Here is a 51,643-nt window from a genome sequence, read left to right on the forward strand (position 1 = left end):
TATCCTCTCTATTGTGCGCGGTATGGATGGTGGCGTTAAACTCCTAAGTAATATAAATATGGGCATAGCCTTTGTGTTTTTAGCGCTGGTATTTATTTTAAACTTTACCACGGTACTTGATTCTGCCTACACAGCCGTAATAGGTTATGTTAAAAATATCATTCCTCTAAGCTACAGCACAGGCCGAGAAGATACGCAGTGGCTACATGGCTGGACTGTGTTTTATTGGGCGTGGTGGGTTGCATACGCACCTTGCTTTGGTATGTTTGTAGCGCGTATTTCAAAAGGGCGCACCATACGCGAGTTTTTAGTGTATGTATTACTCATTCCTACTCTTGTAACTACTGCTTGGATGTCGGTTTTTGGTGGTGTTGCGATTGATCAAATTATAAATGAAGTTGGGGTACTTGGCGCAAACCAAGGTATTACAGATGTAACGCTTAGCTTGTTTTATATGCTAGATGCTTATGCGTTTGGTACGCTGCTTTCGCTTTTAGCTGTGGCGTTAATAATTATCTTTTTTGTTACTACCCTCGACTCCGGCTCTATTGTAATAGATAGCCTTACATCAGGCGGAAAACTAGAAGTACCTATAAAGCAAAAGCTAGTATGGGCCGTTATTGCCAGTATTATTGCTATGTTAATGCTGTGGATTGGTGGCACCGATTCAATCCAAGCATTGCAATACATTACTATTATTGCCGCCCTGCCCTTTACTATTATTTTAATTTTAGGCTGTATTAGCCTAGTTAAAGGGCTACTTACAGAAACCGAGCAACCTACGCCCATTCCTGCAAAATAAACCCGCTTAGCCCACTTCACTTAATGAGTTTATTGGGCAAGAGCTAACGGTTTTTAAGCATAAAAAAAGTCCGTGTAAGCGGACTTTTTATTATTTAGATAACAAAACTATGTTTGCTATCTAAAAGGCATTAACCATTAGTAAAGACGGGTGTTATTCCCACTCAATAGTGGCCGGTGGTTTACCAGAAATATCGTAAACAACACGTGAGATACCGTCAATTTCGTTGATGATACGGTTAGAAACCACACCTAAAAACTCATAAGGTAAATGTGACCAACGCGCCGTCATAAAGTCGATAGTTTCTACACAACGTAGTGATACAACCCAATCGTATTTACGTGCATCGCCCATAACCCCTACCGACTTAACAGGTAAGAATACAGTAAACGCTTGGCTTACTTTATGATAAAGCTCAGCTTTGTGTAGCTCTTCAATAAAGATAGCATCAGCACGACGTAGTAAATCACAGTACTCTTTTTTAATTTCGCCAAGTACACGTACACCTAAACCTGGCCCTGGGAACGGGTGGCGATAAAGCATGTCGTACGGTAAACCAAGCTCTAAACCAATTTTACGTACTTCATCTTTAAATAATTCACGTAATGGCTCAACTAAGCCCATTTTCATGTCATCAGGTAAGCCGCCCACGTTGTGGTGAGATTTAATTACGTGTGCTTTACCTGTCGCTGAAGCGGCTGATTCTATTACGTCTGGGTAAATAGTCCCTTGACCTAACCACTTCGCATTTTTAAGCTTTTTAGCTTGCTCATCAAATACATTAATAAACGTATGGCCAATGGCTTTACGTTTTTCTTCTGGATCTGATTTGCCTGCAAGGTCAGCTAAAAACTGCTCCTCAGCGTCTACTTTAACAATGTTTAAGCCAAATTTATTGCCAAACATGTCCATAACTTGCTGACCTTCGTTTAAGCGAAGTAAGCCATTATCAACAAATACACATGTTAGGTTTTCGCCAATTGCACGGTGGATCAGCATTGCTACAACAGATGAATCAACACCTCCTGATAAGCCTAAAATAACTTCGTCATCGCCAACGGTTTCTTTAATGCGCTCAATAGCATCATCAATAATTTTGGCAGGTGTCCATAGCTTTTCACATCCACAAATATCAATTGCAAAACGCTCTAATAAACGTTGCCCTTGATGAGTGTGCGTTACTTCTGGGTGAAATTGTACGCCGTAAAAACGTTTTTCTTCGTTAGACATAGCAGCGTGCGGACACGTTGGTGTTTTAGCTGTGGTGCTAAAGCTTGCCGGCACTTCCATTACTTTGTCGCCGTGGCTCATCCACACGTCTAAAACGCCGTTGCCGCCATCGGTAATATGATCTTCAATTGCATCGAATAATGCACAGTTACCCACTTTTTCTACTTGTGCATAACCAAACTCTTTTTTATCTGAGCTGTGTACACTGCCGCCAAGTTGAGCTGCCATGGTTTGCATGCCGTAACAAATACCCAGCACTGGCACGCCAGCGTTAAACACGTATTCAGGTGCACGCGGGCTGTTCTCTAGTGTAGTTGACTCAGGGCCACCAGATAAAATAATACCTTGTGGATTAAATTCGCGAATTTGCTCTTCGGTCACATCCCATGCCCACAGCTCACAGTAAACGCCAATTTCGCGGATACGACGCGCGATTAATTGAGTGTATTGCGAACCAAAATCTAAAATTAGAATTCGTGAATCGTGAATATCTTTGCTCATGAAGGATCTCGTAAAGTAGATGCTAGATTCCACTAATTTGCTTAGTGGCTATAAAAGAGGGCTGGTAATTCCAGCCCCGTAATTTAAACGTGTTGTTTAACCTAAGCGGTAGTTAGGCGCTTCTTTGGTAATTTGCACATCGTGAACGTGCGACTCACCCATACCTGCAGATGTAACACGTACAAACTGCGGTTTAGTATTTAGCTCTTCAATGGTGGCACAACCCGTTAATCCCATTGCGCTACGAAGGCCACCCACTTGCTGATGAATAATCGTTGCAATTGGACCTTTATAAGCGACGCGACCTTCAATACCTTCAGGTACTAATTTGTCAGCTTGGTTAGATTTTTGGAAGTAACGATCCGACGAACCTTCTTTTTGATCCATCGCACCTAATGAGCCCATACCACGGTAAGATTTGTAGTAACGGCCTTGGTAAAGTTCAACTTCGCCTGGCGCTTCTTCTGTACCAGCAAGCATTGAGCCCACCATTACACACGATGCACCCGCAACCAATGCTTTAACAATATCGCCAGAAAAACGAATACCGCCATCAGCAATAACTGGAATGTCACGCCCTTGTAAGCCATCTACTGCATCAGAAATAGCCGTAATTTGTGGCACACCACAACCTGTAACAATACGCGTAGTACAAATTGAACCTGGGCCAATACCTACTTTAACCGCATCCACACCTGCATCAGCAAGGGCAATTGCGCCTTCGGCTGTAGCAACGTTACCGGCAATAATTTGTAAATCTGGGTAAGTTTCACGAGTTTGAGAAACACGGTCAATAACACCTTGTGAGTGGCCGTGTGAAGTATCGATAAGTAAAACATCAACACCCGCCTCTACTAATGCAGCAATTCGCTCATCAGTACCTGCGCCAACACCAACTGCAGCACCTACACGTAAACGACCTAGCTCGTCTTTACATGCATGTGGTTTGTCTTGCGCTTTTTGGTAATCTTTTACGGTGATCATGCCTTTTAGTTTAAACGCATCATCAACCACTAAGATTTTTTCAATGCGGTGTTCGTGCATTAAACCTAAAATTTCTTCGCGCGATGCGCCTTCTTGAACCGTTACCAGTTTGTCTTTTTTAGTCATAACGCTAGAAACAGGCTGTTCAAGCTTCGTTTCAAAACGCATGTCACGACCAGTAACAATACCTAGTAGGTTATTTTCGCTATCAGTAACCGGGAAACCCGAGAACCCTTTTTCTTGCGAAAGAAGCGTCGCATCTGCAATGGTTAAATCGGCAGACACAGTAACAGGGAATGACACAATACCTGCTTCATAGGTTTTAACTTTACGTACGTTTCTCGCTTGTTCTTCAATGGTCATGTTTTTATGGATAAAACCAAGACCACCTTCCTGCGCGAGGGCAATAGCTAAACGAGCTTCTGTAACAGTATCCATAGATGCTGAAATAAGCGGCAAGTTAAGTTTGATACCACGCGTTAAGCGAGTTGAAATATTTGCCGTGTGTGGCAAAACAGTAGAATGACCAGGTACTAAAAGTACGTCATCAAAGGTAAGAGCTTCTTTAGCGATTCTAAGCATTTTGGCAACTTCTCACATGTGGATCTAAGATAAGGAATTGCGGCCAAATTTTAACAGCGTTGTGGGCATTCGTAAATAATATTTCGCAAATATTTATGATAAACTTGCCTCATAATAGTTTTAGGTTGTTTTTTATGTTTTCGAAGCCTTCGCAAACGGTTTACACCGTATCGCGCCTTAACAGAGAGATTCGTACAGTTCTTGAGCAGGGCTTTGCATCGCTAATTTTAACAGGCGAAATTTCTAACTTTATTACCCCTGCTTCTGGGCACTGGTACTTTTCGTTAAAAGATGAAAAAGCACAAATTAAAGCGGCTATGTGGCGCGGCAATAACCGCTCTCAAAGTTACCGCCCCGAAAACGGCGCACAAGTAACAGTAAGAGCCCGTGTTTCACTTTACGAACCGCGCGGTGATTATCAGCTTATTGTTGAGCATATGGAACCTGCCGGTGAAGGCCAGCTTAAGCAAGAGTTTGATGCATTAAAAATGCGCTTAGCCGCAGAGGGCTTGTTTAGTTCGGCCTATAAAAAACCACTGCCACAAAATATAAACCGTGTAGGTGTAATAACCTCAGCAACGGGCGCTGCTATAAAAGATATATTAACCGTACTTAAACGCCGCGCACCGCAATTAGAAGTCATTATTTACCCAGCCATGGTGCAAGGCAAAGACGCCCATGTGCACTTAATTAACCAAATACAGTTAGCCAATGCACGCAATGAGGTCGACGTACTTATTGTAGGGCGAGGCGGTGGCTCATTAGAAGATTTATGGTGCTTTAACCATGAGCAGCTTGCGCGTGCTATTTATCAAAGTGAATTACCCATAGTCAGTGCGGTAGGCCACGAAATAGACACAACCATCAGTGACTACGTTGCCGATGTACGCGCAGCAACGCCTTCAGCAGCCGCTGAGCTTGTCAGCCCTAACACGCAAGAGCTACATAGTAAGGTTATTGAGCTCATTAACCGGTTAAATAATGCCTTTAAACACGATATGGCCGATAAGCGCGCACTAGCAACACAGTTACAGCATCGGCTTAACTTGTGTCATCCGCGCAATCAACTTAATCAAAAAGCGCAGCGATTAGATGAGCTAACTATTGCCTTACAACAAGGCATGCGCAATCGCCTTTACCAACAAGAGCGCGCGCTTAATAATTTAACCCCGCGTTTAATGCGTCAATCGCCTGATAAAAAGTTATCACAAGCCAGCCATCAGCTTATGCAGATACAAACTCGGCTTGAACAAGCAATGCAGCACAAGTTGCAACACGCGCAAAATAGCTTAGCGCTGCAAGCGAGTAGGCTTGACTCGGTAAGCCCACTTAATGTTTTAGCGCGCGGTTACAGCATAACCAAAACCCAACAAGGCAAAGTGGTTAAATCGGTAGATCACATTAAAACGGGTGACGTGCTAATTACAGAGCTGGCCGATGGCGCTATAAAATCAACGGTGTTGTAAAGCTCTTTCAGTTAAAGCTCTGTGGCCATTAGTAAGGTTAGTTCGGTGTCGCTTGACGTTGAGGTTGTTCTTTTAAATTGCAACCAAAACTCTTGCTTCATTAACTTATCGTTTAGCTCTCGCCATTGGGTATGATCAAACGAGTCGTTATCAGTAGGTGCAGCAAGTTCAAATTTACATACGGTGGTTTTACACGCTGCACTAACAATCTCTGGGATAGAGCTTAGATCAGAGGTAAGTAAAAAATCTTGTAAAGCTATTTCTGTTTGATAAGCCCACTCTTCATTACGTATTTGCTCATCAAATTGCGCTTGCAAAACGGCTTGTGCATCAGAGGGGTCACGCAGCTGCTGCGCCGCGTTTTTCATCAAAGCTTTTTGTGCTGCTAATTGCTGTTTAAGCTGCGATACTTGCTCTTCTAAAGGAAGCTCATCTAGCGGTTGTGGTTCTGGTGTAGGGGGATTATCTTTTTGCTCTATACGAGCGCTTTGTTCAGGGGCAGCGGGTACAACACGCTTTGCTGTTGCTTCACTGCTTTTAACTGGCTGAACAAAAGGTGCCTGCTGCTTTGTATCAGCATGTTGTAACTTTGCGGGGTTTGCGTCACTTGAAGATAAATTAAAGTAGCTCCACGTTAAACCTACACCCGCAATAAATCCTATCCCTAGTGTTAAAAAGCTATTTTTGTTCATTTTAATTCCTTTTAAAATTATTTTTATTTATACAAGCTGCTATTACAGCATGGCGCTGGTGTGTGATTCGTTTTCAGGCTCTGGTGTGGTTAAAAAGTTTTGGTTCATACTTTGCGCCGGACACGGACAATCCGGCCTGCCAATAATTTTAGCTGGTACGCCTACAGCGGTGGTATGTGGCGGTACCGCAGTTAAAACAACTGAACCTGCGCCAATACGTGCGCCCTCGCCTACTTCAATATTACCAAGCACTTTGGCGCCTGCACCAATAAGCACACCGGCTCTAATTTTAGGATGACGGTCGCCCTGCTCGTTACCCGTACCACCAAGCGTGACCGATTGCAGTATTGATACGTTATCTTCAATTACTGCAGTTTCACCAATAACAATACCGGTGGCGTGGTCAAACATTATCCCTTTACCAACCTGACACGCAGGGTGAATATCAACCCCAAACACTTCTGAGGTTCGGCTTTGAATAAAACGAGCAAGCTCTTTACGGTTTTGCTGCCACAAGCAGTTAGCTAAACGATGCGCTTGAATAGCATGAAACCCTTTTAAGTTTAAAATAACCGTAAGGTAGGTTTCGGCTGCTGGGTCTCTGTCTTTAACGGCTTTAATATCTTCGGCCACATAAGTAAGCATACGGTCGCACTTTACAAACGCTTGGTCGAACAACTCACGTATTGTAAAAGCCGATACAACAGCATCTGCCAACTTATTAGCAACAATAAAGCTTAACGCCGAACCTAAACACTCATGGTTTAAAATGCATGAATACACATGACTTGCTAAAAGTGGTTCGCGAGTTACAACTTCATTCGCTTCACTGCGAAGCTGTTGCCAAATTTCATGACGCATAATACTACACTGCCTTAAATTGATATAAAAAGAGCCTTTTCCTAAGTTTAACGGATTTAAAGCCTAAGGTGTTAACGCCTTAGTTATTTGTTCTGGTTATTAGGTATAACTAAGAGTAAAAAAATTATATGAGTGCTAAATCACTCACACACAAAGCATCTTTTCCTTTATCTTTTGCTTTATAAAGTAAATCGTCTGCTTCTTTGATTAAATACGCACAGGTAAAGTCACTACAGGGTGTAATAGTAGTGAGGCCTACACTCACTGTAAGGGTTCTGCTTGGTAATGAATGTTTATTTTCAATGTTTAACTGTTTTAATTTTTCTAAAATATCGTTCAATACTAACAAGGCCTGATCTGAGTTTGTATTTCCATACACTAAAACAAATTCTTCACCACCAAAACGGGCACATAAATCACCTGGGCGTTTAGTAAATTCATTGAGTACTTTAGCCACCCTTTTTAAGCATGTATCGCCTTGTTGGTGGCCGTAAGTATCATTGAGTAATTTAAAATCATCTATATCAATAATAGCCAACGAAAGCGGCATACCTAAACGCTGACAACGATTCCACTCTTGATCTAAAAAGGTATCAAAAAAGCCTCGGTTAGCAATATCCGTTAAGCCATCAATAGCGGCAAGTTTTTGTACTTGCTCTTCAGCCAGTTTACGCTCGGTAATATTTTGATGGCTAATAGCGTAATACGCTTTATCTGTATGGCTAAACGTCACTACTCGCATCATAAACCAACGTTTTTCATCTTCACTATGGCATGGATATTCTAAATAGAAGTCGTCATTAGCCCCCGAAATAACTGATTTAATGCCGTTAAATGCCTTTAAACCAAAGCTATCTCCTTTTTTAGCAGCTTTTTCACACTCTGCTAAGTAATTTTGCTGCTCCCACATATCACAGCAGGCACAGTCGTTTTGCTCACCAAAGTTTTGCCAGCTTCTGTTTATATAGACTATGTCGCCGTTAGAATTAATAACCACTACTTGGTCGGGCGTGGTATCTAGTACCAACTTAAAAAACGCTTTATCGTCAATCACGAGCTTTCCATTTTAGCTTTGTTGTTAATCAGTATAATCAATAACAATTTTTTAACACAATATTGTTACTTTACTTCACGCTAGCTGCATAATTTATTAATGTGAAGTAATACTCCGTATGACAGCTAAGTAGTCTATAAAAAATATAAAAAATTTACTTTTGCATTAAAAATCAGATACTAAAGCAGCATGACAGGGTTACTGTCATATGCCAAACTAGCTACTGGCATACTACTGACGGCGTAAAAAATAAAAAAAAACGCTAAATTAGCATCATCAACTCAACAAGGATAACGATGATGAAAAACGATATATTGAATACAAAAAAGCTTGGTTATAAATTTTACTTTCAAGATGGCGACAATCAAATAGCCTGTTTTGGAAGCTACTTTACGGGTAAAGAAGAAGTCTTTGTAAACGATGACCTATTCAGTAAAAAACGAAATATCTACTGTGCAAGCACACACTCTTTTGCTTTTGAGGGCTCACAGTACCAAGTAAAATTTGACATGCTTAATATACTTACGGGGCGTCTGGAGTGCACACTTTATAAAAATAGCAGTGTGATAGCCAAACAAGTTCAAAGTAGTCTTTCAGACGATCCTAAAAAGGCAGCATTTTTTCTTGCTGGCTGTACATTAGGTGGGGCGGTGTTTGGCTATACAACGGCAACTATTGTTGAACTATTTGTAGGGAAGCTTTAACGTGCAATTAAATCCTACAACAGTTAAATCGCTTAGAAATAAGTTAGATTGGACGCAGCAACAGCTCGCAGATCCCTGCGATGTAAGTTTGCGGACCATTCAACGGGTAGAAAAAGAAGGCGCCGCTTCTAAAGAAACCACTATGGCGCTTTGCGCGGTACTTGAAGTACGCCAAGGCGAGCTCATTAAACTTGATGAGCCTATAAATAATGACGTTAAAAGTACGCCAACTAAAAGCTTTTTAGCGGGAGTGGTTATTAGCTCCTTAATAAGCTTTGCTCTAGGCGCAGGCTCAGTGCTTTTAGCGACTAACTAATATTACGCTTTAATAGCACTAATTAAATAAAAATGCCCCAGGCTATAAGCACTGGGGCATTTTTTATATGTTAGAAAAAGAGATTAATTACTGAAACACTTTTTCAACAGCCATTACTTCAATGTTGTTAGCTGGAATAGCTAATTTATAATCGGCAATGACTTTATCCTCAGCAACAAGCGCTGCTGGTTTTTCTGTGTTGTAAACCATTGGCGATGTTTGCTCTGACACTAAACGTTTTTTCATGTCTTCGCCGTCACCGGTAATAAACACGTACTGTACGTTATCTGTTTGCAGATTATCTTTAATCACGCGATTAACATCAGCAAGCGTTAGCTTTTCAAGTTTACTTGTCACGTATTTTACAAACGACTCTGTGTTATAAAATTCACTATCAAGTGCATAACCTAATTGGCGGTTTTGACTTGCGACAAGCTGCGGTACGTAGTTAATTAAAAAGTTACGTGTTGCTTCAAAGTCTTTTTCGGTTAAGCCATTTTTAATAAGCTTATCCAGCTCAAACAACGCGGTACGTGTTGCAAAGTGTGCATCGTTATTAGAGCGCAGCGGGCGTAACCAAATTTGGAATATTTGCTCAGAGCGTCCTAAGTTTGCATCAGGCTTAGTTTGAAACATGCCACGTGGGAAGTACTCAATGTAAGCGTAATCGCCGTAGTTCATACCACGTGTTTGACGAATTCGCTCATACAGGTATGAGTTAGAACTACGGTGCTCACCAAAGTACGAACGCACCAGCCAAAGGGCGGTCCAATCTTCACTACTACGAATAGTATCAATTGGGAAACCAAACGATACCGCAGTAGATTGCGCCGACTTTTCTACAATCGTGGCATGGTGACCTTTAAGCTCTGGCGCATCAGGAATACTTAAACGGCTTTGCTCGCCTTTAGGTAAGGTTGCTAAGTCGCTCATGATTTCTGCTTTAAGCGCTTTTGGCACAGCGCCAATTAAACCCAGTGTTAGTTTAGATTGGGTAAGCTCTGTGTTGTAAAAGGCTTTTACATCATCAAGCGTTAATGCTTCTAAATCCGAAATATCCCCGTAATTGTAGCTTTCGTATGGGTGACCTTTGTAAAGTGCGCTGTAAAGCACTTCTTTACCTAGCTCTTCATCATTAGAGGCTTTTAAGCCCGATTTAATACCGTCGATCATTTCTTTTTTAAGGCGCTTAAAGTCATCGTCTCTAAAGCCTGGGTTAAGTAACTGATCGCTTACAAGCGCATACCATGTGGCAGCGTTATCTTTATGAATACGCCCTTGGAATGACAGCATTTCTTTATCTATTTGATAACCAAAGCTGCCAGCAAGCGGATAAAGCGCTTTTTGTATGTCTTTGTAACTCGTACTTTGCGAGCCGCCTTGAGCAAGCATAGCGGCTGTGAGCGCAGCAACCCCTTTTTTACCTTGCGGGTCTGCAGCAGCCCCTGTATTGAATAAAAAGTTTACATCAATCAGCGGCGAGCTATTCGTTTTATCAAGCACTTTAAATACTGGTGCCTCTGGCGCTTTATCACGCTTAGCGACTAATGCGTTTAAGCTTGTTTCTTGTTCAAACCCTGGCGCTTTATCAAGTGCCGACATAGTTACGGTAGTACGCGCGTCATCTACAAAAAATTTATTAGCCACGGTTTTAATGTCTTGTGCTGTGATGTTGTCGGCCGATTTATAAAGCTGGTTGATAACCTCTGGGTCGCGCTCAAAATGCATATAACTTGCAAGGGTTGTTGCAATCGCTTGCGATGAATCTAAGCCGTTAATAAAGCTGTATTTAAGGTTAGACTTTAAATCACTTAGTTTTTGCTCATCAACAAGTTCGGTGCGTGCTTTTGCATAAGTGCGGTTAATTGCATCGCGTGCTTTTGCTAAATCATCTTCGTTTTCTACTTTTACAAACACATGCAGTAAGCCAGGATCTTTTGTCTCTGGATTGTAGGTAAACATTTGACTCGCTATTTGTTTATCAACAACTAGCTCTTGGTATAAATCGGAGTTATTAGAAAAATAAAGCTGTGAGATTAAATCAAGTGCGGCTCTGTCCTTTTTAGCAGGCTCCCATGCAGCGCCTTTGTAAGATACAAGCAACCAATGACCAGGCAAACCTTCGTTTTTCTCATGTATATATTTAGGTGCTTGCTGCTTTGGCTCAGCTTTAATATCGGCAACGTAATCGCCTTTTTCCCAGCCACCCCAATGTTTTTTAACCATAGCCATTGTGGCTTGTGGGTCAACATCGCCCACAATCACTAGCGATACATATTCAGGCTTATAAAACTTATCAAAAAATTCTTTACCGTAAGCCATTTGATCTGGCATGGCTTCTATATCTTCAAAAAAGCCCATGGTGGTATGTTTATAAGTGTGCGTATCAAACGCTTCTTCGCGTACTGCGCTCAATAACTTACGAATTGGGCTGGCGTTATTTTTTAAATATTCCCCTTTAACCGTTAGCGCTTCGGTTCTAAATTGCTCTTCGGTGTAGGTTAAGTTTTGAAAAATATCGGCTTCAATTTCAAGTACTTTATCAAGGTGCTGCTTTGAAAAGTTTAAATGGTAGTTTGTGTAATCGTTAGTGGTGTAAGCACGGTTATCGACCCCTGCATTTTTAAATATGGCAGTGTATTCGTCTTGCGGAAATTTTTTAGAGCCTTTAAACATCATGTGCTCAAAAAAGTGAGCAAAACCGGTTTTACCTGCTTTTACTTCATTACGCGAGCCAACCGAGACCGGAATTTGCAGCGAGACTACATCAGGGTAATCGGTTTTAACAACCATTACGCGTAAGCCGTTATCAAGCTCTTCGATTAAGTACTCTTGCGAAAATACACGTTCGTCAGCTTTTGTTGTTTGCTGTTGTTGTGCCGCTTGGGTGTTTTCGCTTTGCTGTGTTGCGCAGCCTGTTAGTGCCAGCGATACCGCTAAGCTTGTTGCTAGTAATTTAAATTTCATTGTTGTCCCTTTTTAAATTGAGCAAATTTGTTATTAGGTTTAATACTAACTCGTTTAGATTATGCCCCAAAGCCACTAAATATAAGAGCCCATCGGCTATTTATAATGTAAACAACTGTGTCAATTCCCTATTTAAAAAACATTTATGTATGAAAAAAGCTCAAGTTGATTGAAAAACTTTCACTAAATAAATCTATCTAGACGTCTAAATGGCTGCTATATTAAATTACATACATTGGACTAAGCTGGAATGAGGATTATGGCTTTATCACTACAAGAAAAAATAGAAGACACCAATCAAGGTGTTTATCTTATTGGTACTACTCCACCTAAAATTGGTACTGATAAAGCGCAACTAAAAATCATTGCAGAAAAACTACTTGCTCGCTTACACGAAATTGAATACGACGGCGTGATAATTTACGACATTCAAGATGAAAGTAGCCGTACAGATAAAGCACGCCCATTTCCGTTTAAACAAACTGTAGACCCACGTGAATACAGCCACTTACTACGTAATTTATCTGCTCCAGATGTCATTACTTACAAAAGTGTGGCACAACGTGGTGTAGAGGAGTTTAAAGGCTGGTTGGATGAAACTAAAAACGACTACGATTTAAAAAATGTCGTTTTAGTGGGTAGCCCCTCATCAGTAGGTGATATAAAACTAAGCTTGCCCGATGCCTATAAAACGCTTGCAGAGCAAAGTGATGACTTCTTTTTAGGGGGCGTTACCATTGCTGAGCGACATTCAAGTAAGCGAAATGAGCACGAGCGCCTTATAGAAAAAACAGCACAAGGTTGTCAGTTTTTTATATCGCAAGCGGTTTACGACGCGCAAGCAACTATAGAGCTAATCACAAGTTACGCGCGTACCTGTAAAGCACAAGGTATTACACCAAAACGGATTATTTTAACGTTTACTCCATGCGGTGGCGATAAAACCTTAGAGTTTATGCAATGGTTGGGTATCTCAGTGCCAGAGGCCACTAAATGGCGAATGCTTGATGCAGACAATACCTTAAGTGAATCTGTACGTATTTGCCGAGAAAATCTCGACCTAATACTCAAAAGTTGTGCGCACCTAGATGTGCCACTGGGCTTAAATATTGAAAGCTTAACAAACCGTAAAGAAGAAATTGACGCATCAATAAACTTATACCGTTTATTAAAAGCCACTATGGAATTAAACCTAGCCGAAAAACAAATCGCTTAACGCCTAATTCACACCCTTTATAGCAAGCCTAATGGCTTGCTTTTTTGTTTCTATGTTTAAGTGTATTACTTTTATTATTATGCTTTTTTAGCCAATTTGTACGCTTGTTTATTTTTATACATTTGGTGATCGGCCAAATTTAATAACGTATCAAAAGGTTGCTTTTGTTTATTAGTAAAACTTTCGCCTATGCTAAGTGTCAGCGCGCACACGTTGTTTTCTAATAGTGCGTTTTTATACTCAATTTTTATTTTATCAATAATATGGCTAAGCTTACTTCTATCACTAATTTGCATCACAGCTACAAATTCATCGCCGCCTAAACGCCCTACTATATCAGCCTCTCTTAAATGTGTTTTTAAGGTATTTGCTAAGAGGATTAACGCTTGATCGCCTATTTCATGGCCATAAGTGTCGTTTAGTTTTTTAAAGTCGTTTATATCAATAAACAAGCAACACACATCAAAACCTAAACGCAGCGCTAAATTAAGTTTGTGTTGGGCAAGTAAGCTAAGTGCACGGCGATTATAAATATTGGTAAGCGGGTCAAGCATGGCTATTTCGCGCATTTGCTCAAAGCTATAAATAAGCGCTAAATCGTCTTCAATTAAATCACGAAGCTGCTCTATTAGCTCAAAATATTCATCGGTGTAGCTGGTTTTTTTTGAATCTTTTAAACACAAGGTGCCAAATACTTCACCTTCAGGCCAGTGAATTGGCAAGCCAAGGTAGGATTCAACGCCATCTTCAATAACCTCGGGCATGGTATTCCACTGCGTATCGCTGCGGGTATCGCTAACATACAAAGTGTTGTTGTTTTCGGCTACATATTTACAAAATAAGGGAGTTTCGGGAGGGAGTATAGGGTTGGTTTCAAAGTGTGAGCCACCTTCATTAGCTCTAATAACTACACGATAACCTTTACTAGTAGCTTGCACTATATAACCAGAGGGGGCCGAAAAAAGCCCCGTAATAAGATCAATGGTCTTTTGCCATTTATGTAATGATATTTGGCCATCGACACCAGAAAACGCCCATTGATCTGTTTCAAACATAACTATACCTCAGCTATTTAGTGGCCTTAGTATAGCCAAATAAATATGTTTAAAGCTACTTTCTGCGGCGTTTACTTGGTGCTCTTTGCCCGGTAATGCGCTTTTTATCGCGATCTTTACGCGCTTTGTTGGTGTTTTTACGGTTATCTTTAGGGGGCTTGTTTAAATCAGGCTCGTAACCTTCTAGCCATTGTGGTGCTAAGCGGGTATCCAGTAGCACTTCAATTTCTTCCAGTAACCACTGCTCGTCAATACTTACCAGCGACATGGCAAGGCCTTGCTCGCCAGCGCGTCCCGTACGGCCAATTCGGTGTACGTAATCTTCTGCTATGTAAGGTAGCTCAAAGTTTATTACGTATTTAAGCGCTGGAATATCTAAACCGCGGGCAGCTACATCGGTAGCAACTAAAACCCGCGTTGTGCCTTCTTTAAAGTTTTGTAATGCACGGTCGCGTGCACCTTGAGATTTATCGCCATGGATAGACTCAGTTTTTAAGCCGTCTTTACACATTTCTTTGGCAAGTTTATCGGCCATTTGTTTTGTGCGTGTAAATATAAGTACTTGGCGCCAATTTTTCATGCCAATCATGTGTGATACAAGCTCACGCTTTCGCTCTTCATCAACTGCGTAAATAACTTGCTCTACTTCAACCGCGGCTGAGTTACGTTTATCAACCTCAATTAGCTCAGGGTTTTTAAGTAGCTTTTTACTCAGCTCAAACACGCTGTCATCGAATGTGGCTGAGAACAATAAGGTTTGGCGATCGCCTGGAATGTGGCGCAAAATACGTTTTATTTCATCAATAAAGCCCATATCCAGCATGCGGTCGGCTTCATCAAATACTAACGAATCAACACTTGAAAGCACCACACTGCCTTTAACGATATGATCAAGTAAACGCCCAGGCGTTGCGACTATCACTTGCGCCGTTTTAAGCGCTTTAATTTGCGGGCCAATACTTGCACCGCCATACGCTAAAGCGCCTTGAATATTTGTGCCTTGAGCGTATTTTTCAAAGCTTGCAAACACTTGCTGAGCAAGCTCACGCGTGGGCGTTAAAATAACCACTCGAGCTATGCCTGGCTCATCTTTTTTTGGTGTATTTAAAAGCTTATGTAGTAGTGGTAATACAAAGGCGGCTGTTTTACCGGTGCCTGTTTGCGCGCTGCCCATTACATCGCTGCCCGCTAATATGTGCGGAATAGTTTTAACCTGAATTGCAGTAGGCGTGGTGTAATTATTTTGCTCAATTGCGGTTAGTAATAACGAATCGAGTTTAAGAGATGAGAACGATGTGGCAGACATAAGCTTAGCTTTAAAATAACAAAGAGCGCTATTGTACGCATATTACGGTACTGCGTAAATTAACCAGCTCATAAAAGTATTCAGCCTAGCTGCATTCGCTAATTAATAAAAAAGGCGCTAAATAACAATGCATTTAGCGCCTTTTTTATACCAATCCGCTTAATTAAGTGATCTATTTTGAGGACAGATAAACGTGTTGATAGCTAAGCAAAAAATTCGCTATTTAGTTGTTCTAAATGAGAATTTTTAACACAGATAGCAACACTTTTAGTCCCTAAAAATGATTAAGTATTATTGCGAATTGGTATTATAATTTAATGACGTTAAACCGGTTTTAAGGTGGCTTTGCGCTCATTATAAAACGCGATTAAGTCATCAACCGTTGCTTGGCAGTATTCACGAATACCCGACACCACCATGTGCTTTTCACCAAAACCCACTTTTTCGCCGTTTTCTAGTAAATTAAAGCGCAAGGTAATTTTGCCGCGCTTACCCGTGTACTCAAAACTTGGCTCAGCAAACTCAAGCGTTGGCGTTTGAATATTAATGTTATCAAGGTTAATGATCATCGACTCGTAAATAACCATAGGGCGCGCTGGGTTAATCATTACATCTTGCTTACCCATTAGCGGAATAATTACGTGCGGAAATGCAGCACCAGAAAACTCAACATAGTTTTTTATTAAGCTGTTTGTAAGTGTTGGGCATTTGCTGGTTTTACCTTCGCGTTTTACCTTTAAAATTACTTTGTCGCCGTTGGTTACATCAAACTCGTCATCCCCTTCTGGGAAATTAAGTTTGGTGTTTTCGTCAACCATACCGGCAAAGGTAAATTCCATTCGCTCACTTATACCGTAGCGGTCTAACACTAAAGAAAAAAGTAAGTCTCCTGGCGCGCAAAACTTTTTGGCATCTTTGTCATGAAGTGGGTTGTAATCATCTGCAACGCACTTTGCGAAACGACACCCTTGCTCACGAGAGATAGAAACATAATCAGCATGCTGCTGAAAGTAAGGACTTAACATAGATTGTTCACTGCTTAAACTGCTTATAACCTGCCCATACTACCAGAAAAAATTTAAAGAGAGGTCGAATCACTTACAAATTCATACAATTAACTTAAGAGTAAATGTTGCACACACCTGTTTTAGTTAGTAATTTAGGTACTAAACTAAATAAGGGACTAATTATTATGTTACGTGTTTTTGCAGTAATAAGCGTACTCACTACTTTGGCTGGATGTTCTAGCGTAACTTTTCATACCGATATAGATAACGATGTTTTATCTGAGGAAATTGGTACGTACGTTAAAAAACGAGATTTACAACAGTTTTATAGCGACCAAGAAGCACACGAAAGTGGCGCCACACTTTTAGGGCGAATTGAAGGCGAAAGCTGCAATGGCGACGGTAGAGGCGACAATAATATAAGCTACAATCGCTTAAAATCAAATGCTATAGATTTACTTAAAGCAGATGCAATGCGCAGAGGCGGTAATGCCTTTACTATAAATTCTTGTAGCGAAATCTCTGTATCGTATTGTGACCTGTCTGTTTTATGCAGCGGACAGGCCTACGACTATTAATAAATTATATATTAAGCGCAAAGCTAAGTAGTACGCGCTTTCCCGACTCAATTTTAGATACGCTATGCTCGTATTTGTCGGGTCTAAATAAATACACGCGGTTAAACCAATTAATAATGCATTTTGAGCATTTAAAAACCCCACCAGCTTTAGGTTTTACTAGTACAAAATTAAGTTTGTAGTAGCGCCCTTGCTGTACTGGATCTATATGGTTCATCACACTGTGATGTGTAGGGTAAGTAACTAGGTTTATTGAAAAGGCATTACTGCTAAATAAAGCTTTATTTTTTACAGGTGCAATCATACTGCCTCCTTTTAATTTACATGCAGCATTGTAGCATTTGCTAAAGCGCCACGGCTTGCGCTAAACAATATCAAAACGCGATGACATATAGCCAAACGGCCTGAAACAAAAAAGCCGAGCTTAATTAATAAGCTCGGCTTTTTATAAAGTACGACTAAAGATTATGCACTTGGGTATGTGCGGTACGCACGCTCAATATTTTTAGCCTGCTTTTTAGAAATGCCTAAATGAGCAAGCGCTACACGTAAACGCGCACGTGATAAGTCTGAGCCTAAAATTACCATTGCATCAAGTACTGACGTTGAAGACGTTTTGCCCGTGATTGCTACAAATATTGGCTCTAAAAAGTCTTTAATTTTAAGCTCGTGGAATGTAGCAACTTCTTTTGCAATGGCAAAAATAGCTGGCTTATCAAAACTACGTAAACCTTCAAGCTGCCATACAAAAAACTGTAGCGCTTGGCGTATTACGTTTTCGTCAGCTTTGCCCGCCGTTAACAGTGCTGGGTCGTAAGTTGGAATACCGCCTACAAAATGCCCTGCTAAATCAACCATGTCCGAAAGTGTATTAATACGCATTTTAGCTTCTGGTAATACTTTAGCTAGCATTTCGCCATTAAACTTCCAATCAACAAAGCGCTGCACAAGCTCTTCGTCTGTTAGGTTTTCGCGGATCCACATGCCGTTTAACCAGCTTAGCTTATCAACATCAAATACTGGGCCACCAAGTGATACACGCTTCATATCGAAGTGTTCAATCATCTCGTTAAGAGTGAATTTTTCACGCTCATCTGGCATTGACCAACCCATACGGCCTAAGTAGTTAAGCACGGCCTCTGGTAGGTAACCCATTTCTTTATAGTAATTAATAGAAGTTGGGTTTTTACGCTTAGAAAGCTTTGATTTATCTGGATTACGCAGTAGTGGTAAATGCCCTAGCACAGGTGCTTCCCAACCTAAATCTTCGTAAAGTTTTAATAGTTTAGGTGCTGAGTTAATCCACTCTTCGCCACGGAAAATATGGCTTATTTGCATGTGGTGGTCATCCACTACGTTTGCTAAAAAGTACGTAGGGAATCCATCGGCTTTTAATAGCACTTGCATGTCTACGTTTTCCCACGGGATCTCAATTTCGTCGCGTAGGTAGTCGTTAAATTTAAAAGTGCCTTCGCTTGGTATTTTCATACGTATAACGTAAGGCTTGCCTGCGGCTAGGTTTGCTTTAATTTCATCTTCGGTGAGGTTTAAGCCACGGCCGTCGTATTTAGGGCGCAGACCTTCTGCCATTTGCTCTTCACGCATTTGGTCAAGCTCTTCGCTGGTTGCAAAACAGTAAAATGCTTTACCTTGCTCAACTAATTGGTATGCGTATTTTTTGTATAAATCGCTACGCTCTGATTGACGGTAAGGGCCAAATTCACCACCTACGTCAGGGCCATGATCCCACTCAAGACCTAACCAACGTAAGCTATCCATAATCGCTTGTTCTGACTCTGGCGTGCTACGAACTTGGTCTGTATCTTCAATACGCAGCACAAACTCGCCACCTTGTTGTTTAGCAAAACAGTAGTTAAATAAAGCAATATAAGCGGTGCCAAGATGCGGGTCACCTGTTGGAGATGGGGCAACACGAGTACGGATTGTCATGATAATGTCTCTTTTAATAAGTGAGATAAAAATTAAGGGGGTCGTTTAAGCCGCTACTTTGTTTAAGTAAGCAATAATATCGTTAGATTCGTATAGCCACTCTACTTGGCCATTTTTTTCTATACGAAGGCATGGCACTTTAATTTTGCCGCCTTGCTCTAACAGCTCTTGACGAAATTGTTGATTGTTTTTTGCATCACGCGTTTCTATTTTTAAGCCTTCGCGCTTAATTGCACGGCGTACTTTTACGCAAAACGGGCATGCTTTAAATTGATAAAGTTTAAATTGTGAGGTTTGCTGATCAAGCTGCGCTTGCACATCGCTTGCACGCTTTTTACTGCGAGGAGTAAATACAAAATTAAAGAATAAAATTATACAACCTAAAAACCAACGAACGAATTTCATGTTTTGTGCCTGCCTACAACAATTTAAGGAGCCAGATTTTAGCACAAATTTACAATCAAAAAAGCTCAATACTATTATCGGTGGTCACTTCTTCATTTACCTCAAGCTCGCTATAAGCGGTCACTTTATTACGGCCGCTATTTTTAGAATGATACAGCGCCATATCGGCTTGGTTTACGATACTAGATACAGTATCAATACTTGCCAGCTCTAAAAAGCCAATACTTATAGTAAGCTGCCCAATTTGCGGAAAAGGATACTCAGCAATATTTGAGCGTAAACGGTTAAGTGCTATATGTGCTTGTGCCTCGGTTTTGGTTTGAAATAACACCGCAAACTCTTCGCCACCATACCTAAATACGTAGTCTTCTAGCCTAAAGTTATTTTTTAACAACCGCGCCACAAGTAAAATAACTTCATCGCCTATTACATGGCCGTAGCTGTCGTTTACGCGTTTAAAGTGATCGATATCTGCAATGGCTAAATACCATCGTCGCTTTTCGTTGGTATCATCACGGGGCAATAAAAAGCCTTTGCCTGAGACAATTTCGATCACTTTTTTATCAAAGGTTTGTCTATTTAAAAGCTCGGTTAAAGGGTCTAACCGCGATTTATGTAATAGCCCTAGCTGGTTGGCATAAATATTTAAAATATGCACGGCGAGCATTGTGGTGGTTTGCGCTAACTCTTTAGTGGTTTCTATTAGTAATATGCCAATTACTTTACCAAAGTAATACACCGGCACATACGTAGTTACTACACCTAAGGCACGGCTTACTCTTATTTTGTTTTGGGTTACTTTATTAAGCAGCGCTAAGGCTTCGTTAGACTCTAATACTTCAAGGCGGGTGTGGGTGTGGGTGTTTATTAGCGTAGGCGGTAATTGCGCACTAAAGTGCTTATTAATATAAATAGCAAAATTTTCAACTTCGAGTAGGTCGCCAATAATCTGCACTAATGATGCATCTAAATCACTTTCTTCTTCTTGCTGAGTTAGACTGATTATCCATTCGTGCCCGCAATTGTTTGCCTTCATTAGTTTGCCTAAACTGTTTTAACTTCAATCAGTTTAGACAAAATCATCAACTTTGCTAATTAATTAACCAATACTTTTTAATTAGGTCGCATTGAGCTATGTGGATTAAAGTTTGTTTTAGCTAAGCGCTATTAAATCGTAGCGCGAGCTTAGTAACTTAGTGAGCTCAATAACTACTGCGCTGTTATTTAATAACTTACATACAGCAGAGCCTCAAACAGCCTATGCTTTGCATTTATGCTTTGTATTTATGTTTTTGTACAACCAGTTATTCTAAACACAACATAGGCTCTGCCTTGCTTAAATACCGAATATACGGCCGCAACACGCGCTATTTAAAAAGCTAAAGCAAAACTAAGTCGTCTCTGTGTAGCACCACAGCGCCACTATCAAAGTCGAGTAGCTCGCCTATTTGCTCTGAATGAGCACCTTTAATTTTATTTACTTCAACTTGGTTAAAACGTGTTAACCCTCGTGCAATAACTTGGTTATTGGCGTCTATTAAATCTATTAAGTCGCCCCGCTCAAAACGGCCAAACGCATTGGTTATGCCTTTTGCCAGCAGGCTTGCCCCTTTGTTTTGTAGCGCCGAAATAGCCCCTTTATCAATCATAATTTGGCCGGTACTTTTAGGCCCAGCCATTAGCCATTTTTTACGGCCATCTTTTGGCGCAGTAAGTTTTAAAAACCGCGTACCGGGTAATTGCTCACTCATGCATTTTAAAATAACGTTGTTGCCAGCGCCTTTTGCAATAATAACCTCTACCCCTGCGCGCCTTGCTACGTCGGCGGCTTGTAGTTTTGTGGCCATACCACCGGTGCCTAAACTTGTACCGCTACCACCAGCCAGTTGGCGTAACTCATCGTTTATATGAGTGACTTCGTCAATCAGTTTTGCGTCGGTATTTGTGCGCGGATCGCTGGTAAATAAACCTTCTTGATCGGTAAGCAGTAATAGCTTGTTGGCATTAGCTAAAATAGCCACCAGCGCCGATAAATTATCGTTATCGCCTACTTTTATTTCAGCGGTTGCTACCGCGTCGTTTTCATTAATAATAGGCACCACATCGTGGCTTAATAACGCATTTAAGGTGTCGCGCGCATTTAAATAGCGTTCGCGGTCATCTACGTCGGCACGGGTAAGCAGCATTTGCCCTACGTTTATGCCATACAAGGCAAATAAGCTTTGCCAAATATGTATAAGCTGACCTTGCCCTACGGCTGCCAACATTTGTTTATCTATTAGGCCGCGGCCACAGGGTTTAATAAGTTGTTCGCGACCCGCAGCAACCGCGCCACTTGATACTAATATAACTTGGTGGCCTTGCTTTTTAAGTTCGCTACATTGGCGAACCAGCTCAACCATATGGGCTTTATCTAACTTATCGGTGCCGCCGGTTAGTACACTTGTACCAAGCTTAACAACAATTACCTGTTCCCTACGCATTATTATTTACTATTAAAATGAAAGATAAATAAACTTATACCAGCTCGGTATTTTTGAACAAGTTAAAATTATTCATGCTAGGATCGGCGTTAATTTAATTTGATAAAATTTCATTTATGCCAGCCAGTTTATGCCTAATTATTGCCACCTTTTTATGGGGTAGCTCCTTTATTGCACTTAAATATGCTATTGCCGTTTACGACCCTGCACTAGTTATATTTTTACGCATGCTAACCACCTTAGTTTTATCGCTTTGTTTATGGCGTTATGTAATTAGGTTTGAGTATTTAAAAGGCGATTGGAAGTACTTATTAGGTATGTCGCTCGCAGAGCCATGCTTGTACTTTTTATTTGAAGGCCACGCAATGGAATACACCTCGGCCTCTCAGGCGGGAGTTATTGTTTCGTGTTTGCCTATTATTGTGGCGTTGATGGCGTTTTTTATGCTTAAAGAGTATATAAGTAAAGCCATTGTGATTGGGTTTACCCTGTGTATTGGCGGCAGTATTTTACTTACTTTGCTTTCACCAAATACCGATCAGGCCCCTAATCCATTATTGGGTAACTTTTTAGAACTTATGGCCATGGTATGCGCGGCGTTTTACACCATTAGCATTAAGCACTTAGCCAATCGCTACTCGCCGTTAACGCTAATTGCTTTACAAGGCATAAGCGGCAGTGTGTTTTTTGCACCGTTTTTATTTTTTATCGACTTGCCAAGCGAAAACCAGCATGACCTAACCGCCCTTATGAGCATTTTGTATTTAGGCTCGTTTGTCACCTTAGGTGGCTATGGTATGTATAACTATGCAATTGGCAAAGTGTCGGTATTAACGGCTGCGGCTTATTCAAATTTAATTCCTATTTTTACGCTTATTTTATCGGCCATTATTTTGGGTGAAGTACTCGATTTTTGGCAATGGGTGAGTATATTTGTTGTTTTTGCAGGGGTGATGATAAGCCAACGACATCAAGAGCTGGTGGTAGACATACCGCTTAATGACGCTGGCGATGACCCTATCAACTCAGCCGATACAAGCCATCTTAAATCAGTACCCGATGCCAGCGAGTCAAAAGGGTAACAGGTTAATAAATAAAGGCCTGGGGTTTGTAAAAACGCCTGCTGGGATTGATGAATAACCTCAATCCCCTTCACTTTATAATGCTGTATTACGCCGCTTTGCAGCTGCAGCGTAAACGTTTCACCCACTTTAGTGTGTTTTAAAAATGCAAAGTGGGTATCGTTGTGACCCGCTATTAACGCACCGCCATGTTTATCTCCAAGCTTTGCCCCTGGCAAAAAGTGGCTTGGTGCAAATGCTAAATTACGACCACTTGCCCCAGCTAAAACGCTAAGCACTTTATTATGCACAGGCCAGTTAAGCTGCGCGGTTACAAAGCTGTCGGCGTAAAACCACGGTTTAACACGAGCGTGTGGCGTAATAAGCGCCTCTTGCCAGGCCTGCTCTATTAATACTTGGGCAAGCCATGCCTTAGCTTGCATATAAGCACCATGAGAAAACAGCCCCAGCCCAGCGATTAATAAGCCCGCACTTAGCCACTTATTCATTTAAGCCCTCGGTTTATTTTAACCGCGCCATAGCCAAGTAATAAAATGCAGCCCAGCAATATGTACAGTCGGCTTTGCCCATCAGTTTGTGGTAAACGCATAGCCAGTCCTTGCGGCGCTGCGTTCTTAGCCAGTGCCGTTTGCTTTGCAGGCTCGTTAATTTGAGTGTGTTCAATAGCTATAAAAGCAGTAAACGGGCTCAGTAGTTGATGTGTGAGTGCAAGCCCCTGCACCTCATTTTTAACTGACTGTCGGTCATTATACAAAAGCAACGATTTAATTTTTTGGCGCGCCCACAGCTTATCAATCCCTTTTGCGCTGGCGCTATTTTGTGCGCTTAGTTTTATATTTAAAGGGCCTTGAGCGGTTTGCCCACTAAGCGTAATTTGATTTGTATCATTTAGTTTTATAGCCACCATTATTGGCTCGCCAAAATATAAATCAGGCAAAGGTGATGGCCAAAAATCTAAACTGTGAGTGCTTTCATCGCGCAGTGCTAAATTAGTGATAGCGGGATGAGCAAGCTTATCAAATAATTGCTTCATTTTAGGCTGCACCTCATTTGTGCTGCCAATAAACGTAAATGACCCTTTACCTATATCTGCTGCGCGGCGCATAAAAAAGCTATTGGGGGCACTGCCAATGCCTACAGTAAATAAACGGCTATCACCCAATTTACGCTGAATATTTTTAAATAAGGCATCTTCGTTACTTACACTGCCATCCGTTAAAAACACCACTTGGCGTACAAAGTCTTCAAAACTGCTGCCATCAAGTACCGCATCAAGTGCACCTTGTATTTCGGTACCACCGTCGGCCTCTAGGCTATAAATAAAGCGCTCAGCGCGGCGTAAGTTAAAGTCACTAGCAATAAGGGGTTTATCGCTCATGGGGGTAACCACGTTATCAAAGCCAATAATGTTAAAACTGTCGTCGCTATCAAGCAAAGACAGCGCATAAAACAGGGCCTTTTTAGCTTGCTCCATAGATTGCCCGTGCATAGAGCCAGAGGTATCTACAACAAACACCATTTCGCGAGGTAGGCGCTGCGTTTGTGTAAAGTGATCTGCTGGCGGCATTAGCATAGCAAGCCCGTACCGGTCGCCGTTTTCAAACTGCTGGGTAAAAAATGCTGCTTGTGCGCTTTCTTTTTGCAGCGGTTTAAACTCAAGTACAAAGTCGCGATTGGCCCCCGTTTGCTCATTTAAAGCAACCGTATATTGCCCAAAGGCCGGGTTTTGTACTTCTACACGATGAAATTTAGACGTTATATCTACAAGCTCTAAGCCTACATCTATATCAATATTTAAACTAAATTGGCTGTTTGGCGCCTCACTGTGCTGCGTTTTGCTATACACAGGGCTTAACCACCCCTGAGGAGCATGGGTTAGGCTAGTTTGCTCAGCTTCAATATTTGCGCTTATTGTGTGATAGCGCGGCGTAATAGTACTTGGGAAGCGAATAGCAAAAGTGCCATTGCTGTAATCAATGATCTCTTGGTATTCAAGCTCTATCACAATTTGCTCGCCAGGGCCTATATTTTCCACGTTAGTAATAAACATATTAACGCGCTGCTGGCGTACAAGTGCGGCTTGCTTGCCTGCATTTTTAGCTGCCTGATACTTTTTTTCGGCCTCTACTTTTTTATCTATTTGGCCTTTTATGACTCGCTCACCTATGTGCATCGTCATCGCATGTACGGCGCTTTCATCAGGTAGCGGAAACACATAACGCGCATTTACCGCAAACGGATTATCGTTTTGATAAGTTTGCTTAACAACCACGTGATTTATCAGCCCGGTTAGGGTCATGTTAGCATCGCTTTTTAATATAATTGCCGGCGCGACAGATGCGCCGCTGCTGTCAAAAAGTTCAAGCTTGGGCGACTGTGCACGGCTATTAAAACTAAGTAGAAGCACAGCCACTAAGAAAATAAAAATGCTTACTTTAGTAAGCATTTTGGTTGGGTTACTCAACATAAAATCACTCCATCGAACGCTTAACTTTACTCAAATAAAAGTGGCTTTAGTTACTTGCCGTTTGGCCATTTACTGGGTTTATTGAGCGGGTAGTAAGTGTTACGCGTCGATCAAAAAAGTTATCTTCTACGGTATTGCTGCGCGCTAATGTTTGTTGCTCGCCAAAAGCGTGCGCACTTAAACGTGTATGGCTAATACCGTGCTTTATAAGGTAACTTTGCACTGCGTTTACACGTTTTTTAGACAATAAAAGATTCGCTTGCTCATCACCGCGCTGATCGGCAAAGCCACTTAAATCTAATGCTAGTTGCGGCTGATTTTTTAACAGCACCACAAGCTGGTCTAACTGCGTAGCAAAGTGCGGGGCAATAGCACTTGAGCCGGTTTTAAATTGTACTGTCATGGCAAGTAAGTTATTTATTTGCGATTGTGTTAACTGCTCATTTTGATTAGTCAGTACATCTAACTGCTGCTCTAGCCTATTGTTTTGATTAAGTACCTGTTGGTAGTCGCTGGTTTTTTGCTGCATCACTGTTATTGCTCTCTGCTGCTGGGCAATTTTGTCATCAGCTACTTTTGAATCACCAATTAAGCCCCCGGCAAATGCGCCAATAAAAGCACCAATTGGCCCACCAACGACACCACCAATAATGGCGCCAGTACCTAAGCCGATGGCGGTTTCTTTATGTGCTTCTTTAGAAGGGGTGTTAGCGGCTGCTGCAAATGCAGGTGTACACACTGTGGCTACTAGCGTTAATGCGATTAATGTCTTCTTCATAATGTAATCCTTAAACTTGTTTTAATTTGTGATGTTTTGTTTTGATGGTTGTATTAAAACAGCTGCAAGTGGCAACAAAGGGGAGCAAAAATGGCAAACCGCTGAGCAATTGTGGCAAAAAAATGGCAATTGCCTTTTTAAGCGTACATAACTGAAAAACTTCGATATAGTGCGTTTTAAAATAAATAAGGGTGAGTAGAATGAAAAAAATAGCCATCATTGAAGATGAAACCGCCATCCGCGAAAACTATATTGAAATGCTTAGCGCCCAAGGTTATCAGGTAAGTGGTTTTGCTAACCGCGTCAGCGCAGAGATTGCATTTAAAGACGCCCTACCCGATTTAGCCATTGTTGATATTGGTTTAGGCCACGAAATAGACGGCGGTTTTTTGCTTTGCCAAACCTTGCGTACGCTTTCTAAAACACTGCCTATTATTTTTTTAACCGCCCGCGATAGTGAAATAGATACCGTGTGTGGCCTGCGTATGGGCGCCGATGACTACCTAACAAAAGATATTAGCTTAGCCCACTTGGCTGCCAGAATAGGCGCGCTATTTAGACGCATGGAAGCGCTTGAGCAACCCGCCGATGCCAATGCATTAATTACACGCGGCCAGTTAACGCTCGACACCCAGCGCATGCAAGTATTTTGGCAGCAGCAATTGGTTGATTTAACCGTGACCGAATTTTGGATGTTGCACTCACTTGCGCAGCGCCCAGGCCATGTAAAAAGCCGTAACGATTTAATGAGCGATGCAAAAATTTACGTAGACGACAGCACTATCACCTCGCATGTAAAACGCATTCGTAAAAAGTTTATCGCCCTTGATAACAACTTTGACTGCATAGATACGGTGTACGGCATGGGCTACAGGTGGGAACAACGCTAATGTTACGATTTGGCCTGCGCAGTAAATTTATATTACTGTCGTGTTTTTTGTTTTTACTGCCTTGGCTTGGCTACGAGTACGTGTGGGAAATGGAAAAATTTTTACGCCAAGGCCAAGAAAAAACCCTCGTAGGCACCACACGGGCGCTCGCCACCGCCCTGCATGAACGCCCAGCCCTTTTTGATGAGCAAACCAACTTTTTAGACCAGGTAGTAAAAGGGCGCGACTTATATGCGTACAATCTTAAAAACGCCATTCAACTCGATGGCAAACTGAGCGACTGGCAAAGCTATCAACCACTCTTTTGGCATTACGATAAACGCTATTTACAAAAAGCAGACAAGGAACATAAAGCTGAGGATTTATCGTTTGATCATATGGTTGGCAAGTTTGATAACTATTTATATGCCGTGTTTAAAGTAACTGACGATCACCTTGTATATCGTGCTAAAAATAGTTTAAGCATTACTAATAACGACCATTTAATAATTGGCCTAAAAAGCCCAGACGGAGATTTTAATACGTACATTATTGCCCCACGCCAAGATGGCTGGGTAAATGCGTTTGATGCTAATACCAAAACACCGTTTACAAAAATTCAGGGCTATTTTATACGCACTGAATCGGGATATAACGTAGAGCTGCGCTTTCCTATAAATATGCTTGGTAACAAGCTAGGCTTTGCCGTGGTCGATATTGACACAAAAAAAGCGCCGCTCGATTTTAAAACAATGTCGACCTCTAATTTAAATAACCCAAGCGATTTAGGCTCAGTATTGGTGCCCTCACCAGAAATTAACCGAATTTTAAAAGGTATGGGTCACAGTGGTAGCCGTATTTGGGTGGTTGATAATCATCATCGCGTATTAGCGCAGTCGGGCACAATTCAAAATGCCGATGGCGTATGGGCCGACGGTCTTAAAAACCAGCCGCCTAAAAATGCCTGGCAACGCTTTGAGCAAACGTATTTGCACCCACTTTATTATAAAATTTTAACTCGCCCCGAAAACGAATTTTTAGATACCCTGCACGATGTTGCCTCAATGCAGGGCACGCATTTAGCTAAGGCACTAAAGGGGCAACCAGCGTCGTCTTGGCGGTTAACCCCCGNCGGCTTACCCTATTTGGATAGAAGATAAAGTGATTGGCGCAGTAATCGCCGAGGAAACCACTAACGGTGTTCGCACCCTGCGTAATAAATCGCTGGAAAAGCTTTTTAACGTTATTTTAGCGGTGATGCTAATTGGCACCGTTACGTTGTTCTTTTTTGCCTCGCGTATTTCGAGCCGCATTAGGCGACTGCGCGACACCGCAGAGCAAGCCATTGATGCCCAAGGGCGCATTACCGGCAGTATTAATTACAGCGACTCAAACGATGAAATTGGCGACCTTTCACGAAGTTTTGCCAATATTGTTGGCCGCTTAGGCGGGTACACGAATTATTTAGAAAATATGTCATCGCGGTTATCTCATGAGCTACGTACACCGGTGGCTGTGGTTCGCTCTTCTTTAGAAAACCTACAAAGCTTGGAGCAAAATGAGCTTAGCCAAAAATACCTAGAGCGAGCAAGTGAAGGGGTTGAGCGCTTAGGTAAAATAATAACCACCATGAGCGAAGCCACGCGCCTTGAACAAAGCATTCAAAGCAACGAGAGCGAGCCGTTTGATTTACAAAAAGTAATTAATGGCTGTATGCAAGGCTACCAGCTCACTTACCCTGAGCAGTTATTTGAGCTTGATGTATGCCAAAGCCCTTTACCTATGCAAGGTGCTCCCGAATTTATAGCTCAGCTACTTGATAAGCTTATTAATAATGCGCTGGAATTTAGTGAAGCAAATACAGCTATTAATGTAGGTCTTAAGCAGAGCGAAAATAAAGCAATATTAACAGTGAGTAATACAGGCCCCGCCCTGCCTGAAGGGCTAACTGAGCATATTTTTGATTCTATGGTGTCGGTGCGTAGCCAGCAAATGCAGCAACAACCGCACTTAGGCTTGGGACTTTATATTGTAAGGCTGGTGTGTGATTACCATAAAGGCAGTGTCACTGCACAAAACAACGAGCGCGGTAATGGCGTGGTGTTTAAAGTAACCCTGCCTTTACAAAGCTAAGCTGTGCATAAAGTGGCGCCCTACTTAGTCGCCCTTATTTTTTGCACATCGATTACAATTTACTACAACTTAAAATGTAACTATTCACTTTTAATTCAGTCAAACGGCCATACCCTGAACGCTAATTAAGGAGAATAGATCATGAACAACCCACTTGAGCGTGAAGAGATCGAATTTATTTTTGATCTATACAGGCCCCAAGAGCAAGCACCTAGCTTGCCTTCAGAGCCTGCCACCTCTACATATAAAAACTTACGACAGCCAGAACAAGTTAAAAACGAAGGCGTGTCTGAATATCTCAGCTAGGGTATTGCCTATTGCGTTGCTTGCTCGTTTTGTAAAAACGCTTTAATGCAGTTTATTTCTGCCAGTTTTACCTCTTCGCCTATTTCTGGGCCTTTTTTGCCATTTTTAAGTGCAGTTTGCACTACCTGCTTTTTATCCATTTTTTGTAATTCATTAAAAATTGCACGCAGCTTAGCCCCTTGCGGATAGGGCTTATTTACGAGCGTTTCTCCGCGCCCTTGCGCATCACATTGGCATGCTTGGGTAAACGCAATAAATCGCTCTGGGTGCACTAAAGCATTTAAATTAGTAACAATTAATTTATGAATCGTTTGTGGTCTTAATTGCTCAAGCGTATGGCATAAGGTGTGATTATCACTGGTGAGTACGCCAATATCGCGAAAACGATTAGGCACTTTTAAACGCTCACAAAACTTTTCTACTACGGCTACCCCTTCGCGTTCATGACCGCGTAAATTACCGCGTTTTTTAAAGCTCAAGGCCTTACCAAAATCATGAGTGAGTGCCGCAAACCGTGTTTCTAAATTAAAGTTTAAATCGGCAGCGCGCCTAAGTACCAACATAGTATGAACAAACACATCACCTTCGGGGTGGTGGTTTGCAGGTTGCGGCACCCCTTGCATACTCTCTATTTCAGGGAAAATACCTAAGCCATGTAATGCTTGAAAATACAGTTCAGGGTGTTTTTCACCCAGCGCTTTTTCGGTTTCGAGCCATACGCGCTCGGGCACTAAATGATTAAGCTCACCTTTGTTTTTAAGCTCGCGCATTAATGCATAAGTACTTGGGTGAATACGCCATTCGCTTCCGTAGCGTGCTAAAAAACGCGCTATGCGTAATACCCTTACCGGGTCCTCTACAAAGGCTTCTGTGGTGTGGCGCAGTATTTTATTGTGTAAATCGCTTTGGCCATTGAAAGGGTCAATAACGGTGCCGTTTTCATCAAGTGCCATTGAGTTTATGGTTAAATCGCGCCGTGCTAAATCTTCTTCAAGGGTGACATTAGGGCTGGCATCTACCACAAAGCCGGTATAGCCTTTACCGCTTTTTCGCTCGGTGCGGCCCAAGGCGTATTCTTCTTTTGTTTTTGGGTGTAAATAAACCGGAAAATCACTTCCTATAGGCACAAAACCAAGCGACTCCATAGTTTGGGGTGTTTCGCCTATAACAACATAGTCGTTATCTTTTGATGCTATATTAAGTAGCTGGTCGCGTACCGCGCCACCAACAAGGTAAACTTGCTTAAGGTTGTGTTTCACTGTTTATCCTAATCACACTGGGTGGTTATTTGTTGTCGATCATACCATTAAAATCACCATAGTTTGCCAAGCTTAAGTAAGCTCATTACAATAGCGCTTTATTTTAAGCCATAGCCTTATACTCAATGAAAAATCATTCATCAAAAAAAGAACTTATGCTACTGCCTATATTACTTGTGGTTATTGTAATGTGCGTGGCGGGTCACTTTTTACTACAGGCTAACTTTCAAGATAGCAACATGGTTGAATACATGTTGGCAGCGCTGCCCTTTGCGATGTTTGGCCTAGTTATTGTGGCATTTAAAATGGCAGCTAAAAGCGAAGCCAATGAGCAAAGCGAGCAAGACTCTTAATTTTACTGTTAAAGAATATAATAGCCAAACCAATCTGGTTTTATTGGTTGAGCATGCCCACTTGGCGTAAGCTTAATATTTAATTGGCTGTCGAGCAGGTCTATAGCAAAGCAGTCATCTACATCATGTAAATCATCTTTATGAATATGGCTAAGGCCTGCAAGCAAATCGCTTTTAGCGCGCTGCTTGGCCTCTGCAGCACTACTGGCAACATACAATGCAAAGTCGTGTTGCTCTGCCATAGAGTCACTTCTGTAAGCGCCTAAATTAACAAAATACAGCTGCTTATTTTGCTCAACGTAGGTATCAACGACTTCTACTTTATAACCGTCGATATGGTTAATTGCCATGTAGCTGTCCATATGCACATTGTTTTTATCGCCCACCCATTGGCTTTTTAGCTTTGAATAAGTTTGCTCAATGCTTTGCCCTACGACAAAGCGAATATCGTGCATTTCTATGTGGCAGCCTTGAATTCGCCCACCCAGATACACCATAAATAACTGCATTTAATAACCTTACTCTTAAATTACACTAAATTATCGACATCAATATTGTGTTTTTTTATTAACTTATAAAAATCCGAACGATTACGTTTGGCAAGCTTTGCGCCTTCAGCTACGTTACCGCCGGCCATTTTGAGGGTGTTTATTACATAATCGCGCTCAAACTCTTTTTTGGCATCATTTAGAGAAAGCGGCTCTGCACTGGCTTGGTTTGAGTTAAGTGCGTTTAACACTAAGTGCGCAGAAATCACCTCGCTGGCGCTCAATGCGACCACTTGCTCTACAACATTTTGTAACTGGCGAATATTCCCAGGCCAGTCGTAACGTACTAGTGCATGCATGGCATCGTTTGCAAAGCGCTTTTCTTTTTGGTTCATACGTTTAGCAATACTTGCGCTAAAGTGCTGGGCAAGCAGGCTTATGTCTTCTCGGCGCTCACACAGCGGCGGTAATTTTAAATTAACAACATTTAGGCGGTAGTATAAATCTTCCCTAAATTGTTGATTGCTAATCGCATCGGGTAAATTTTTGTGAGTGGCCGATACAATACGCACATCAATAGGAATTTCTTCTTGAAAGCCCACCGGGCGTATGGTTTTTTCTTGCAGTACACGCAGTAACTTAACTTGTAAATTAAGCGGCATATCGCCAATTTCATCTAAAAATAAGGTGCCGCCTTGAGCTTGCTGGAATAAACCTTGGTGATCTTTCACCGCCCCTGTAAAGGCGCCTTTTTTATGGCCAAATAATTCTGACTCTAAAAGCTCCCCCGGCACTGCGCCACAGTTAATAGCCACAAAAGGCCCTTCACTTACATGACTGTGTTGATGAATCGCCTGAGCCAGCAGCTCCTTACCGGTACCGCTGGCGCCAGAAATAAGTACATTTACTTGGGTTGGCCCCAGTAATTTTACTTGCTCAAGGAGGTGCAACATAGCGCCACTGCGCGTTACTATATTACTTTTTTGGGGCGATTCTTCTGCGTTTACGCCATGTATTTCAATGGCTTTGGCTAGGCTGTCAAACAGCTCGTCTTTATCTACCGGTTTTGTAATAAACGCAAAAATACCTTGTTTTGTCGCCTCCACCGCATCGGGTATAGAGCCATGCGCTGTCATCATTATAACCGGCAGCGCTGGGTAGCGACTTTGTAATTGGCGATGTAAGGCCATGCCGTCCATTTCGTCCATACGCAGATCTGTTATAACTGCATCAAACACTTGGTTTTTAAGAATTTGTAATGCAAGTATGCCGCTTTCACAGGTTGTTACTTCATACCCTTTAGACTCGATTCTTAGCGCGAGTAATTTAAGTAAACTTGCATCGTCATCAACGAGTAATACTTTTGCACCTTGTGGTGTGTGTGTTGCCATAATTACTGCTCCTTAGTGTCTTCGCGTAGTAACAGCTGCTGCTCAATGGTGGCTAAAGACGATAACGTTTGCTGCATTTTGTCATTTAACGCCTGTTGCTCTTTTAGGGCATTTATTTGCCGAGTAACATGCTGCTTTTGAAGCCATAAATATTGTTTTATTGGCTCAGGCCAAAAGTAGGCTAAATCGAGTTTTTGTAATCGTGTCATTACCTCCTCTGGTGCACTTGAGGTGTTAACACACATGAATTTAAAAAAACGTTTTAGCTCTTTTTCACCTAAATAAGTATGTAGGCTTGGTTTTACTTTAAAACCGCCACATTGATTAGCATGCCATGCAACAACACGTTCTGCGCTGGGGTAAACGGGGTCACTTTTAGGGCGCTTTTTAGGATTTGGCACCGCATTTTTTGCAGGCTCAACCTCCTGCGACACTGCTGCTGTTTGTGTGTTATTTGTTTCACACCCAGCTAAAACAACCGTACTACTGAGCACACATAAAATAGCTATTAAACGCGTACGCATGCTATTAAACTCCTTGATTAATTAAAGGTATTTTTATTGTAAATAAGCAGCCTTGGGGCTGGTTATGCTCAACACTAAGCTGGCCTTGTAATTGCTCAACCGACTCTTTTACTATGGTTAAACCTAAGCCACTGCCCTGCAGCGTAACATCTTTATTATGCTTGCCTTGGTAAAATGCGCTGAATATCTGGGTTTTTTCTTGCTCTTTAATACCACAGCCTTCGTCGCGCACTTGCATTATTAATAGCTTTTGCTCAAGTGCTAAGGTTACATCAACACTTTGCCCTGTATTTGAAAATTTTAACGCATTAGAAATGAGCTGAATGAGGGTCATTTCTATCAGCTCTGCGGGTAATGCAAGTGGCTGTTTTGTTATGCTGTTGTGCCAATTTAAGCGTTGCTGCTTAGCCGTTAAGCGGTGCTCAAAATGGCTGTTTATTTTATTTATTAAACTGCCAAATTCGACTTCGCTAACGCTGTCTTTACTGGTTCTGATAGCGTTATAACTAAGTAGACTGTCAATCATAGTGCGCAAACGCATCATAGATTGGCTAATAAGCTCAAGCACAGCTTGCTGCTCTTTTGTAATGGGGCCGACTATTTCATCGCTAAGTAAATCGGTACCCTCGACCATTGAAGCCAACGGCGTTTTAAGCTCGTGGGTTACATGGCGTAAAAAGGTATCTTTTTGTTGTTCAAGCATATGTAACTGCTCTTGCACCCATTGTAGTTTTTCGCCTAATTCCACTAACTCACTTGAGCCTTGCACTGCAATTTTTTGCTGCCAGTGGCCTTGCCCTAGTTTATCTATTACCGACGTAAGCCCTTTTAAACGTTTACTTATGCGCCATAAAAAGCCTCCACCCACTAGTAAAGTAAGCGGAATAAGTGCCACTAACCAGTTAATAAACGAGCTTTGTAAAGTACTTAATTCGCTTTGGTTGTTTTGTATTTGTGCTGCATTCGTATCGCGCAACCACACAGTAAGCTCAGCCACTAAATCGCTAATAGGCACAAACAATGCAGCATCTTGTTGGTTGTTTTCAATTAAAGCTTGATGAGTACTACGCAATGTTGTTGCTAAGCGACGCCACTGCATAGTGTATTGCTGTGTGGCACTGGCTTGGCTGAGCGTGTCGATTGTTTGTAAGGAGGATTGCCATTTTTCGTTTATTAACGTGTCGAGCGACTCGCTTTTTAACACCCAGTTTTGTCGCGTTGCCCGCTCTAGGCTATTAAGCTCTTGCTTTAAAAAATTAAACGACTTAGTAACTTGGTAATTATTACTAACGATAAGCTGGGTAACAGCGAGCTGTTTGTTTAACGCATTTAAAAAAACAATAACCACTAAACTAAGCGGCAGTAACGACAGTAACATACTAATTATAAACTGACCTATTAAGTTAGGCCGCCAATTAAGCATTGCACGATACTTTTTAGCCAACGTTACAGGCATTATCATTTCCTTTTATTATTTTAAGCGCCCTATTTTAGTTACTTACCTTATACTCTCGCTGAATCAACTTCTATATTTAACCCAATATAACCACTTGTTGCTATTTAGCAACACACTAAGCTATTGATAACTCTGTTAACTACTAATAGTACGTACCTCCTGTTGCAAAAATAACACACATTTAAGTAAAAAATTCCGACCAGCGCCCCATAAAAAACATAAACCATTGATTTTAAACACCTATTTAAATTGGCATTATTTTTGTAATAGTGAGTGCAACTTTAATCAATAAGGAAATTAAATGAACAACCGCTTTTTAGTAATTTTACCCATGCTGGCTTTTGGGTTTATGGGCACAGATGCAATAGCTATGGACGTTCAAGCTACTTTTAATGAGCTAGATAAAGACAGTAACGGCACACTTAGCGAATCAGAAGCGGGTGAAGATGCCGTACTACACGAAAACTTTTCACAAATAGACACTAACCAAGATGGCCAGTTGTCGCTAAGTGAATTCAAAAAGTTTATTCAGTAAATTCATTTAATTAAGGAACATGATTATGAAACAACTTATCGCAGCATTTACATTAATGTTTTTAGCCATTAGCGCCACGGCTTTAGCCTCTTCTGTCAACATTCGCTTTGCTCATTTAGACAAAGATATGGATGGAGCGGTATCGCTTGCAGAAGCCAAACAAGATAAAGAAGTAATGAGGCAATTTGCCGATTTAGACGAAAACCAAGACAAAAAAATTTCTAAAGAAGAGTTTCAAAATTTTAAACCTTAATTGTGATTAAGCGCTTTAATAACAAACTCAATAGTAACGATGTTTAAATCTTTTTCTCTGGCTAGAAATTTTAATCAGTTAGCGCTAAACGGGCTGCTTAAAATAGATTTATTATCCACAGCTGAAGTTAATTAAGTTTTACTTAAGCTTTTACCTAGTAAGGTAGGTTTCAAAAGCATTTGCCATAATCCCTGAGGGAATGTGTAAACGGATTTAATGTTGGGAAGTTAAATTATGGCAAGTGCTTTTTTTATTAATCTACAAACACTGTATGTTGGAAGGAAAACCATGAAGTGTGTTTTTTTTAGTGTTATCGCTATTACTATGTTCAGCTTTAATGCTGTTGCGTTAGATGTTAAACAACGTTTTGATCACCTTGATGCCAATAAAAGCGGCTTCTTAACAGAAGACGAATTAGAGCCACAGCCTCATCTACTCAGCACCTTTACTCGCTGGGATAAAAACCAAGACAAACAAATCTCGCTTCTTGAGTTTAAAGACTATTTAACCAATAACCTTTACTGAGTATAAGTATGAAGACTGTAAGCTATTTAGCGCTTGTTGCGCTGGGCCTTTTTAGCGATGTAAGCCTTGGCCAAAGTACAGAAGTTGCCGATAAATTTAAAAAGTTTGACCGTAACCACGATGGCTTTTTAACCCGTTCAGAAACCGCCATTGACCCCGCCCTTTGGTCGCGTTTTTCAAGTTATGATAAAGATAAAGACGGCAGACTTACCCTTTCGGAATATGGCATATACGCCAGTAAGTAACTCTTTTTTATAAGCGTAAGCGCTAAATTTTTAACAGCCCTTACGCTTTTAAGCTATCTACCTCAACATATTGGTATTCTAAAAGTGAGTTTGCTAGTGTTATTTTACTAACAATAAAAAATAACCAACTTATGCAACTCAAAAAACTATTTAACCCACTACTGCTTGCCGGCTTATTTGTAAGCAGCACTGCGATTGCGCAAACGCAGGTCATTTACAACGCTAATGGTTACACTCCCTTATACCAAGGTGGTATTCAAACGTTTTCTACTTTAGTGATTAAAAACGGTAAAGTTGTTAAAACTGGTGATGATACGCTTAAAAACACTTTTCCTGATGCCACACTTATTGATGCCAAAGGTAATACGTTACTGCCAGGGTTGATTGACGCTCACGGGCATGTAATTGGCCTTGGCGATAACTTATCGCAACTTGATGTACGCGGCGCTAAATCGGTCGCTGAAATAACCACAAAGCTAGAACAATTTGCGAAAAATAAACAAGGTTGGATATTAGGGCGAGGCTGGAACCAAGAGCTGTGGAGCGACACGCGCTTTCCTACCGCCCAAGACTTAGACAAAGTAGTCAATGACCGCCCAGTGGTACTTTCGCGCGTTGACAGCCATGCAATTTGGGTTAACAGCAAAGCCTTAGAGCTGGCCGGTATTACCGCAGCAACTCAAGCCCCTGACGGCGGCGAAATTATTAAAGATGAATTTGGGAATCCAACTGGTATTTTTGTTGATAAGGCCGAGTCGTTAATTACCCAGCATATGAGCGCCCCTTCAAAACAAGCTATAAGCGACTCGTTAGATGCCGCAGGCGCGCACTTATTAAGCTTAGGCATTACCTCTACTCACGATGCCGGTATCGATAAAACCACCTGGGAAGTTTACAAAGAGCGCAGCGAGCAAGGTAATTTGCCACTAAGAATAGTCGCCATGCTAAGTGCTGCTAGCCCCGATTTAAAGCACATGCTTCAGGCAGGGCGCTATCAAGATGCAGCATCGTTTATGTCTATCCGCAGTGTAAAAGTATATGCCGATGGCGCATTAGGCTCGCGCGGGGCTGCGCTAATTGATGACTACGCAGATAGAAAAAACCACCACGGCCTAATGCTAGAAACCCAAGCCAAGCTTGAAGAATTATTTACTTTAAGCTTCAAAAATGGCTTTAGCGCCAACACCCATGCAATTGGTGATAAGGCAAATAAAGTGGTACTTGATGCGTATCAAAACGTGTTTAAGCAAACGGGCGGTATGTTACTGCGTAACCGTATTGAACACGCACAAATAGTCACCCCTGATGACATTCCACGTTTTAAAGCTCTTAAAATCATTCCATCTATGCAGCCTGTGCATGCCACCTCAGATATGCATATGGCTCAGCAGCGCTTAACCGATAACCAATTACAAGGCGCATATGCATGGCAAACATTTTTAAAGCAAGGCTCTGTGATTGCAGCAGGCTCTGACTACCCAGTAGAGCTGGCAAACCCTTTTGATGGCTTGTATTCAGCCATTACCCGTATGGATCATAATATGCTGCCTGAGAACGGCTGGNGCTAAGCCGCGAACAAGCCTTAAGAGCGTTTACCCTCGGCGGCGCGTATGCAGCACACCAAGAGTTTAAAATAGGCAGCTTAGAAAACGGAAAATGGGCAGACTTTATTTTAATAGACAAAGACTATTTTAAAGCCCCTGTCGATGAGATTTATAAAACACAGGTTTTACAGACTTGGGTAGCTGGAGAATTACGCTTTAAAAAAGAATAGCTTATAAAGCATACAAACTTAAAAATAAACAAAGTAATTATGGATATTTACTAAAGTAATTAAAAAGTGTGTCGATAAGTGAGGGAATTTAAAAAATCTCTTATGTTTCAGGAAGAAAACATGTTTTCAAAAAAACTATCTCTTACTTTATCGGCTCTTTTTACTTTATCACTTAGTGCATGCTCTACTCACCCAGTTTATAATGGCCACGCTTCGCATAATAATATTGGCCATCACAATAGCCATAATCGTTACACAGACGTTCATCAGCCACGCGTAAATAACTGGCAATTCCCAGAAAATAACTACCGCCCTATTAACAGCAGTAAATTATTAAGTAACTATACAGAACAATTAGCAATGAAGCTGATTGAAAATATGAACTACATCAACAGTGGAACGCCTGTTGCAATTACTTCGTTTGTGAATTTAGATGACAATTTACAAACCACAAATATATTTGGTAATCACTTGGCTGAAAGCTTTATTACTGAAATGCAGGAGTTTGGCTTATCGGTAGTTGATTACAAACACACGGGCGCTGTGCATGTAACCCCGTTAGGTGATTTCTCGTTTAGTCGTAATGGTAAAGAAATTAAAGGTTACCCACATATTGAATACACTTTATCAGGCACTCTAACTTACACGAATCGTGGTGTAATAGTTAACGCTCGTATTATTGGGGCAAAGTCTAAAGTAGTGGTCTCATCGGCTAAAGGATTTATCCCAAGCTTTGTTGTTGAGTCACTTTATCCAACTCGTAGAACTGATGGCATTGTCTTAGACGCGGTGCTTTAAAACAAAAAAGGGTTAACTTAAATGTTAACCCTTTTTTTGAATTTTTAGCTTCACGCTTCTTTGACTTTAGGCTGTCGGTAGAGCTTTATAATATGGTACATATTTACCATCGCTAATAAGCCATTAGTAAACGCAACAGGCACTGCACCAATAGCCACACCGTAAATAGTAAATACAATACAACCAAACATATTATACCAACGCAGTTTTACTACATCGGTCATTGTTAACGATGCAACCAAGAAAGCTGATGCAATATAACCTAAATATTCCCAACTCAATTGTTCTCTCCTACCCTTTAGGTTAGCATTACGCCAATGCTAACGTGTGGCACTTGTCAGTGTTACAACGTTTAATACCAATTCGCAATAATACTCAATCATTTTGCGGGGCTAAATGTGTCGCTACCTGCGTTAAAAAATGCTCATTTACGACTGCATGGATGCAGAAGGTAGAGCAATACAGGAGCAATTGCCGAGAACGACTAAATAGCGATTTTTTGCCTAGCTATCAACACGTTTTCCTAGCCTTAAAATTGATCACTTAATTAGGCTGATTGGTATAAAATAAAAAAACTAACTTGCTTAAAAAACCTTAAAAAGTATATTGGTTGTAGCCAATAGCTTCCTAAATCATTACACGGGAAATGAAGGTATTACGTACTTAGCAAGGCTAAATACAGTAGCAAGTTAGAGTAAATTCTTAGAGCCTTAATAATATCGTTATTAAGGTGTAATAAATAGGACAATTGTCCGAAGAGCATATTGATGTTTCAATACCATTTTTCTAGTTACCTTGTTGAACAATTACTCACTTTTGCAGGGAGTAGCTATCAACAATCAAAAAAAGAAGTGCTGATCCACCAAGATCAACCACTCAGTAAACTTGTGCTGGTGCGCAGCGGTACTATTTCATTTAGTTATGACGTAGGTAACGGACGCCGCCTATTATTAGGCCAATTAGATTGCAACAACACCCTAATTGGTGAAATAGAAGCACTAAACAATAACCCATGTATTTATACGGTCACCTGTTTTAGCGATGTAACCTATAATTTAATAGAGCTTCGCCACTGGCGAGCATTACTACTCGAAAAGCCAGAGCTGAGCTTATACACCGCGCAAACCATTGCGGCTAAATTTCAAGAAAACCAAAAAATTAATTTAGATAAGTTACTGCTGCCTTTAAGCTACAACATAGCTAAAGACTGCTTACTACGCGCCGAGAACAATAACCCAACGCTACTGCGCGCATACCCAACCGTTAATGCCGAAGCAGAGCGCTTTGCAACCACTGAGCGAGCTTATCGCCGCGTAGTTACCGAACTTGTTGAAAAAGGCTTAGTGCAGCGCAGCTCCCATGGGCTAAAAGCGGTCGATACACAAAGTTTAAGTGACTATGTAGACAGTTTTGCGCAGCTATAAAAAAATCAGACACAAAAAAAGGCCGTAATGGCCTTTTTTAGTTTTTGTGGTATTTATTAGCACTGCGCTATAGCAGCAATTTATTTAAAACGAGTACACAAACACGCCCCCGCGCAAATAAACTCCTACTTAACGCTTAGGCAATTACTTATCTAATAAAATATCTTGGATATTTACTAAATCAGACTTACCTTCAATTATTTCATCTGGCGTTAAACCTGATAACTCATGCGGGAACACTAACCACTCTTCAGACTCATGAATAAAGTAATCTGGCACCATCTCTACTTTTGAGTTTTTAGGCTTATAGTACGGACATGCCACACGAATATCGCGTGGTAAGTTTAAGCGCATAAGCTCAGAAAGCTTTTCTTTTAGTGCAAATATACTGCGGCCAGAATCAAACACATCATCAACAATAAGCAGTGAGTCACCGGCATTGGCGTTTTCTACAATGTAGTGTAGGCCGTGTACTTTTATTTCTTTAGATTGCTTGCCAATACCGTAATAAGACGACGTACGCACCGCAATGTGATCAGTCTCAATGCCTTTGTAATCGTAGTATTCTTGCACAGCAATACCAATAGGTGCACCACCTCGCCAAATACCAATTATAAAGTCTGGACGAAAGCCATCTTTATAAACTTGTGCCGCTACGCGGAATGAATCTTCAAGTAGCTGTTGAGCTGTGATGTAGCACTTATCTGACATAGTTTAGAACCCCAGTGGTGAGTATAACATTTGAGTGTAGGCACTTTAGCCAATAATTAAACACCCAAACAGGTATTGGCGAAGGATTTTACCGTAAATAAAAATAAATTGCTTGCCTGCAAATAGCAAAATAGGCACCAATTGGTGCCTATTTTATGTATTAAACGCCTAGTTACGTACTATTAAGCTTTTTCTAACAATGTACGTGCCACTGTGCGCATACCTTGCGTAGTTGCACCTGCAGCCCATTGGCTAGTGCTACCCATATTAAATGCTGCAGCTAAATCAATGTGTACCCAACCTTTACCATCGTTTGGTACAAAGCGAGATAAAAAGCCTGCTGCATTTGATGCGCCGCCGTAACCGCCACCTTTTTGAGCGCGGCTATTTGCCGTATCAGCATATGGAGATGGGCAGTTTTGCTGGTGCCATTTTTCAAGCGGAAGAGGCCATGCAGCTTCCATTTCTTGCGATGCAAAGTCTTCTACTTCGCGTACCAGCTCTTTATCAAGGGCAAATAATGCGTTGTACTCTTGACCTACAGCAACGAGTGCAGCACCGGTTAGTGTTGCCGCATCTATAATTAGCTCTGCGCCAGTTTCGCCTGCAGCCATTAGACCATCAGCAAGCACTAAACGCCCTTCAGCATCGGTGTTTACAATTTCAACGGTTGTGCCATTTTTGTAGGTTAAAATATCACCTAGTTTGTAAGCGTGGCCCGAAATTAAGTTCTCTGCACAGCATAAAAACAGCTTAATGCGCTTTTCTATACCGCGGTTAATAGCCAGTGCTAAACCCGCTGTTACCGTTGCCGCGCCACCCATGTCGCACTTCATTCCTAGCATACCTTCGCTAGATTTAATTGAGTAACCACCAGAGTCAAACGTAATACCTTTACCTACAAGCGCTGCGCTTACCGGCGCGTTTTCATCGCCTGTTGGGTTGTAATCAAGCTCAAGTAAAACAGGTGGACGCTCAGAGCCACGGCCCACAGCATGAATACCAATCCACTGTTGCTCTAATAACGCATCGCCTTTAATAATTTGGTAGCTTACGTGTTCAGGCGCTAACGATTGAATAAATTCGGCGGCTTTTTCAGCAAGGCTTTCAGGGTAAATGTCATCGGCTGTACCGTTTACCATTTCTCGTGCCCACGTAGCTGAGGCTTTTAAATGCGCAAGCTCGTTTAGATCTGACTGTGCGTTATCAACAAATTCAACACCATGTAATGATTTAGGTGTTACAAAACCTTGGTAAAAAGCCCATTGGCTTTCTGTGCACCATGTATCGCCCGCAAGCTCAACCTGTTTAACACCTTGGCTTGCAATTGTTCGCGCCGCTTTTTGAACATTTTTTAATGTTTCTTGCTCAGATAAATGAACCGTTGCGCCTTGCTCGTTAAAAGACAACGCCGCGTTTTCGCCCCAATGGCTTGGCGCTGCTTGCTCGCTTAGTTGAACAATAAATTTTTCACTCATGTTAGAATACCCTTACACTTAAATGTGCCACCGAGTTTACTATAGTGAGTACAAGTTCCCAACAGCTTGAGATAAATAACATAAACCAACGCATCTGCAGCGTTTAGCATTGGAATTTAAATGAAATACACCCCAGCTTTACAGCCCGCCACGTTATTAAAACGCTATAAACGCTTTTTAGCCGACCTCCAACTTAACGATGGAGCTGAATTTACCGCCCACTGCGCCAACACCGGTAAAATGACAGGTTGCGCAGAGCCTGGCTTTAGCGCTTTTTATTCAACCAGCGATAACAGTAAACGAAAATACCCCCAGTCGTTAGAGCTCACTCAAAACTCCCTCTCGCAGTTAATATGTGTTAATACCGCCGTGGCGAATAAAGTGGTCGAAGAGGCTATCAACAACCAGGTTATTACAGAGCTTAACGGCTATGAGCAGCTTCAAAGTGAAGTAAAATACGGCAGNCAGCCGTATCGACTTTTTACTCACCGGCGACAATAAACCCGCTTGCTATGTAGAGGTAAAGTCAGTCACCTTGTTAAGTGAAAGCGCGCCACAAAGTGGGCAAGGCTACTTTCCGGATGCGCAAACCGTGCGTGGGCAAAAACACATTCGCGAATTAATAGAAATGATCGAACAAGGCCACCGCGCAGTATTACTGTTCGCTGTTTTGCACCAAGGTATTAATACGGTGAGTGCAGCAAGCCACATAGATAAAAAATACAGCGACTTATTAAACCTCGCGATTAAAAAAGGCGTGGAGGTATACGCTTATAAGGCATCTATTTCGCCAAGTGAAGTAACGCTTAGTGAGAAAGTGGCCTTTAAATAAAAAATTTAACTTGCTTTTAAACTTTATGCCCATATAACTAGGCAAGTTTAAATACCGAAATAACGATTAATAAAGCATCAAAATCAAAATATGAGCCTTTTTAGTCAACACACTGGTTGAAGCTAATTCGATTAATTAAAAAATAAATTTGCCTAGGGTATAAGATTCTGCTATTTATACCGCCGGCTAATGCTGAGGCATTAAATTAAGGATTTAGGAGAGAGTTATGCCAGACCAACAAAGACATGGTTTATTGGCTCAAGCCGGTTTAGAACCATACCAAGAAAAGCCGGGCGAAGAGTATATGAATGAAGCACAACGTGCTCATTTTAAAGCGATTTTAGAAGCGTGGCGTAACGACTTACGTAATGAAGTTGACCGCACAAAATCGCATATGCAAGACGAAGCTGCCAACTTTCCTGATCCAGTTGACCGCGCTGCGCAAGAAGAAGAGTTCTCTTTAGAACTTCGTACTCGCGACCGCGAACGTAAACTGATCAAAAAAATTGAAAAAACAATTATCTTAATTAAAGAAGATGATTTTGGCTTTTGTGAGTCATGCGGAATCGAAATTGGTATTCGTCGTTTAGAGGCGCGTCCAACTGCAGATTTATGCGTAGACTGTAAAACCCTTGCAGAAATTAAAGAAAAACAAGCTGGGCGCGGTTAATTAAAATTAGTTAACTATGTCTCCTACAGCCGTTACCACGCCAAAGCGTGACTATCGCGGTCGATTTGCACCGTCTCCTTCTGGGCCACTTCACTTTGGCTCACTTGTGGCGGCTGTGGGCAGCTACCTTGATGCTAAAGTAAATCAGGGTAAATGGTTAGTGCGCATTGAAGATATAGACACCACCCGCGTGGTGAAAAATGCCGACACCCATATTCTAAATACCTTACAAGCCTACGGCCTTTACTGGGACGAATCCGTTGTTTATCAAACTCAGCGCCTACCTCTTTATCAAGAGGTAACAAACAAGCTGATCCACCAACAATGTGTATATGGTTGTCGCTGTTCTCGCAAACAAATAAAAGCCATGGGTGGCATTTACCAAGGTCACTGCAAAACGCTTAACTTATCAACAGAGCAAGGCGCACTTCGTCTTAGCCAACAGCACCCAACATGCCATTTTAACGATTTGATTCAAGGCGATATTACTGTAAATAGTGCATTAGCCCATGAAGATTACATAATAAAGCGCAGTGACGGATTATTTGCCTACCAACTAGTGGTGGTTATTGATGACATTGAGCAAGGTATTAATCGTGTGGTACGTGGCGCCGATTTAATCGAGCCTACAGCAAGGCAAATCAGTTTATTTAAACAGCTTAATGCGCCCATCCCCCAATACGCACATTTACCCCTTGTGGTGGCCGAGCCTGGTTTTAAACTCTCTAAACAAAATTATGCGCCCGCTATTAGCACAAACAATCCAAAGCCCGCGCTTATTGATGCGTTTGAATTTTTAAACTTACCTGTGTATAGCCAATTGAATGATTTGTCTGTGGAGCAATTAATGGTGTGGGCTATTAACGAATTTAGCTTAACAGCGGTGCCAAACATACCCGAAATTCAAATTTCGCAAGGTCAGCATCCAAACAGCACTAAATTTACGCATTTAAGTAAATAAAAAACTTAAAAACGGCTTAATTTCAGTCCATCAACTTAATTTTTATACCGCGCTGGTATATGATAGCCGCCTAAATAGAGGCTATTTACAATAAATACAAAGCACCGCACTATAATACCTAATTTATGTGCTTTTTGATTGCGATGACCAGCCAATCATCATTTCTGTAGGAGACAGATTATTATTTCCAAGCTTTTTCAATTTTGCAGGCAAATAATCGGCCCAAATGCCGATGTGCAAAGCACTCAAACAAGTGATGAACCGGTTGTTGTAACACGCGGCGAACATGGTATTTCACGTAAACAATTTAGCCCAAATGCAATCAAAGTACTTTACCGTTTAAAAGACGGTGGTTACGACGCTTACCTTGTAGGTGGTTGTATTCGCGATATATTGTTAGGTCAACAACCAAAAGACTTTGACGTTGTTACCAATGCCACCCCAGAGCAAGTAAAAAAACTATTTAGAAATTGCCGCCTAATTGGCCGTCGTTTTCGCTTAGCACATATTGTTTTTGGTCGCGAAATTATAGAAGTAGCCACCATGCGCGGGCACCACGAAGCGCAAGAAGACAAAAACCAAATTAGCCAATCAAGCGAGCACGGGCAGTTACTGCGCGATAACGTGTTTGGTAGCATTGAAGAAGACGCCGAGCGCCGTGATTTTTCTATCAACGCGCTGTATTACTCTATTAACGATTTTTGTATATACGATTACGCCAATGGCTTAGCGGCCATACAAGCAAAACAAATTGAGTTAATTGGCGACCCAGAAACACGCTACCGCGAAGACCCTGTACGTATGCTACGTGCGGTACGCTTTGCAACTAAGCTTGATATGAGCATAGCGCCAAAAAGCGAAAAGCCAATTACTGCGCTTGCCAGCCTACTTGATAACATACCGCCAGCGCGTTTATTTGAAGAAGTTCTAAAGCTGTTTTTAAACGGCAAAGCCGAAGCTAACTATTTAATGCTACGCCAATACGGCTTGTTTAAGTCGTTATTCCCGGTGCTTGATAAAATTTTAGATAAAAACCCTGACGGCTTAGAAGCGGCGTTTATTCAACAAATGTTTCAAAACACCGATAAACGCATTAATGCAGATAAAAAAGTAACGCCTGCGTTTATATTTGCTGCTTTAATGTGGTTTCCGCTGCTTGAGCGCACAACTAAAATTAAACAACAAGAACAGCTATCTTACTTTGATGCCTTTGCTCAAGCCATGAATAAAGTTCTGAGCGAAAATGCCCAGCATATAGCAGTACCTAAACGCTTTACCTTAGGCGCACGCGACATTTGGCATATACAGCAACGTTTAGATAAACGTGCCGGCCAACGCGCTTACAGACTTACCCAGCAGCCACGATTTAAAGCCGCTTATGACTTTTTATTATTACGTGTTGATGCCGGTGAGCACCAACATAGTGAGCTTGCCCAGTGGTGGACACAATACTTGAGCCTAGATATTAATGGCCAAAAAGAAATGGTAAAAAACCTGGGCCACCAAGGTGGGCCTAAACCACGTAAACGTCCGCGCCGCCGCACCACTAAAAAGCCAGCCGAGTAATTGCATGCAGTGTGTATATTTGGGTTTAGGTGCCAACCTAAACTCACCCAAAGAGCAGCTTGATAACGCCGTTTGTGCGCTTAAAAAGCTGCCTCATTGTGAATTTATAAGTGTATCGCATTACTATGCAAGCAAACCAATGGGCCCACAAGATCAACCCGACTATGTAAATGCCGTAGCGTGTATTAAAACCGCGCTTGAACCTGAGCAATTACTTGATTTAACTCAAGCCATAGAGCTTGAACATGGACGGGTAAGAAAAGCCGAACGTTGGGGGCCGCGTACGCTCGATATAGATACCTTACTGTTTGGTCAGCAAGTGATTAATACCCAGCGCTTAACTGTGCCACATTATGGCCTGTGCGAACGTGAGTTTGTAGTTTACCCTTTACTTGAGCTTGCCCCAGAACTGATTTTACCAAGCGGCATTGCATTAAAAACCATTGCGCAAGACTTACCGCTCAACGACTTACAACAATTACCTCTGTAATTAACCAAGGCTTATGCCTGCGAGGATATTATGTCTAAAATAACCGTTTCTACTTTAAATAAAATGAAAGCAGAAAATAACAAAATCACCGCATTAACCGCTTACGATGCCAGTTTTGCTAAGTTATTTCATGATAACGGTGTGGACGTTATTTTAGTTGGCGACTCTTTGGGCATGGTGCTGCAAGGTGGCGACGATACCCTAGCCGTAACCAATCAAGATATAGCCTATCATACCCGCTGTGTACGCGGTGGCAGCCGTGAGCTTTTTGTAATAGCCGATATGCCCTTTATGAGCTATTCAAACGTTAGCGACACCTGTAAAAATGCAGCAGAGTTAATGCGTGCAGGCGCTAATATGGTAAAACTTGAAGGCGGTGAATGGCTTTACGACAGCATTAAAAGTTTAACGCAGCAAGGTATTCCTGTTTGCGGCCATTTAGGATTAACGCCGCAATCAGTACACGTATTTGGTGGCTTTAAAATTCAAGGCCGCGAAGACGACAAAGCGCAAAAAATGATTGATGATGCAAAAGCACTAGAAGCCGCAGGCGCCCAATTATTAGTGCTTGAGTGTATCCCAAGTGTTCTCGCTAAACGCATTACCGATGCCGTCACCATTCCTACCATAGGTATTGGCGCAGGTAATGTAACNGGATGGTCAAATACTGGTAATGCACGACTTAGTCGGTATTTCGGCAGGATACATTCCTAAATTTTCTAAAAACTTTTTACTGGAAACTGGCAACATGCCAGATGCAGTTAAAAAATATTGTACAGACGTTAAAAGTGGCGCGTTTCCAAGCGCCGAACATGAGTTTAAATAATGCAGTCAATTACTGAAATTAAATCATTACGTAGTCAAATTAAAGCTTGGCGCCAAGCAGGTTTAAGCGTGGCTTTAGTGCCAACCATGGGCAACTTGCACCGCGGCCACTTTTCATTGGTTGAAAAGGCAAAAACAATGGCCGATAAGGTGGTTGTGAGTATTTTTGTCAACCCAATGCAATTTGGTGCCAACGAAGACTTAGATAGCTACCCACGTACATTAAACGAAGACAAACAAGGCTTAGCCGACTTAAATACCGATATTGTGTTTACCCCAAGCGTAGACACCATTTACCCAAATGGCCTTGGTGAGCAAAGCTTTGTAGATGTACCAGGCGTATCTATGGGGTATTGTGGCGGCACGCGCCCAGGACACTTTAGAGGTGTTGCCACAGTAGTGACTAAGTTATTTAATTTAGTACAACCAGATTATGCATGCTTTGGCGAAAAAGACTTTCAACAGCTGCAAGTGATTAAAACCATGGTACGCGATTTATCAATTCCGGTTGAAATTGTTGGTGTACCGACCATGCGTGAAGTTTCAGGCCTAGCTATGAGCTCGCGAAATGGCTATTTATCTGCAGAGCAAAAAGCCACGGCCACCGCATTATTTAAAACACTAAACAGCTGCGCTGAGCAGCTCAAAGCAGGTAATACCGATTACAAAGCACTTGAGCAAAGCGCACAGCTTAGTTTAGAGCAAGCCGGCTTAAAGCCAGATTATTTTGAGATAGCTCAACGAGATACATTAAAAGCTGCTACACTTGATGATACACAACTTGTTATTTTAGCTGCCGCCTTTTTAGGCAATGTTAGATTAATCGACAACTTACAAGTTGAGATTTAACAAAAGCGCAGTTCAACGTTAAGGATAAGCATGCAAACATTTATTAAAACGAGTGCCCTCGCCCTTTCATTTTCATTGTTAGCAGCTTGCCAAAATCAAGTGAAAAACCCTGAGTTAAACCAATGCGCACAACAAAACTATCAGTGCGAAAATAGTTGCGATCAGCAATCGATTGACAAAGGTTTAAAACAGCAAGTGTGCTCTGCCAAATGTGTAGAGAGCTATAATCAGTGTAAAGCACAAGCGCAAAAGCTGACTGATCTGTAATCGCTTTTAGTAAGTTAGTCTGTTTTACGCTTTAAAGTTTTACACACAAAAAAACCGCTCATTGAGCGGTTTTTTTATTGGTTGGGCTTAAATTATAAACCTAACTTTTTAAGCTCTGCTTCTACTAACTTAGCAGATAGTGGTACGTAACCATCTTTTTCAACGATTTTTTGACCGTCTTTAGAAAGTACCATTTTTAAGAACTCAGCTTCAATTGGTGAAAGCGGCTTATTAGGGTGCTTGTTCACGTAAACGTATAAGAAACGAGAAAGTGGGTATTTACCTTTAGCAACATTATCAAGCGTTGCATCTACGTAGTTAGTGCCTTTTTTAGATAAAGGAACCGTACGTACACCCGACGTTTTGTAACCAATGCCTGAGTAACCAATCGCGTTTAATGAAGATGAGATTGACTGTACAACAGAGGCTGAACCTGGTTGCTCATTTACGTTGTTACGGAAGTCACCTTTACACAGCGCTTTCTTTTTAAAGTAACCGTAAGTACCTGATACAGAGTTACGTCCGTATAATTGAATGTCTTTTGCAGCCCAGTCGCCCGTTAGGCCAACATCGCTCCAGCGGTTAACTTGCTCAGACGCACCACATTTACGAGTAGATGAAAAAATAGCATCTACTTGGTCAATACGTAAGCCTTCAATTGGGTTATCTTTGTGTACAAATACCGCTAATGCATCAATCGCTACACGCACTTCTGTAGGCTTGTAACCGTAGCGTTTTTCGAACGCTTCGATTTCTTTTGATTTCATTTTACGGCTCATAGGACCCATGTTAGAGGTGCCTTCGGTAAGCGCTGGTGGAGCAGTAGACGAACCTGCCGCTTGAATTTGAATATTTACATTTGGGTAAATACGTTTGTACTCTTCAGCCCAAAAAGTCATCATGTTAGCTAAAGTATCAGAGCCTACAGATGAAAAGTTACCTGAAACGCCGTTAATTTTTTGATATTCAGGAATTGCGTCGTCAAGAGCAACAGCCTGTGCAGATACTAATGTTGTAACAGCCACACCCATTGCGGCAACTAAGTTTTTAAATTTCATGCGGGGTTCTCCGATTTGTTCGTCCCATTTCCTAACTGTTGTCTACTGTAAAGTGAGTAGATGACAGTTACATTACTCTTAAATGACACTTTTATGACTTTGCTTTTTATTGCCTTTAAGTTGCTAAGTTAACGAGCTTATCCTTTGAAAAGTCGAAAGAAAAACACGAGCCTTTACCAAGCTCACTGCTTATATTTAATTTACTATCGTGACGTGTAAGCACATGTTTAGTAATTGCTAGGCCTAAACCTGAACCACCGGTTGTGCGGCTCCTTGCTTTATCTACGCGGTAAAAGCGCTCAGTTAAACGATTTATATGCTCTGGTGCAATACCATCGCCATTATCATTTACACTAAAGTGCGCAAGCCCCTCTTTGCGCTGCCAAGTAACAACAATTTTTCCGCCCGCTTTAGTGTAATGTATAGCGTTAAACACTAAATTAGAAAACGCACTGCGTAGCTCATCTTCAGAGCCTTTAATATCAAGCTCATTATCTATATCAAAAATAAGCTCATGGCCTTTGTCTTGGTTTATAGACTGCGCTTCGGTTTTAATGTAGTTAAGCATTTGCGGCACATTTATGGCTTTGTCGTTGTCTTGCCTGCGCGCCCCTTCAATACGCGAAAGAGATAAAAGCTGATTAACTAAGCTGTCCATACGCTTACATTGCTCAAGCATGGTATTTTGCGCTTTATTCCACATTGCAGGCGGTGGCATCATATCGCCATCCATCATCTCAAGGTAGCCAGTAACAACCGTAAGCGGCGTGCGCAGCTCATGCGATACATTGGCAACAAAGTCTTTGCGCATTTGCTCTAGCTGCTTTAAGCGTGTTACATCACGTACTACCACCATAAGCTGCGTGTTGGCATACGGCATTACCCTAAATTCAAGCACTTGGTCAACAATATGCCCGTTATCAAGCTCTAATGGCTCTTCAAATTCACCGCGCAGCATGTACTTGGCAAATTTAGGTTCACGTATTAGGTTATCTAGGCGCTGGCCATGATCGGTCGGCCATTGTAGCCCCAATACTTTAAGTGCAAGTTGGTTACACCAAACAATGCTTAAATCACTTTGCAACACCACTACGGCATCGGGTACGGCTTCAGCTCC

49 protein-coding genes and 4 pseudogenes are annotated in these 51,643 nt (G+C 41.6%); 26 read left to right on the top strand and 27 right to left on the bottom strand.

Annotated elements, in window-relative coordinates; translation table 11 throughout:
• Nucleotides 1-802 (top strand): BCCT family transporter (locus L650_RS0117270; RefSeq protein WP_029773886.1); only part of this gene is annotated, 802 nt, incomplete at its 5' end.
• Nucleotides 803-955: 153 nt separating this feature from the next.
• Here L650_RS0117270 and guaA read toward each other — a convergent pair.
• Nucleotides 956-2,533, bottom strand: a complete 1,578-nt coding sequence (guaA, locus tag L650_RS0117275; RefSeq protein WP_024033152.1) for a glutamine-hydrolyzing GMP synthase — start codon at nt 2,531-2,533, stop codon at nt 956-958.
• Between the two features lie 96 nt (nt 2,534-2,629).
• Nucleotides 2,630-4,099 carry an IMP dehydrogenase gene (gene guaB, locus L650_RS0117280; protein WP_004586134.1) on the bottom strand — a complete coding sequence of 490 codons (1,470 nt, stop codon included), beginning with the start codon at nt 4,097-4,099 and terminating at the stop codon, nt 2,630-2,632.
• Between the two features lie 134 nt (nt 4,100-4,233).
• On the opposite strand from guaB, the gene xseA reads away from it, so the two are divergent.
• Nucleotides 4,234-5,565: an exodeoxyribonuclease VII large subunit gene (gene xseA / locus L650_RS0117285; protein ID WP_029773887.1), complete on the top strand. Its 1,332-nt coding sequence runs from the start codon at nt 4,234-4,236 to the stop codon at nt 5,563-5,565.
• An 11-nt stretch (nt 5,566-5,576) separates the two neighbouring features.
• Here the strand turns inward: xseA and L650_RS0117290 are convergent, their stop codons facing one another.
• The 3 genes from L650_RS0117290 to L650_RS0117300 form a co-directional block, all read right to left on the bottom strand.
• Complete coding sequence (locus tag L650_RS0117290; protein ID WP_029773888.1) at nt 5,577-6,257, bottom strand: hypothetical protein; 681 nt, start codon at nt 6,255-6,257, stop codon at nt 5,577-5,579.
• 42 nt (nt 6,258-6,299) lie between these two features.
• Nucleotides 6,300-7,118, bottom strand: coding sequence for a serine O-acetyltransferase (gene cysE / locus L650_RS0117295; protein ID WP_004586131.1), 819 nt, complete (start codon nt 7,116-7,118; stop codon nt 6,300-6,302).
• Nucleotides 7,119-7,242: 124 nt separating this feature from the next.
• On the bottom strand, nt 7,243-8,172 hold the full coding sequence (locus tag L650_RS0117300) for a diguanylate cyclase (RefSeq protein ID WP_029773889.1): 930 nt from the start codon (nt 8,170-8,172) through the stop codon (nt 7,243-7,245).
• A gap of 296 nt (nt 8,173-8,468) precedes the next feature.
• On the opposite strand from L650_RS0117300, the gene L650_RS0117305 reads away from it, so the two are divergent.
• Together L650_RS0117305 and L650_RS0117310 are read left to right on the top strand one after the other, a co-directional pair.
• The gene (locus L650_RS0117305) at nt 8,469-8,876 is read left to right on the top strand and encodes a hypothetical protein (protein WP_054982749.1); all 408 of its coding nucleotides are present in this window, start codon (nt 8,469-8,471) and stop codon (nt 8,874-8,876) included.
• 1 nt (nt 8,877) lies between these two features.
• Complete coding sequence (locus L650_RS0117310; RefSeq protein ID WP_029773891.1) at nt 8,878-9,192, top strand: helix-turn-helix transcriptional regulator; 315 nt, start codon at nt 8,878-8,880, stop codon at nt 9,190-9,192.
• Between the two features lie 87 nt (nt 9,193-9,279).
• On the opposite strand, the gene L650_RS0117315 is transcribed toward L650_RS0117310, so the two are convergent.
• On the bottom strand, nt 9,280-12,159 hold the full coding sequence (locus L650_RS0117315) for a M16 family metallopeptidase (protein ID WP_029773892.1): 2,880 nt from the start codon (nt 12,157-12,159) through the stop codon (nt 9,280-9,282).
• Nucleotides 12,160-12,418: 259 nt separating this feature from the next.
• On the opposite strand from L650_RS0117315, the gene L650_RS0117320 reads away from it, so the two are divergent.
• Nucleotides 12,419-13,375: a methylenetetrahydrofolate reductase gene (locus tag L650_RS0117320; RefSeq protein ID WP_029773893.1), complete on the top strand. Its 957-nt coding sequence runs from the start codon at nt 12,419-12,421 to the stop codon at nt 13,373-13,375.
• A 77-nt stretch (nt 13,376-13,452) separates the two neighbouring features.
• On the opposite strand, the gene L650_RS0117325 is transcribed toward L650_RS0117320, so the two are convergent.
• The 3 genes from L650_RS0117325 to L650_RS0117335 form a co-directional block, all read right to left on the bottom strand.
• Complete coding sequence (locus L650_RS0117325) at nt 13,453-14,430, bottom strand: sensor domain-containing diguanylate cyclase (protein WP_029773894.1); 978 nt, start codon at nt 14,428-14,430, stop codon at nt 13,453-13,455.
• Nucleotides 14,431-14,485: 55 nt separating this feature from the next.
• Nucleotides 14,486-15,736, bottom strand: coding sequence for a DEAD/DEAH box helicase (locus tag L650_RS0117330; protein WP_004586123.1), 1,251 nt, complete (start codon nt 15,734-15,736; stop codon nt 14,486-14,488).
• A gap of 323 nt (nt 15,737-16,059) precedes the next feature.
• Nucleotides 16,060-16,761, bottom strand: a complete 702-nt coding sequence (locus L650_RS0117335) for a DUF3581 domain-containing protein (RefSeq protein WP_029773895.1) — start codon at nt 16,759-16,761, stop codon at nt 16,060-16,062.
• A 167-nt stretch (nt 16,762-16,928) separates the two neighbouring features.
• On the opposite strand from L650_RS0117335, the gene L650_RS0117340 reads away from it, so the two are divergent.
• On the top strand, nt 16,929-17,321 hold the full coding sequence (locus tag L650_RS0117340) for a hypothetical protein (RefSeq protein ID WP_029773896.1): 393 nt from the start codon (nt 16,929-16,931) through the stop codon (nt 17,319-17,321).
• Nucleotides 17,322-17,325: 4 nt separating this feature from the next.
• On the opposite strand, the gene L650_RS0117345 is transcribed toward L650_RS0117340, so the two are convergent.
• From L650_RS0117345 to proB, 5 genes are all read right to left on the bottom strand, one after another.
• Nucleotides 17,326-17,625, bottom strand: coding sequence for a hypothetical protein (locus L650_RS0117345; RefSeq protein WP_024033163.1), 300 nt, complete (start codon nt 17,623-17,625; stop codon nt 17,326-17,328).
• A 161-nt stretch (nt 17,626-17,786) separates the two neighbouring features.
• Nucleotides 17,787-19,271 (bottom strand): glutamate--tRNA ligase, encoded by a 1,485-nt coding sequence (gene gltX, locus L650_RS0117350; RefSeq protein ID WP_029773897.1) that lies wholly within the window; start codon nt 19,269-19,271, stop codon nt 17,787-17,789.
• 45 nt (nt 19,272-19,316) lie between these two features.
• The gene (locus L650_RS0117355) at nt 19,317-19,676 is read right to left on the bottom strand and encodes a glutaredoxin domain-containing protein (protein WP_004586118.1); all 360 of its coding nucleotides are present in this window, start codon (nt 19,674-19,676) and stop codon (nt 19,317-19,319) included.
• 55 nt (nt 19,677-19,731) lie between these two features.
• Nucleotides 19,732-20,712: a GGDEF domain-containing protein gene (locus L650_RS0117360; protein WP_029773898.1), complete on the bottom strand. Its 981-nt coding sequence runs from the start codon at nt 20,710-20,712 to the stop codon at nt 19,732-19,734.
• 343 nt (nt 20,713-21,055) lie between these two features.
• Nucleotides 21,056-22,159, bottom strand: a complete 1,104-nt coding sequence (gene proB / locus L650_RS0117365) for a glutamate 5-kinase (protein WP_024033166.1) — start codon at nt 22,157-22,159, stop codon at nt 21,056-21,058.
• 116 nt (nt 22,160-22,275) lie between these two features.
• Between proB and L650_RS0117370 the strand changes: the two genes are divergently transcribed.
• Nucleotides 22,276-23,241 (top strand): DMT family transporter, encoded by a 966-nt coding sequence (locus L650_RS0117370; RefSeq protein ID WP_004586115.1) that lies wholly within the window; start codon nt 22,276-22,278, stop codon nt 23,239-23,241.
• Here the strand turns inward: L650_RS0117370 and L650_RS0117375 are convergent.
• The 3 genes from L650_RS0117375 to pdsO are packed head-to-tail and all read right to left on the bottom strand — an operon-like array spanning nt 23,130 to nt 26,486.
• On the bottom strand, nt 23,130-23,729 hold the full coding sequence (locus tag L650_RS0117375; protein WP_029773899.1) for a class GN sortase: 600 nt from the start codon (nt 23,727-23,729) through the stop codon (nt 23,130-23,132). The two genes, L650_RS0117370 and L650_RS0117375, sit on opposite strands and share 112 nt — an antisense overlap.
• On the bottom strand, nt 23,726-25,708 hold the full coding sequence (locus tag L650_RS0117380; RefSeq protein WP_029773900.1) for a marine proteobacterial sortase target protein: 1,983 nt from the start codon (nt 25,706-25,708) through the stop codon (nt 23,726-23,728). The genes L650_RS0117375 and L650_RS0117380 overlap by 4 nt, the downstream gene beginning before the upstream one ends.
• A 46-nt stretch (nt 25,709-25,754) precedes the next feature.
• Nucleotides 25,755-26,486: a sortase-associated OmpA-like protein PdsO gene (pdsO, locus tag L650_RS0117385; RefSeq protein ID WP_024033170.1), complete on the bottom strand. Its 732-nt coding sequence runs from the start codon at nt 26,484-26,486 to the stop codon at nt 25,755-25,757.
• Between the two features lie 200 nt (nt 26,487-26,686).
• Between pdsO and pdsR the strand changes: the two genes are divergently transcribed.
• The 3 genes and pseudogenes from pdsR to L650_RS24365 all read left to right on the top strand — a co-directional run bounded on the left by pdsR (nt 26,687) and on the right by L650_RS24365 (nt 29,794).
• The gene (gene pdsR, locus L650_RS0117395; RefSeq protein WP_004586111.1) at nt 26,687-27,376 is read left to right on the top strand and encodes a proteobacterial dedicated sortase system response regulator; all 690 of its coding nucleotides are present in this window, start codon (nt 26,687-26,689) and stop codon (nt 27,374-27,376) included.
• Nucleotides 27,376-29,488 (top strand): annotated as a pseudogene (gene pdsS / locus L650_RS0117400) (proteobacterial dedicated sortase system histidine kinase). The gene pdsR and the pseudogene pdsS overlap by 1 nt, the downstream one beginning before the upstream one ends.
• Before the next feature lie 141 nt (nt 29,489-29,629).
• Complete coding sequence (locus L650_RS24365; protein ID WP_024033174.1) at nt 29,630-29,794, top strand: hypothetical protein; 165 nt, start codon at nt 29,630-29,632, stop codon at nt 29,792-29,794.
• A gap of 8 nt (nt 29,795-29,802) precedes the next feature.
• Here the strand turns inward: L650_RS24365 and L650_RS0117410 are convergent, their stop codons facing one another.
• Entirely contained in the window at nt 29,803-31,053 is a 1,251-nt protein-coding gene (locus L650_RS0117410; protein WP_029773901.1) for a multifunctional CCA addition/repair protein, read from the bottom strand.
• A gap of 125 nt (nt 31,054-31,178) precedes the next feature.
• Here L650_RS0117410 and L650_RS0117415 point away from each other — a divergent pair, with 125 nt between their 5' ends.
• Entirely contained in the window at nt 31,179-31,406 is a 228-nt protein-coding gene (locus L650_RS0117415) for a hypothetical protein (RefSeq protein WP_004586108.1), read from the top strand.
• Between the two features lie 8 nt (nt 31,407-31,414).
• On the opposite strand, the gene L650_RS0117420 is transcribed toward L650_RS0117415, so the two are convergent.
• Genes L650_RS0117420 through L650_RS0117435 form a run of 4 tightly spaced genes read right to left on the bottom strand, consistent with a single transcriptional unit; the run spans nt 31,415 to nt 35,265 of the window.
• Nucleotides 31,415-31,915: a DUF1543 domain-containing protein gene (locus tag L650_RS0117420; protein WP_024033177.1), complete on the bottom strand. Its 501-nt coding sequence runs from the start codon at nt 31,913-31,915 to the stop codon at nt 31,415-31,417.
• 20 nt (nt 31,916-31,935) lie between these two features.
• Nucleotides 31,936-33,285 (bottom strand): sigma 54-interacting transcriptional regulator, encoded by a 1,350-nt coding sequence (locus tag L650_RS0117425; protein WP_004586106.1) that lies wholly within the window; start codon nt 33,283-33,285, stop codon nt 31,936-31,938.
• Nucleotides 33,286-33,287: 2 nt separating this feature from the next.
• On the bottom strand, nt 33,288-33,809 hold the full coding sequence (locus L650_RS0117430) for a hypothetical protein (protein WP_029773902.1): 522 nt from the start codon (nt 33,807-33,809) through the stop codon (nt 33,288-33,290).
• 4 nt (nt 33,810-33,813) lie between these two features.
• Nucleotides 33,814-35,265 carry a sensor histidine kinase gene (locus L650_RS0117435; protein ID WP_029773903.1) on the bottom strand — a complete coding sequence of 484 codons (1,452 nt, stop codon included), beginning with the start codon at nt 35,263-35,265 and terminating at the stop codon, nt 33,814-33,816.
• A gap of 301 nt (nt 35,266-35,566) precedes the next feature.
• Between L650_RS0117435 and L650_RS0117440 the strand changes: the two genes are divergently transcribed.
• The 6 genes and pseudogenes from L650_RS0117440 (at nt 35,567) to L650_RS0117465 (ending at nt 39,395) form a co-directional block, all read left to right on the top strand.
• Nucleotides 35,567-35,800: a calcium dependent protein gene (locus tag L650_RS0117440; RefSeq protein ID WP_004586103.1), complete on the top strand. Its 234-nt coding sequence runs from the start codon at nt 35,567-35,569 to the stop codon at nt 35,798-35,800.
• A gap of 25 nt (nt 35,801-35,825) precedes the next feature.
• Nucleotides 35,826-36,053: a hypothetical protein gene (locus L650_RS0117445; RefSeq protein ID WP_029773904.1), complete on the top strand. Its 228-nt coding sequence runs from the start codon at nt 35,826-35,828 to the stop codon at nt 36,051-36,053.
• A gap of 288 nt (nt 36,054-36,341) precedes the next feature.
• Complete coding sequence (locus tag L650_RS0117450) at nt 36,342-36,578, top strand: calcium dependent protein (RefSeq protein WP_029773905.1); 237 nt, start codon at nt 36,342-36,344, stop codon at nt 36,576-36,578.
• A gap of 8 nt (nt 36,579-36,586) precedes the next feature.
• Entirely contained in the window at nt 36,587-36,823 is a 237-nt protein-coding gene (locus L650_RS0117455; protein ID WP_029773906.1) for a calcium-binding protein, read from the top strand.
• Nucleotides 36,824-36,954: 131 nt separating this feature from the next.
• A pseudogene (locus L650_RS0117460) lies at nt 36,955-38,597 on the top strand (amidohydrolase).
• 120 nt (nt 38,598-38,717) lie between these two features.
• Entirely contained in the window at nt 38,718-39,395 is a 678-nt protein-coding gene (locus tag L650_RS0117465) for a FlgO family outer membrane protein (RefSeq protein ID WP_004586098.1), read from the top strand.
• A 50-nt stretch (nt 39,396-39,445) separates the two neighbouring features.
• On the opposite strand, the gene L650_RS0117470 is transcribed toward L650_RS0117465, so the two are convergent.
• Entirely contained in the window at nt 39,446-39,676 is a 231-nt protein-coding gene (locus L650_RS0117470) for a YgjV family protein (RefSeq protein WP_029773907.1), read from the bottom strand.
• 486 nt (nt 39,677-40,162) lie between these two features.
• Here L650_RS0117470 and L650_RS0117475 point away from each other — a divergent pair, with 486 nt between their 5' ends.
• Entirely contained in the window at nt 40,163-40,819 is a 657-nt protein-coding gene (locus L650_RS0117475; RefSeq protein ID WP_004586096.1) for a Crp/Fnr family transcriptional regulator, read from the top strand.
• A 144-nt stretch (nt 40,820-40,963) separates the two neighbouring features.
• Here L650_RS0117475 and L650_RS0117480 read toward each other — a convergent pair whose 3' ends face one another.
• Together L650_RS0117480 and pepB are read right to left on the bottom strand one after the other, a co-directional pair.
• The gene (locus L650_RS0117480; RefSeq protein ID WP_004586095.1) at nt 40,964-41,530 is read right to left on the bottom strand and encodes a phosphoribosyltransferase; all 567 of its coding nucleotides are present in this window, start codon (nt 41,528-41,530) and stop codon (nt 40,964-40,966) included.
• A 182-nt stretch (nt 41,531-41,712) separates the two neighbouring features.
• Nucleotides 41,713-43,008, bottom strand: a complete 1,296-nt coding sequence (gene pepB / locus L650_RS0117490) for an aminopeptidase PepB (RefSeq protein WP_029773908.1) — start codon at nt 43,006-43,008, stop codon at nt 41,713-41,715.
• 120 nt (nt 43,009-43,128) lie between these two features.
• Between pepB and sfsA the strand changes: the two are divergent.
• From sfsA to L650_RS0117530, 8 genes and pseudogenes are all read left to right on the top strand, one after another.
• Nucleotides 43,129-43,840 (top strand): annotated as a pseudogene (gene sfsA / locus L650_RS0117495) (DNA/RNA nuclease SfsA).
• Nucleotides 43,841-44,066: 226 nt separating this feature from the next.
• A complete protein-coding gene (gene dksA, locus L650_RS0117500) occupies nt 44,067-44,510 on the top strand; it encodes an RNA polymerase-binding protein DksA (protein ID WP_004586092.1) in 444 nt (147 codons plus the stop codon).
• Between the two features lie 16 nt (nt 44,511-44,526).
• Entirely contained in the window at nt 44,527-45,471 is a 945-nt protein-coding gene (gluQRS, locus tag L650_RS0117505; protein WP_029773909.1) for a tRNA glutamyl-Q(34) synthetase GluQRS, read from the top strand.
• Nucleotides 45,472-45,705: 234 nt separating this feature from the next.
• The gene (pcnB, locus tag L650_RS0117510; RefSeq protein ID WP_004586090.1) at nt 45,706-47,037 is read left to right on the top strand and encodes a polynucleotide adenylyltransferase PcnB; all 1,332 of its coding nucleotides are present in this window, start codon (nt 45,706-45,708) and stop codon (nt 47,035-47,037) included.
• 4 nt (nt 47,038-47,041) lie between these two features.
• Complete coding sequence (gene folK, locus L650_RS0117515) at nt 47,042-47,527, top strand: 2-amino-4-hydroxy-6-hydroxymethyldihydropteridine diphosphokinase (RefSeq protein ID WP_029773910.1); 486 nt, start codon at nt 47,042-47,044, stop codon at nt 47,525-47,527.
• A 30-nt stretch (nt 47,528-47,557) separates the two neighbouring features.
• Nucleotides 47,558-48,353 (top strand): annotated as a pseudogene (gene panB / locus L650_RS0117520) (3-methyl-2-oxobutanoate hydroxymethyltransferase).
• The gene (panC, locus tag L650_RS0117525) at nt 48,353-49,201 is read left to right on the top strand and encodes a pantoate--beta-alanine ligase (protein ID WP_004586087.1); all 849 of its coding nucleotides are present in this window, start codon (nt 48,353-48,355) and stop codon (nt 49,199-49,201) included. Before panB ends, panC begins: the two are co-directional and overlap by 1 nt.
• Before the next feature lie 30 nt (nt 49,202-49,231).
• Nucleotides 49,232-49,468: a hypothetical protein gene (locus L650_RS0117530; protein ID WP_024033192.1), complete on the top strand. Its 237-nt coding sequence runs from the start codon at nt 49,232-49,234 to the stop codon at nt 49,466-49,468.
• Between the two features lie 92 nt (nt 49,469-49,560).
• Here L650_RS0117530 and L650_RS0117535 read toward each other — a convergent pair whose 3' ends face one another.
• Nucleotides 49,561-50,526, bottom strand: coding sequence for a PstS family phosphate ABC transporter substrate-binding protein (locus L650_RS0117535; protein ID WP_004586085.1), 966 nt, complete (start codon nt 50,524-50,526; stop codon nt 49,561-49,563).
• Between the two features lie 115 nt (nt 50,527-50,641).
• Nucleotides 50,642-51,643, bottom strand: a 1,002-nt coding sequence (phoR, locus tag L650_RS0117540; protein ID WP_029773911.1) for a phosphate regulon sensor histidine kinase PhoR, incomplete at its 5' end; no start/stop codon positions are given.

Origin of the sequence: Pseudoalteromonas sp. TB51 (genome assembly GCF_000498055.1) — a bacterium.
Taxonomy (GTDB): Bacteria; Pseudomonadota; Gammaproteobacteria; order Enterobacterales; family Alteromonadaceae; genus Pseudoalteromonas; species Pseudoalteromonas atlantica.

What these genes read in the sequence shown, in the direction of transcription:
- guaA (WP_024033152.1), bottom strand. Translation starts at nt 2,533, where the DNA reads ATGAGCAAAGATATTCACGATTCACGAATTCTAATTTTAGATTTTGGT.
- guaB (WP_004586134.1), bottom strand. Translation starts at nt 4,099, where the DNA reads ATGCTTAGAATCGCTAAAGAAGCTCTTACCTTTGATGACGTACTTTTA.
- xseA (WP_029773887.1), top strand. Translation starts at nt 4,234, where the DNA reads ATGTTTTCGAAGCCTTCGCAAACGGTTTACACCGTATCGCGCCTTAAC.
- L650_RS0117290 (WP_029773888.1), bottom strand. Translation starts at nt 6,257, where the DNA reads ATGAACAAAAATAGCTTTTTAACACTAGGGATAGGATTTATTGCGGGT.
- cysE (WP_004586131.1), bottom strand. Translation starts at nt 7,118, where the DNA reads ATGCGTCATGAAATTTGGCAACAGCTTCGCAGTGAAGCGAATGAAGTT.
- L650_RS0117305 (WP_054982749.1), top strand. Translation starts at nt 8,469, where the DNA reads ATGATGAAAAACGATATATTGAATACAAAAAAGCTTGGTTATAAATTT.
- L650_RS0117315 (WP_029773892.1), bottom strand. Translation starts at nt 12,159, where the DNA reads ATGAAATTTAAATTACTAGCAACAAGCTTAGCGGTATCGCTGGCACTA.
- L650_RS0117320 (WP_029773893.1), top strand. Translation starts at nt 12,419, where the DNA reads ATGGCTTTATCACTACAAGAAAAAATAGAAGACACCAATCAAGGTGTT.
- L650_RS0117325 (WP_029773894.1), bottom strand. Translation starts at nt 14,430, where the DNA reads ATGTTTGAAACAGATCAATGGGCGTTTTCTGGTGTCGATGGCCAAATA.
- L650_RS0117330 (WP_004586123.1), bottom strand. Translation starts at nt 15,736, where the DNA reads ATGTCTGCCACATCGTTCTCATCTCTTAAACTCGATTCGTTATTACTA.
- L650_RS0117335 (WP_029773895.1), bottom strand. Translation starts at nt 16,761, where the DNA reads ATGTTAAGTCCTTACTTTCAGCAGCATGCTGATTATGTTTCTATCTCT.
- L650_RS0117340 (WP_029773896.1), top strand. Translation starts at nt 16,929, where the DNA reads ATGTTACGTGTTTTTGCAGTAATAAGCGTACTCACTACTTTGGCTGGA.
- L650_RS0117345 (WP_024033163.1), bottom strand. Translation starts at nt 17,625, where the DNA reads ATGATTGCACCTGTAAAAAATAAAGCTTTATTTAGCAGTAATGCCTTT.
- gltX (WP_029773897.1), bottom strand. Translation starts at nt 19,271, where the DNA reads ATGACAATCCGTACTCGTGTTGCCCCATCTCCAACAGGTGACCCGCAT.
- L650_RS0117355 (WP_004586118.1), bottom strand. Translation starts at nt 19,676, where the DNA reads ATGAAATTCGTTCGTTGGTTTTTAGGTTGTATAATTTTATTCTTTAAT.
- L650_RS0117360 (WP_029773898.1), bottom strand. Translation starts at nt 20,712, where the DNA reads ATGAAGGCAAACAATTGCGGGCACGAATGGATAATCAGTCTAACTCAG.
- proB (WP_024033166.1), bottom strand. Translation starts at nt 22,159, where the DNA reads ATGCGTAGGGAACAGGTAATTGTTGTTAAGCTTGGTACAAGTGTACTA.
- L650_RS0117370 (WP_004586115.1), top strand. Translation starts at nt 22,276, where the DNA reads ATGCCAGCCAGTTTATGCCTAATTATTGCCACCTTTTTATGGGGTAGC.
- L650_RS0117375 (WP_029773899.1), bottom strand. Translation starts at nt 23,729, where the DNA reads ATGAATAAGTGGCTAAGTGCGGGCTTATTAATCGCTGGGCTGGGGCTG.
- L650_RS0117380 (WP_029773900.1), bottom strand. Translation starts at nt 25,708, where the DNA reads ATGTTGAGTAACCCAACCAAAATGCTTACTAAAGTAAGCATTTTTATT.
- pdsO (WP_024033170.1), bottom strand. Translation starts at nt 26,486, where the DNA reads ATGAAGAAGACATTAATCGCATTAACGCTAGTAGCCACAGTGTGTACA.
- pdsR (WP_004586111.1), top strand. Translation starts at nt 26,687, where the DNA reads ATGAAAAAAATAGCCATCATTGAAGATGAAACCGCCATCCGCGAAAAC.
- L650_RS24365 (WP_024033174.1), top strand. Translation starts at nt 29,630, where the DNA reads ATGAACAACCCACTTGAGCGTGAAGAGATCGAATTTATTTTTGATCTA.
- L650_RS0117415 (WP_004586108.1), top strand. Translation starts at nt 31,179, where the DNA reads ATGAAAAATCATTCATCAAAAAAAGAACTTATGCTACTGCCTATATTA.
- L650_RS0117420 (WP_024033177.1), bottom strand. Translation starts at nt 31,915, where the DNA reads ATGCAGTTATTTATGGTGTATCTGGGTGGGCGAATTCAAGGCTGCCAC.
- L650_RS0117425 (WP_004586106.1), bottom strand. Translation starts at nt 33,285, where the DNA reads ATGGCAACACACACACCACAAGGTGCAAAAGTATTACTCGTTGATGAC.
- L650_RS0117430 (WP_029773902.1), bottom strand. Translation starts at nt 33,809, where the DNA reads ATGCGTACGCGTTTAATAGCTATTTTATGTGTGCTCAGTAGTACGGTT.
- L650_RS0117435 (WP_029773903.1), bottom strand. Translation starts at nt 35,265, where the DNA reads ATGCCTGTAACGTTGGCTAAAAAGTATCGTGCAATGCTTAATTGGCGG.
- L650_RS0117440 (WP_004586103.1), top strand. Translation starts at nt 35,567, where the DNA reads ATGAACAACCGCTTTTTAGTAATTTTACCCATGCTGGCTTTTGGGTTT.
- L650_RS0117445 (WP_029773904.1), top strand. Translation starts at nt 35,826, where the DNA reads ATGAAACAACTTATCGCAGCATTTACATTAATGTTTTTAGCCATTAGC.
- L650_RS0117450 (WP_029773905.1), top strand. Translation starts at nt 36,342, where the DNA reads ATGAAGTGTGTTTTTTTTAGTGTTATCGCTATTACTATGTTCAGCTTT.
- L650_RS0117455 (WP_029773906.1), top strand. Translation starts at nt 36,587, where the DNA reads ATGAAGACTGTAAGCTATTTAGCGCTTGTTGCGCTGGGCCTTTTTAGC.
- L650_RS0117465 (WP_004586098.1), top strand. Translation starts at nt 38,718, where the DNA reads ATGTTTTCAAAAAAACTATCTCTTACTTTATCGGCTCTTTTTACTTTA.
- L650_RS0117475 (WP_004586096.1), top strand. Translation starts at nt 40,163, where the DNA reads ATGTTTCAATACCATTTTTCTAGTTACCTTGTTGAACAATTACTCACT.
- L650_RS0117480 (WP_004586095.1), bottom strand. Translation starts at nt 41,530, where the DNA reads ATGTCAGATAAGTGCTACATCACAGCTCAACAGCTACTTGAAGATTCA.
- pepB (WP_029773908.1), bottom strand. Translation starts at nt 43,008, where the DNA reads ATGAGTGAAAAATTTATTGTTCAACTAAGCGAGCAAGCAGCGCCAAGC.
- dksA (WP_004586092.1), top strand. Translation starts at nt 44,067, where the DNA reads ATGCCAGACCAACAAAGACATGGTTTATTGGCTCAAGCCGGTTTAGAA.
- gluQRS (WP_029773909.1), top strand. Translation starts at nt 44,527, where the DNA reads ATGTCTCCTACAGCCGTTACCACGCCAAAGCGTGACTATCGCGGTCGA.
- folK (WP_029773910.1), top strand. Translation starts at nt 47,042, where the DNA reads ATGCAGTGTGTATATTTGGGTTTAGGTGCCAACCTAAACTCACCCAAA.
- panC (WP_004586087.1), top strand. Translation starts at nt 48,353, where the DNA reads ATGCAGTCAATTACTGAAATTAAATCATTACGTAGTCAAATTAAAGCT.
- L650_RS0117530 (WP_024033192.1), top strand. Translation starts at nt 49,232, where the DNA reads ATGCAAACATTTATTAAAACGAGTGCCCTCGCCCTTTCATTTTCATTG.
- L650_RS0117535 (WP_004586085.1), bottom strand. Translation starts at nt 50,526, where the DNA reads ATGAAATTTAAAAACTTAGTTGCCGCAATGGGTGTGGCTGTTACAACA.